General features: G+C 62.7%; 55 protein-coding genes and 2 tRNA genes (1 of these 57 cut by a window edge). 30 read left to right on the top strand and 27 right to left on the bottom strand.

Annotation, left to right across the window (positions count from 1 at the left end; genetic code table 11):
* Window positions 1-106 precede the first annotated feature (106 nt).
* The 3 genes from AC0L2X_RS20705 to AC0L2X_RS20715 all read right to left on the bottom strand — a co-directional run bounded on the left by AC0L2X_RS20705 (window position 107) and on the right by AC0L2X_RS20715 (window position 3,965).
* Window positions 107-1,024: a carbohydrate ABC transporter permease gene (locus AC0L2X_RS20705; RefSeq protein WP_352491907.1), complete on the bottom strand. Its 918-nt coding sequence runs from the start codon at window positions 1,022-1,024 to the stop codon at window positions 107-109.
* Window positions 1,025-1,050: 26 nt separating this feature from the next.
* Entirely contained in the window at window positions 1,051-2,172 is a 1,122-nt protein-coding gene (locus tag AC0L2X_RS20710; RefSeq protein WP_473556076.1) for a carbohydrate ABC transporter permease, read from the bottom strand.
* 128 nt (window positions 2,173-2,300) lie between these two features.
* Window positions 2,301-3,965: an ABC transporter substrate-binding protein gene (locus AC0L2X_RS20715; protein ID WP_353041286.1), complete on the bottom strand. Its 1,665-nt coding sequence runs from the start codon at window positions 3,963-3,965 to the stop codon at window positions 2,301-2,303.
* Between the two features lie 293 nt (window positions 3,966-4,258).
* Here AC0L2X_RS20715 and AC0L2X_RS20720 point away from each other — a divergent pair, with 293 nt between their 5' ends.
* Genes AC0L2X_RS20720 through rbsK form a run of 3 tightly spaced genes read left to right on the top strand, consistent with a single transcriptional unit; the run spans window position 4,259 to window position 6,747 of the window.
* Window positions 4,259-5,317, top strand: coding sequence for an ABC transporter ATP-binding protein (locus AC0L2X_RS20720; RefSeq protein ID WP_473555919.1), 1,059 nt, complete (start codon window positions 4,259-4,261; stop codon window positions 5,315-5,317).
* A 31-nt stretch (window positions 5,318-5,348) separates the two neighbouring features.
* A complete protein-coding gene (locus AC0L2X_RS20725) occupies window positions 5,349-5,801 on the top strand; it encodes an RbsD/FucU family protein (protein ID WP_352491910.1) in 453 nt (150 codons plus the stop codon).
* Window positions 5,802-5,826: 25 nt separating this feature from the next.
* Window positions 5,827-6,747, top strand: coding sequence for a ribokinase (gene rbsK, locus AC0L2X_RS20730; protein WP_473555918.1), 921 nt, complete (start codon window positions 5,827-5,829; stop codon window positions 6,745-6,747).
* Window positions 6,748-6,838: 91 nt separating this feature from the next.
* On the opposite strand, the gene AC0L2X_RS20735 is transcribed toward rbsK, so the two are convergent.
* Window positions 6,839-6,915 (bottom strand) — tRNA-Asp (locus tag AC0L2X_RS20735).
* Window positions 6,916-7,132: 217 nt separating this feature from the next.
* On the opposite strand from AC0L2X_RS20735, the gene AC0L2X_RS20740 reads away from it, so the two are divergent.
* The 3 genes from AC0L2X_RS20740 to AC0L2X_RS20750 all read left to right on the top strand — a co-directional run bounded on the left by AC0L2X_RS20740 (window position 7,133) and on the right by AC0L2X_RS20750 (window position 8,269).
* A tRNA-Val gene (locus AC0L2X_RS20740) sits at window positions 7,133-7,208 on the top strand.
* Window positions 7,209-7,248: 40 nt separating this feature from the next.
* Window positions 7,249-7,632 carry a hypothetical protein gene (locus AC0L2X_RS20745; protein ID WP_473600274.1) on the top strand — a complete coding sequence of 128 codons (384 nt, stop codon included), beginning with the start codon at window positions 7,249-7,251 and terminating at the stop codon, window positions 7,630-7,632.
* 313 nt (window positions 7,633-7,945) lie between these two features.
* Window positions 7,946-8,269, top strand: a complete 324-nt coding sequence (locus tag AC0L2X_RS20750) for a hypothetical protein (RefSeq protein ID WP_352491913.1) — start codon at window positions 7,946-7,948, stop codon at window positions 8,267-8,269.
* A gap of 103 nt (window positions 8,270-8,372) precedes the next feature.
* Here AC0L2X_RS20750 and AC0L2X_RS20755 read toward each other — a convergent pair whose 3' ends face one another.
* The 14 genes from AC0L2X_RS20755 to AC0L2X_RS20820 all read right to left on the bottom strand — a co-directional run bounded on the left by AC0L2X_RS20755 (window position 8,373) and on the right by AC0L2X_RS20820 (window position 21,451).
* On the bottom strand, window positions 8,373-9,029 hold the full coding sequence (locus tag AC0L2X_RS20755; protein ID WP_352491914.1) for a GNAT family N-acetyltransferase: 657 nt from the start codon (window positions 9,027-9,029) through the stop codon (window positions 8,373-8,375).
* Window positions 9,026-9,811, bottom strand: coding sequence for an SDR family oxidoreductase (locus AC0L2X_RS20760; RefSeq protein WP_352491915.1), 786 nt, complete (start codon window positions 9,809-9,811; stop codon window positions 9,026-9,028). Before AC0L2X_RS20760 ends, AC0L2X_RS20755 begins: the two co-directional genes overlap by 4 nt.
* A complete protein-coding gene (locus tag AC0L2X_RS20765) occupies window positions 9,808-10,803 on the bottom strand; it encodes an ABC transporter permease (protein ID WP_352491916.1) in 996 nt (331 codons plus the stop codon). The genes AC0L2X_RS20760 and AC0L2X_RS20765 overlap by 4 nt, the downstream gene beginning before the upstream one ends.
* A 164-nt stretch (window positions 10,804-10,967) precedes the next feature.
* Window positions 10,968-12,008, bottom strand: coding sequence for a sugar ABC transporter substrate-binding protein (locus tag AC0L2X_RS20770; protein WP_352491917.1), 1,041 nt, complete (start codon window positions 12,006-12,008; stop codon window positions 10,968-10,970).
* A gap of 39 nt (window positions 12,009-12,047) precedes the next feature.
* Complete coding sequence (locus AC0L2X_RS20775; RefSeq protein ID WP_352477330.1) at window positions 12,048-12,812, bottom strand: ATP-binding cassette domain-containing protein; 765 nt, start codon at window positions 12,810-12,812, stop codon at window positions 12,048-12,050.
* Window positions 12,809-13,975, bottom strand: coding sequence for an ROK family transcriptional regulator (locus AC0L2X_RS20780; protein WP_352491918.1), 1,167 nt, complete (start codon window positions 13,973-13,975; stop codon window positions 12,809-12,811). The genes AC0L2X_RS20775 and AC0L2X_RS20780 overlap by 4 nt, the downstream gene beginning before the upstream one ends.
* A gap of 119 nt (window positions 13,976-14,094) precedes the next feature.
* A complete protein-coding gene (locus AC0L2X_RS20785; RefSeq protein WP_352491919.1) occupies window positions 14,095-14,850 on the bottom strand; it encodes an ABC transporter permease in 756 nt (251 codons plus the stop codon).
* A complete protein-coding gene (locus AC0L2X_RS20790; RefSeq protein WP_473555912.1) occupies window positions 14,847-15,620 on the bottom strand; it encodes an ABC transporter ATP-binding protein in 774 nt (257 codons plus the stop codon). Before AC0L2X_RS20790 ends, AC0L2X_RS20785 begins: the two co-directional genes overlap by 4 nt.
* Entirely contained in the window at window positions 15,620-16,648 is a 1,029-nt protein-coding gene (locus tag AC0L2X_RS20795; protein WP_473556075.1) for an ABC transporter substrate-binding protein, read from the bottom strand. Before AC0L2X_RS20795 ends, AC0L2X_RS20790 begins: the two co-directional genes overlap by 1 nt.
* Window positions 16,649-16,738: 90 nt before the next feature.
* Window positions 16,739-17,176, bottom strand: a complete 438-nt coding sequence (locus AC0L2X_RS20800; protein WP_473555910.1) for a VOC family protein — start codon at window positions 17,174-17,176, stop codon at window positions 16,739-16,741.
* 2 nt (window positions 17,177-17,178) lie between these two features.
* Complete coding sequence (locus AC0L2X_RS20805) at window positions 17,179-17,919, bottom strand: FadR/GntR family transcriptional regulator (RefSeq protein ID WP_352662624.1); 741 nt, start codon at window positions 17,917-17,919, stop codon at window positions 17,179-17,181.
* Complete coding sequence (locus tag AC0L2X_RS20810) at window positions 17,916-19,352, bottom strand: FAD-binding oxidoreductase (protein WP_473555908.1); 1,437 nt, start codon at window positions 19,350-19,352, stop codon at window positions 17,916-17,918. The genes AC0L2X_RS20805 and AC0L2X_RS20810 overlap by 4 nt, the downstream gene beginning before the upstream one ends.
* Window positions 19,353-19,575: 223 nt before the next feature.
* Window positions 19,576-20,868 carry a M23 family metallopeptidase gene (locus AC0L2X_RS20815; RefSeq protein WP_473600275.1) on the bottom strand — a complete coding sequence of 431 codons (1,293 nt, stop codon included), beginning with the start codon at window positions 20,866-20,868 and terminating at the stop codon, window positions 19,576-19,578.
* A 115-nt stretch (window positions 20,869-20,983) separates the two neighbouring features.
* Window positions 20,984-21,451: a peroxiredoxin gene (locus tag AC0L2X_RS20820; protein WP_473555903.1), complete on the bottom strand. Its 468-nt coding sequence runs from the start codon at window positions 21,449-21,451 to the stop codon at window positions 20,984-20,986.
* A 96-nt stretch (window positions 21,452-21,547) separates the two neighbouring features.
* Between AC0L2X_RS20820 and AC0L2X_RS20825 the strand changes: the two genes are divergently transcribed.
* Window positions 21,548-24,925, top strand: coding sequence for a hypothetical protein (locus AC0L2X_RS20825; RefSeq protein ID WP_473555901.1), 3,378 nt, complete (start codon window positions 21,548-21,550; stop codon window positions 24,923-24,925).
* Between the two features lie 376 nt (window positions 24,926-25,301).
* Here the strand turns inward: AC0L2X_RS20825 and tyrS are convergent, their stop codons facing one another.
* On the bottom strand, window positions 25,302-26,567 hold the full coding sequence (tyrS, locus tag AC0L2X_RS20830) for a tyrosine--tRNA ligase (protein ID WP_473555900.1): 1,266 nt from the start codon (window positions 26,565-26,567) through the stop codon (window positions 25,302-25,304).
* Between tyrS and AC0L2X_RS20835 the strand changes: the two genes are divergently transcribed.
* The 3 genes from AC0L2X_RS20835 to AC0L2X_RS20845 all read left to right on the top strand — a co-directional run bounded on the left by AC0L2X_RS20835 (window position 26,554) and on the right by AC0L2X_RS20845 (window position 27,910).
* Window positions 26,554-26,778, top strand: a complete 225-nt coding sequence (locus AC0L2X_RS20835) for a hypothetical protein (RefSeq protein ID WP_473555897.1) — start codon at window positions 26,554-26,556, stop codon at window positions 26,776-26,778. The two genes, tyrS and AC0L2X_RS20835, sit on opposite strands and share 14 nt — an antisense overlap.
* A gap of 78 nt (window positions 26,779-26,856) precedes the next feature.
* On the top strand, window positions 26,857-27,585 hold the full coding sequence (locus tag AC0L2X_RS20840; protein ID WP_254817622.1) for a glycosyltransferase family 2 protein: 729 nt from the start codon (window positions 26,857-26,859) through the stop codon (window positions 27,583-27,585).
* Window positions 27,578-27,910: a lipid-A-disaccharide synthase N-terminal domain-containing protein gene (locus tag AC0L2X_RS20845; RefSeq protein ID WP_023674681.1), complete on the top strand. Its 333-nt coding sequence runs from the start codon at window positions 27,578-27,580 to the stop codon at window positions 27,908-27,910. The genes AC0L2X_RS20840 and AC0L2X_RS20845 overlap by 8 nt, the downstream gene beginning before the upstream one ends.
* 41 nt (window positions 27,911-27,951) lie before the next feature.
* Here the strand turns inward: AC0L2X_RS20845 and AC0L2X_RS20850 are convergent, their stop codons facing one another.
* Window positions 27,952-28,620 (bottom strand): FMN-binding negative transcriptional regulator, encoded by a 669-nt coding sequence (locus tag AC0L2X_RS20850; protein WP_352492480.1) that lies wholly within the window; start codon window positions 28,618-28,620, stop codon window positions 27,952-27,954.
* A gap of 6 nt (window positions 28,621-28,626) precedes the next feature.
* Window positions 28,627-29,301, bottom strand: a complete 675-nt coding sequence (locus AC0L2X_RS20855; protein WP_023674683.1) for an alpha/beta hydrolase — start codon at window positions 29,299-29,301, stop codon at window positions 28,627-28,629.
* Between the two features lie 237 nt (window positions 29,302-29,538).
* Between AC0L2X_RS20855 and AC0L2X_RS20860 the strand changes: the two genes are divergently transcribed.
* The 8 genes from AC0L2X_RS20860 to sufA all read left to right on the top strand — a co-directional run bounded on the left by AC0L2X_RS20860 (window position 29,539) and on the right by sufA (window position 37,254).
* A complete protein-coding gene (locus tag AC0L2X_RS20860; RefSeq protein WP_473555892.1) occupies window positions 29,539-30,717 on the top strand; it encodes a cysteine desulfurase family protein in 1,179 nt (392 codons plus the stop codon).
* A 188-nt stretch (window positions 30,718-30,905) separates the two neighbouring features.
* Window positions 30,906-32,423: a Fe-S cluster assembly protein SufB gene (gene sufB, locus AC0L2X_RS20865; RefSeq protein ID WP_473555890.1), complete on the top strand. Its 1,518-nt coding sequence runs from the start codon at window positions 30,906-30,908 to the stop codon at window positions 32,421-32,423.
* A gap of 29 nt (window positions 32,424-32,452) precedes the next feature.
* The gene (gene sufC, locus AC0L2X_RS20870) at window positions 32,453-33,208 is read left to right on the top strand and encodes a Fe-S cluster assembly ATPase SufC (protein WP_023674687.1); all 756 of its coding nucleotides are present in this window, start codon (window positions 32,453-32,455) and stop codon (window positions 33,206-33,208) included.
* 43 nt (window positions 33,209-33,251) lie between these two features.
* Window positions 33,252-34,520 (top strand): Fe-S cluster assembly protein SufD, encoded by a 1,269-nt coding sequence (gene sufD, locus AC0L2X_RS20875; RefSeq protein ID WP_473555888.1) that lies wholly within the window; start codon window positions 33,252-33,254, stop codon window positions 34,518-34,520.
* A 105-nt stretch (window positions 34,521-34,625) separates the two neighbouring features.
* A complete protein-coding gene (locus AC0L2X_RS20880) occupies window positions 34,626-35,867 on the top strand; it encodes a cysteine desulfurase (protein WP_473555886.1) in 1,242 nt (413 codons plus the stop codon).
* 5 nt (window positions 35,868-35,872) lie between these two features.
* Entirely contained in the window at window positions 35,873-36,265 is a 393-nt protein-coding gene (locus tag AC0L2X_RS20885) for an SUF system Fe-S cluster assembly protein (protein WP_292663164.1), read from the top strand.
* Window positions 36,266-36,283: 18 nt separating this feature from the next.
* On the top strand, window positions 36,284-36,784 hold the full coding sequence (locus tag AC0L2X_RS20890; protein WP_473555884.1) for a DMP19 family protein: 501 nt from the start codon (window positions 36,284-36,286) through the stop codon (window positions 36,782-36,784).
* Between the two features lie 89 nt (window positions 36,785-36,873).
* Window positions 36,874-37,254 (top strand): Fe-S cluster assembly scaffold SufA, encoded by a 381-nt coding sequence (gene sufA, locus AC0L2X_RS20895; RefSeq protein ID WP_352492473.1) that lies wholly within the window; start codon window positions 36,874-36,876, stop codon window positions 37,252-37,254.
* A gap of 300 nt (window positions 37,255-37,554) precedes the next feature.
* Here the strand turns inward: sufA and AC0L2X_RS20900 are convergent, their stop codons facing one another.
* Window positions 37,555-38,052 carry a GFA family protein gene (locus AC0L2X_RS20900; protein ID WP_473555883.1) on the bottom strand — a complete coding sequence of 166 codons (498 nt, stop codon included), beginning with the start codon at window positions 38,050-38,052 and terminating at the stop codon, window positions 37,555-37,557.
* Between the two features lie 91 nt (window positions 38,053-38,143).
* Between AC0L2X_RS20900 and AC0L2X_RS20905 the strand changes: the two genes are divergently transcribed.
* Window positions 38,144-38,467, top strand: coding sequence for a TfoX/Sxy family protein (locus tag AC0L2X_RS20905; RefSeq protein ID WP_473555880.1), 324 nt, complete (start codon window positions 38,144-38,146; stop codon window positions 38,465-38,467).
* A gap of 34 nt (window positions 38,468-38,501) precedes the next feature.
* Here the strand turns inward: AC0L2X_RS20905 and AC0L2X_RS20910 are convergent, their stop codons facing one another.
* The gene (locus AC0L2X_RS20910; RefSeq protein WP_473555879.1) at window positions 38,502-39,434 is read right to left on the bottom strand and encodes a PfkB family carbohydrate kinase; all 933 of its coding nucleotides are present in this window, start codon (window positions 39,432-39,434) and stop codon (window positions 38,502-38,504) included.
* Between the two features lie 278 nt (window positions 39,435-39,712).
* Between AC0L2X_RS20910 and recA the strand changes: the two genes are divergently transcribed.
* From recA to AC0L2X_RS20925, 3 genes are all read left to right on the top strand, one after another.
* On the top strand, window positions 39,713-40,810 hold the full coding sequence (gene recA, locus AC0L2X_RS20915; RefSeq protein WP_023674696.1) for a recombinase RecA: 1,098 nt from the start codon (window positions 39,713-39,715) through the stop codon (window positions 40,808-40,810).
* 259 nt (window positions 40,811-41,069) lie between these two features.
* Window positions 41,070-43,736: an alanine--tRNA ligase gene (alaS, locus tag AC0L2X_RS20920; RefSeq protein WP_473556072.1), complete on the top strand. Its 2,667-nt coding sequence runs from the start codon at window positions 41,070-41,072 to the stop codon at window positions 43,734-43,736.
* Between the two features lie 79 nt (window positions 43,737-43,815).
* Window positions 43,816-44,595: a PhzF family phenazine biosynthesis protein gene (locus AC0L2X_RS20925; RefSeq protein WP_473600279.1), complete on the top strand. Its 780-nt coding sequence runs from the start codon at window positions 43,816-43,818 to the stop codon at window positions 44,593-44,595.
* Between the two features lie 120 nt (window positions 44,596-44,715).
* Here the strand turns inward: AC0L2X_RS20925 and AC0L2X_RS20930 are convergent, their stop codons facing one another.
* Both AC0L2X_RS20930 and AC0L2X_RS20935 read right to left on the bottom strand, forming a co-directional pair.
* Window positions 44,716-45,342: a glutathione S-transferase family protein gene (locus AC0L2X_RS20930; protein WP_473555875.1), complete on the bottom strand. Its 627-nt coding sequence runs from the start codon at window positions 45,340-45,342 to the stop codon at window positions 44,716-44,718.
* 11 nt (window positions 45,343-45,353) lie between these two features.
* Window positions 45,354-46,565, bottom strand: a complete 1,212-nt coding sequence (locus AC0L2X_RS20935) for an NADP-dependent isocitrate dehydrogenase (RefSeq protein WP_473555873.1) — start codon at window positions 46,563-46,565, stop codon at window positions 45,354-45,356.
* Window positions 46,566-46,772: 207 nt separating this feature from the next.
* Here AC0L2X_RS20935 and AC0L2X_RS20940 point away from each other — a divergent pair, with 207 nt between their 5' ends.
* The 4 genes from AC0L2X_RS20940 to AC0L2X_RS20955 all read left to right on the top strand — a co-directional run bounded on the left by AC0L2X_RS20940 (window position 46,773) and on the right by AC0L2X_RS20955 (window position 49,596).
* A complete protein-coding gene (locus AC0L2X_RS20940; RefSeq protein ID WP_473555871.1) occupies window positions 46,773-47,639 on the top strand; it encodes an RNA methyltransferase in 867 nt (288 codons plus the stop codon).
* A gap of 52 nt (window positions 47,640-47,691) precedes the next feature.
* Window positions 47,692-48,363: a DUF805 domain-containing protein gene (locus AC0L2X_RS20945; RefSeq protein ID WP_473555869.1), complete on the top strand. Its 672-nt coding sequence runs from the start codon at window positions 47,692-47,694 to the stop codon at window positions 48,361-48,363.
* 156 nt (window positions 48,364-48,519) lie between these two features.
* Entirely contained in the window at window positions 48,520-49,332 is an 813-nt protein-coding gene (murI, locus tag AC0L2X_RS20950) for a glutamate racemase (protein ID WP_473555867.1), read from the top strand.
* Window positions 49,333-49,407: 75 nt separating this feature from the next.
* Window positions 49,408-49,596: a DUF3008 family protein gene (locus AC0L2X_RS20955; RefSeq protein ID WP_023674705.1), complete on the top strand. Its 189-nt coding sequence runs from the start codon at window positions 49,408-49,410 to the stop codon at window positions 49,594-49,596.
* A gap of 93 nt (window positions 49,597-49,689) precedes the next feature.
* On the opposite strand, the gene AC0L2X_RS20960 is transcribed toward AC0L2X_RS20955, so the two are convergent.
* Window positions 49,690-49,902 (bottom strand): hypothetical protein, encoded by a 213-nt coding sequence (locus tag AC0L2X_RS20960; RefSeq protein WP_023674706.1) that lies wholly within the window; start codon window positions 49,900-49,902, stop codon window positions 49,690-49,692.
* 380 nt (window positions 49,903-50,282) lie between these two features.
* Here AC0L2X_RS20960 and rpsD point away from each other — a divergent pair, with 380 nt between their 5' ends.
* The 4 genes from rpsD (at window position 50,283) to AC0L2X_RS20980 (ending at window position 53,214) form a co-directional block, all read left to right on the top strand.
* Window positions 50,283-50,900 carry a 30S ribosomal protein S4 gene (gene rpsD, locus AC0L2X_RS20965; RefSeq protein WP_473555865.1) on the top strand — a complete coding sequence of 206 codons (618 nt, stop codon included), beginning with the start codon at window positions 50,283-50,285 and terminating at the stop codon, window positions 50,898-50,900.
* A 152-nt stretch (window positions 50,901-51,052) separates the two neighbouring features.
* On the top strand, window positions 51,053-51,940 hold the full coding sequence (ttcA, locus tag AC0L2X_RS20970; RefSeq protein ID WP_473555863.1) for a tRNA 2-thiocytidine(32) synthetase TtcA: 888 nt from the start codon (window positions 51,053-51,055) through the stop codon (window positions 51,938-51,940).
* Window positions 51,930-52,757: an inositol monophosphatase family protein gene (locus AC0L2X_RS20975; RefSeq protein ID WP_473555862.1), complete on the top strand. Its 828-nt coding sequence runs from the start codon at window positions 51,930-51,932 to the stop codon at window positions 52,755-52,757. The genes ttcA and AC0L2X_RS20975 overlap by 11 nt, the downstream gene beginning before the upstream one ends.
* A 49-nt stretch (window positions 52,758-52,806) precedes the next feature.
* Complete coding sequence (locus AC0L2X_RS20980; protein ID WP_473555859.1) at window positions 52,807-53,214, top strand: hypothetical protein; 408 nt, start codon at window positions 52,807-52,809, stop codon at window positions 53,212-53,214.
* A 19-nt stretch (window positions 53,215-53,233) separates the two neighbouring features.
* Here the strand turns inward: AC0L2X_RS20980 and AC0L2X_RS20985 are convergent, their stop codons facing one another.
* A protein-coding gene (locus AC0L2X_RS20985; protein ID WP_473555858.1) for a multidrug effflux MFS transporter crosses the window boundary here: on the bottom strand, window positions 53,234-54,295 show its 3' portion. 183 nt of this gene lie beyond the right edge of the window; the window shows 1,062 of its 1,245 coding nt (coding positions 184-1,245); the start codon falls outside the window, past its right edge; its stop codon occupies window positions 53,234-53,236.

Here is a 54,295-nt window from a genome sequence, read left to right on the forward strand (position 1 = left end):
AATCCTCCTTCGGCTTTCCCGCCGAAATAGAATCGAGCTTCGCCGCAAAGCGCAACCCAGATGTGTGAATGCGATAGTTGTTGTGGAGAAGGGAAGGCTGGCGCAATTACTTCACCGCGCCCGCGGTCATGCCCATGATCAGGTAACGCTCGAGCGCGATGCCGATGACGGCGAGCGGTGTGATGGCGGCGGTGGCAAGCGCTGCCATCGACCACCAGTTGATGCCTTGCGAGCCGGTCTGGCTCGCCACCATGACAGGAATGGTCTTGGCGTCGGTCGAGGTCAAAAGCGCGGCGAAGAAATACTCGTTCCAGCACAGCACCATCGCCAGGATGAAGGCGGCGACCATGCCCGGCAGCGCGATCGGCATGACGATGCGCAAGAACGCGCCCCAGATCGACAGGCCGTCGACGAGGGCTGCTTCCTCAAGCTCGACGGGAATGGAATTGAACTGGTCGCGCATGATCCAGATGACGATCGGCAGCACCATCAGCGTATAGAGCAGGATCAGCCCGACGCGCGTGTCGAGCATGCCGACTTCCCGGTAAAGCACGAGAAAGGGCAGCGCCAACACGACCGGCGGCAGGATCAGCTGCGACAGGAAGAAGAACGAGATGTCCTCGTTCTTGAACCAGGCGAAATGGTAGCGATAGCGGGTAAGTCCGTAGGCGGCGAGGCTGCCGATGATGATGGCGAGGCTCGATGCGCCGACCGAGGTGATCACCGAATTCATGAAGCGCTTGAGGAATTCCTCGCGCACGGTCGAGGTCTGGAAGATCGAGTCCGGTGAAAGGCCGAGCGAGCGCCAGCCTTTCCAATCCGGCTGGAAATCGACGAACGGGATCAAATGACCTTGAGTGACGTCGACCGCGGTCTTGAACGAGGTGGTTATCGTCCAATAGATCGGGAACAGGCAGATGAACGCCCAGAAGGCGAGCGCGCCGTAGATGAAGACGCGACTGGCGACGAAGCTCGCCGGCGAGCGGATCTCCGAGGCGACATATTCGGTGGTCTGGACGCTCATCTTGTTTCAATTCACCCGATCTTGCTTCAATTGACATTGCGCACGAAGCGATTGGCAAATTTCAACAGCCACGTGACGAACACAATGATGATGACCAGATAGGCCATCGCCAGCATAGTGCCGTAGCCGACATTCGAGCGGTCGCGATACTCGCGATAGATGAAGCTCGACACGGAATCTGTCGCACCGCCCGGACCGCCGGACGTCACCGTGATGATGATGTCGGCAAGCTTCAGCTTGAAGATGATGCGCAGGATCACCGCCGTCACCGACACCGGCAGCATCAGCGGGAAAGTGACCTGCCAGAAGGTCTGCCAGGCGTTGGCGCCGTCGACCCGCGCGGCTTCGAGCACCTCGCGCGACATCGCCTGCAGCCCGGCCAGCAGCATGATCATCATGAACGGGATGAAGGTCCAGGCATCGAGCACCATGATCGAGATGCGGGCGGTGATCGGGTTGGAGAAGAAGGCCGGGTTTTCCCAGCCGAGATGCCGCGCCAGCGTCGCGGCGGGCCCGAAGCGGTACTCCATCAGCGACTTGCCGATCATCCACGAAACCGCGACGGGCGACAGCATCAGGGGCATGAGAAATACGACGCGGAAGAATTTTCGTGCCCTAATCTGCGCGTTGAGCAGCAGCGCCAGGCCGAAGGCGATGACATATTCGACGAACACCGCCAGCACGTAGAGCACCATGTTGAACAGCGCGTTGCGATAATAGGCGTCGTTCAGCATCTGCCAGAAATTGTCGAGGCCGTTGAACTGCCGTCCGCTGAAGGAACTGAGGTTCCAGTCGGTCAGCGCGATGTAGAAGCCGAACAGCGTCGGGAAGATCACCATGGCAATGGTGAACAGCAGCGCCGGCAGCAGGAACAGCGCGCGCTGGCCGTCCTCGCCGCGCGTCAGTACCTGGCCGATGCCGAGCGCGACACCCCACAGCACGTAGGCGTAGACCACGGGCCGCCAGGTGTCGAAGCCGATAGCGTCGACCTCGCTCTTGTAGAGGATCTGCAGCGTAATCACCGCCAGAAGGCCGAGCGTCGCAGCAGCCATCAGCCCCCAGCCAAGCCGTTTGCGGCTCCGCGGTATCAGGTCGGATGGCACGGCGCCTGCCGGCCATTCACTTGTCGACAAAGTCTGGTCAGCCAGGGTCCGGTCAGCCACGCGTCTTGCCTGTTCACAGGAGGCTCGATGACCGGCCGAGCCGGTCGAGGCCAAGTCGGTCAAGGGGAGGTCCGGCGGCTGTGCGCTGCCGGACCAGGTTTCACGATCTCAGCCTACATGCCGAGCGAGGCCTTGTAGAGCTTGATCTGGTTGTCGCGGCCGATCTGGTCGGTCAGCTTCTCCCAGGCGGCTGCGATGGCGTCGGCGCCTTCCTGCGCCTTCATCTTGCCGGCAAAGGTGTTGGCCAAAATGTCCTCGGCGGCGCTGTAGTACTGGAAGATGCCGGGGATGCGCGGCTCGATCGCCGCGTTCGGATGGTTGTAGCTGTCGGCTTCCGACTTCAGATACGAGGTGATGAACGCTTCGTCGTAGCCCGCCGCCACCCATTCCGGAATGTTGAAATGCGAGTTGCGATAGGGCTGGAAACCCGACGGATAGGCCGCACACCAGAGCGACAGGTCCTTGCCGCCGAGATGGGCAGCGGCAGACCAGGCCGCCTTCTTCTTTTTTTCGTCGCTGTCGACGCGGGCCATGACATAGACGCCCCAGCCGAGATAGGCGCAGTTCGGCGCATGGTTCGGCCCGCTGGCGAGCTTGTCCCACTGGCCGGTCTTGGAGTTGTAGACATCGTCCGAGCCCGGCAGGATCGAGAAGCCGGTGATGTCGCCGACGACCGAGGAATCGTTGGTCTTGACGTTCGAACCGACGTCGCCCCACCAGGTGACCATCGAACCGGTGCCTGCCAGGAATTGCTGGAAGGCGGTGGTGTTCGGGTCGGCGTTGATCTGGTCGGCAGGTTCGGAGGGCAGGGCATCGATGACGTCCTGGATCGCCCGCACCCATGCCGGATTGTTGACGCGCGGCTTCATCGTGTCGGCATCGAACAGCCAGGCCTTGTCATCGGGATGCTTGGCGTAGGCGCTGGCGCGGCTGCCGAGGAAATAAAAGCCGAAACCGCCCCAGGGCTTGGGCGCATCGAGATAGCCAAAGACATCCTGGCCGTTCACCTGCTTGCCCTTGAGGAATTTCGTCACCGCCTGCACCTGCTGCCAGGTCTTCGGCACGCCCCATTCGCCTTCTCCGCCGCCGTCCTTCCAGGCCTTGGCGAGGTCGGCATCGGCGAACACGTCGGTTCGGTAGTTGAAATTATGTGCGTCGCCGTCAACGGTGACGCGATATTGCTTGCCGTCCCAGGTGCCCACCGGCGGCTGCAGATAGGCCACGACATCCTTCATGTCGATCTGGTCCTTGACCCAGTCCGGCATCTCGGAGGTGAGACCCTTGCCGCAGACGTCGCCTTCGAACGGTGCTCCCATTTCGATGATGTCGAAATCGACCGTGCCGGTCGCGATCGACTGCTGCAGGCGGGCGTTGTAGTCAGCCTGCGCCAGGTCGATCCAGTTGATCTTGGCGCCGGTATAGGTCTCCCACGGCTTCAGGAAGCCGCGAAACAGCACATTGTGCAGGTTCTGGTTGTTGAGGCCCATGAAGGTGAGTTCGACACCGGCGAATTCGCCTTCCTTGACGTTGGCCTTGGTGGCGCCCAGACACAGCTCGCCGACCTGCTGGAAGTCGGCATCGGTCGGCTGACCCTTGCCGACACCAGGGATCTGCAGGATCTGCGCGCGCAGATCATCGGCGGCCGCAGCCGGGCGCGTCAGCGCGCCCAGTCCGGCGCTTGAGGCCGCCGCGAGGGCGGCCATGCTGGCCGCTCCCTTCAGCACGTCGCGGCGGGTGGCCCCGGCGCGGACAAGTTGGTTATAAAGGCTGACTTTCATTTCGTTCCTCCCAGAAGGTCAATTGTGAATTGGTTCAGATGGTGGAGCGCCGATTATGTTCCCCAACGACAGCGACTCCCGTAAATAGCGGCCCGAATTCTCCCTCCCGCGACGCTTGGCATTCAGTACCGGACAAGCGTACCGGTGCGCCCGGAACAGGGTCATAAGCCGGACACTGTCACTATTCGCACAACGAAGTGCGGTGTCAACGTGAATGGGTTTTTTATCTATAAGAGACTGACTTGCCCTCGCCGTTTGCGTTGTTTAGCTTCACGGCAACTGAAGGGGGAATAATGGCTCAAGTCGCGATCCGCAATGTGGCCAAGGCGTTCGGAACCGTCAAGGTTCTGCACGATGTCAGCGTCGACATCGCCGACGGGCAGTTCGTGGTGCTGGTCGGACCTTCCGGCTGCGGCAAGTCCACGCTGCTGAGGATGGTGGCCGGGCTGGAAACCGTTTCCGGCGGCACCATTGCCATCGGCGAGCGTGTCGTCAACCATCTGCCGCCGGCCAAGCGCGACATCGCCATGGTGTTCCAGAACTATGCGCTCTATCCGCACAAGACGGTCGAGCAGAACATGGCCTTTGCTCTCAAGCTACGCAAAACCGACCCGGCGGTGGTCACAGAGCGGGTCAAGCGCGCCGCCGACATCCTCGACCTCAACCCCTACCTCAAGCGCTATCCGCGCCAGCTCTCTGGCGGCCAGCGCCAGCGCGTCGCCATGGGCCGCGCCATCGTGCGCAACCCGCAGGTGTTCCTGTTCGACGAGCCGCTCTCCAATCTCGACGCCAAGCTGCGTGTCCAGATGCGCACCGAGATCAAGGAACTGCACCAACGACTGAAGACCACCACCATCTACGTCACCCACGACCAGATCGAGGCCATGACCATGGCCGACAAGATCGTGGTGATGCGCGACGGTCGCATCGAACAGATCGGCGCGCCGCTGGAATTGTTCGACCGGCCGGCCAACCTGTTTGTCGCCGGCTTCATCGGCTCGCCCTCGATGAACCTGCTCAAGGGCGTCGTGCGCAAGGGCGACAAGCCGGTCGTCGAGATCGCCGGGACGCCGTTCCCGATCGCGGCGACCAGTGCCGTCGAGGACGGCCGTAATGTCGTCTACGGCGTGCGGCCCGAGCATCTCGAAATCCATCCCGATGGTGTTCCGGCGAAGATTTCGGTGGTCGAGCCGACCGGTTCCGAGACTTTGGTGTTCCTGCGCTTCGGCGAGGGCGAGATGGTGGCGCTGTTCCGTGAGCGCCACGACTTCAAGCCGGGCGACACACTGCACCTGAAACCACGGCTCGACCAGGTGCATCTCTTCGACGCAGAGACCGGCAAGCGGCTCTGATTTCGCCCCAGCAAACTTCGCGAGGAATACCATGCTCAAAGGAATCAATCCCCTGCTCAATGCCGATGTGCTGCAGGCGCTGCGGGCGATGGGTCACGGTGACGATCTGATTATCGCCGACACCAATTTCCCGTCCGATTCGGTGGCGCGCCAGACCGTGCTTGGCCGGCTGCTGCGCATCGATGCGTCGGCGGCCGAGGTGGTCAAGGCGGTGCTTTCGCTCTATCCGCTGGACACCTTCGTCGACGACGCGGCCGCGCGCATGGAGATCGTCGGCAAGCCGGTCGAAATCCCTGCCGTGCAGCAGGAAGTGCAAAAAGAGATCGATGCCGCCGAGGGCAAGGCCTGGCCGATGATCTCGGTCGAGCGCTACGCCTTCTACGAACGCGCCAAGAAGGCCTATTGCGTCATCCAGACCGGCGAGCGCCGCTTCTATGGCTGTTTTGCCTTCCGCAAGGGCGTCGTGCCACCGGATGCGGAGTAGCGGCATGCCGGGAAGACCGATTGTCATGAAGCCTATTGTCATATTGGGCGTCTTCGTCGCCGACACCGCCTACCGCGCCGCCCGCCAGCCGCGCATGGGCGAGACGATCCTGGGCACGTCCTTCACGCTCGGCCCCGGCGGCAAGGGCTCGAACCAGGCAGTGGCGGCCGGCCGGCTCGGCGCCGATATCACCTTCCTTACCCGCCTCGGGGTCGATCCTTTTGCCGACATGGCGAGACAGACCTGGTCGCACGCCGGCGTGAAGAGCGCCGTCATCGACACGCCGAAAAGCTACACCGGTGCCGCCTATATCTTCATCGAGGAGACGAGCGGCAACAACGCCATTATCGTCAGCCCCGGTGCGGCGATGCTGATCTCGCCCGCCGATATCGAGGCAAATGCCGGCCTGATCCGCGCGGCCGGCGTCTTCGTCACCCAGCTCGAACAGCCGATCGAGGCGGCGCTGCGGGCGCTGGAGATCGCGCGCGGGGCAGGGGTGACCACCATCCTCAACCCGGCGCCGGCGGCCAAGCTTCCGGACCGCATCTATACGCTTTGCGACTATGTCACGCCGAACGAGACCGAGGCCGAGGAACTGACCGGCATCAAGGTGTCCTCCATCGACGATGCCCGCCGTGCCGCCGACAGCCTGCTCGAGAAGGGCGTTGCCGCCGTCATCGTAACGCTCGGCGAAAAGGGTGCGCTGCTGCACACGGCCGATCGTTCCGAGCATGTCGCAGCGGTCGCCGCCGGCCCGGTTGTCGAGACCACCGGCGCGGGCGACGCCTTCAATGGCGGCCTGGCGGCGGCGCTGTCGAGGGGGATGGAACCCTTGCAGGCCGTGCGCTTCGCCTGCGCCGTCGCCGGCATCTCGGTGACGCGTCCAGGCACCGCCCCGTCCATGCCGACGCTGCAGGAAGTCGAGGCACTGCTGGCCAAGGTGTGAGGTCTTGTGGATTACTTCACGAACGACGATGGTTTTGACAAATCAACGTCGACATTTCTCCAACACCAAGGGCCGTGGCCCGAAGGAGAAATGGCGCGAGTGACGGGGCTCGAACCCGCGACCTCCGGCGTGACAGGCCGGCACTCTAACCAACTGAGCTACACCCGCGCATGGACGAGCACGTGTCAGCCGTGTTCGTCGTTGGGGCGGTGGATAAGGGGTAAGCCAGCGGGTGTCAAGCGGACCCGGACAGCATAACGGCAAACAGCAGAAGGTTTTTTGACAAGCCGAACTTTGTTGCCGAAACCGGCTCCCGGCCAAGCCACTCGCCGCTCATTTGGCCTTGCGAAGCCGGTCCTAACTGCTTAAAGGTCCGGCCCGGAGCGGGCGATTAGCTCAGTTGGTAGAGCGCTTCGTTTACACCGAAGATGTCGGCGGTTCGAGCCCGTCATCGCCCACCACTTTCCATCGACGTGTTCATCCAGGCATTGTCGTTTTGCGATGTCCGGTTCACACACCGCCTGCACTGTCGGAGATTCGTCCAACTGGCGGTTGGTAGACGCAACTATCTGGCATCCCTTATCATTTTTCCTGATCGCCCACCGTCGAAAAGACGCGGCGGGCTTCTTCGTTGCCCAGGCATTGCTCTTCGCGATAATTTCGGCATGGTTTGGAGGTCGGAGCGTGAAAGAATTCCCTCGCAAGCCCGACAATAGCCAAGTAGCACGTGCTCGTCAGGCCACTGAACACGGAACCGCGCTGATTGAAGAGCTTCGCTACACGATCGCCCTATCGCGCCGGCTGATCGAGGCGTCGCATTCACTGCTGAAGCGGTCGCAGAGCCAAGGCGGGCGTCTCGAGAGTGATGGTATCGAGATTGGCTAACAAGCACGTGGGTTGTCGATGCTAAGGTCCCTCGTAGGGCACACGGACCCTGGATACTGAGCTGCCCGGCAAACAGACCAGCGATCAATGCAACCAATGGTTTCGTCTTTGTTGCGGTAACTTCGCTCCCAAACGCTTCACGGTTCGGGGTAGGGAGCATAAGAGCTAGGACTTTGGTCTGATCAATCGGTCTTCCCGTTGGGACCTAAGTCTGATCTGCTGCCTCCTTAGGTGGCAAACGATTGCCGAAAGCTAAAACTTGCAGTAATTCTAGAGATCACAAACAAAAACTAAACCTTACTTGCGTATGGGCATGGGCGGGAGCGAAAATATTCCTGGATGGCTTACGAGTCATCTTGCGAATGATCCTGTGATCGCAGGAGATCTCGCGGATAAGATATCGAAGGAGGCTGAAAAAATCCAGCTTCCAGGCGAACGGGTTTTGACAACCCGGAGCGAAGAAGACACCTTTAAGAAGGAAAAAGTTGAACCGTATCGCCGCACCACGGTTGCGGGAATCTTTGCCAGCGGCTCATTCCTAGCGTTATTGGTACTAACCATTTATCTGCTTTATGTGTTCTCCATTGTGGCCGGGGAAACGGTCGCGGATGTTCCCCTGCCGCCCACGCTGAACTAGTAGACGCTCCGCCACGACTCCGATTGGCCCGCACCGTGTTGACGCTGCGATCCTTCCATGTCCGTGGATGTCGTGTGCGACTTGTGCGATTGCCCGCCGCGGCTCAGCCTGCAGCTTCCGCCCTATTCGCAAGCCGTTTTCCGACGTAGACGCATCGCTTCACTGGTTCCGGATCCTGCACCACCTCGAACCCGATTGCCTTGTAGAACTTCAGCGCACCATCGTTCTGCGGCATGACTTCGAGGTGGATGCCGGTCGAGCCGCTCGCGGCAAGGCGCTGCTCGAGGAAGGCCATCGCGCGCCTGCCGATGCCTTTCCCGCGCGCTTGCGGCAACAGGTCGATATGGCCGTGCGACGGATAGGCCGCCAGCGCAGGTGGAACAGCGAAATCGGGATGATGGACCCGATGCCGCGCCCAATCGCTGCCGCGCCAGCGCGAGCTGTCGGATCCCGGGTCGGCGACGCGCCGCTGCAGGTCCGGATACCAGTCTGACGCCAGGCTGGCATTGAAAGCGGCTGTGTCGGCGGCGCCAAGCAGATAGCCGGCCGCACCTGTGGGGCTATCGACAATAAAGGCCAGATCGGGTTCGAGAACCTGGTAGGGAATGGTGTAGAGCAGGCCGAGCAGGTCCGGGTCGTCCTCGCGGCCGCTGGCGTCCTTGCCGGCATCGCCGGTCTTGAGACAGATCATTGCAAGCGTCTGGTGATCGGCGGCGGTCGCCCGGCGCAGGAAGAAACCGCCGCCGAAATCGAGGATCATGGCGGCAGCAGCCGGAAGTCCTTGCCCTCGGGCAGAAGCTGCCCGCCATCGACGATGATGGTCGTGCCCGTGATGTAACTGGCATCGTCAGAGGCCAGGAACAGGAAGGCATTGGCCACATCGCGCGGGCTGCCGAGACGGCCGAGCGGGATGGCGTCTTCCATGTTCTTGATGAAGGCCGCGCCGCGATGCTGCTCTATGCCTTCGGTGAGGATGTTGCCGGGCTCGACGCCGTTGACTGTAATGCCGTAGCCCGAGAATTCGAGCGCAGCCGAACGGATCAGCCCATTGATGCCGGCCTTGGTCGCCGAATAATGGCCGTGGCCGGGGCTGGTGACATGCGGGCCGGTGATCGAGGAGGTGAACAGCATGCGGCCAAAATGCTGTGCCTTCATCGGCACCAGCGCCGCACGTGCGGCGACAAAGCTGCCGCGCAAGTTTACCGCCATGACCCGGTCCCAGTCGTCGGGACTGGTGTTTTCCAGCAATTGCCAGGGATAGATGCCGGCATTCTGCACCATGATGTCGAGCCGACCGTGACGGTCGAGGGCCAGCGCCACGGCGGCTTCCGCATCGGCCATCTGCGAAATGTCGGTGCGAATGAAGTGGGCGCCGACCTCATCTGCCGTTGCTTGCCCGGCTTCGGTCTCGGTATCGGCCAGCACCAGCTTTGCGCCTTCCTCGGCAAAGCGCTGCGCGATCGCCTTGCCAATGCCGCGGGCAGCACCGATGACCAGCGCCACCTTGCCAAAAAGTCGCCGGTTTTGCGGTCGGCTGCTCATGCGAGCCTCTGGCGGATGGTCTGCCTGAATGCATCGAGCAGCACGGCGGCAAGCACCAGCAGGCCGTGTATCACCAGGGTGAAATTGGCCGGCAGGCCCATCAAATTGATCGCCGTGTTGATCGCCGACAGCAGCAGCACGCCGGCATAGACGCCGGGCAAGGTGCCGACACCGCCTTTCAGGCTGACGCCGCCGATGACGACGGCGGCAAAGGCGTTGAACAAGAATCCCGCACCGAGATTGGCACTGGCTCCGGAGGTGCGGATCGCCAGCAGCCAGCCGGCAAGGCCGGCGATGGCGCCGGCGAGAACGAAGGCTATGACCAGGTTGCGGTTGACGCGGATGCCGGCGCGGAAGGTCGCCGTCTCGTTGCCGCCGATCATGACCAAATGCCTGCCGAAGGGCGTCTTGGCCATGATCAGCGAGAACACCACGAAACACGCAATGGCGATCCAGGCGGTGAGCGGCAGGCCGAGCAGGCGCTGGATGGCGAACCAGCGTATCGCCGGCGCAAGGTCCTGTGCCGAGCGGCCGCCGGAGATGACCAGCACCAGGCCGCGCACCCAGATGTAAGAAGCCAGGGTGATGATGAAGGCGCTCATCTTCACCCTGACCACCAGATAGCCGTTGAAGGCTCCGATCAGGCCGCCGACGGCAAGCGCGATGAGCAGCGAAACCGGAACCATCAGCCATTGCGGCTGCAACTGGATGCCAAGGCCGATGCCCGACGAGCAGAACAGGATGCCGACCGCCATGGCGCTGAGCGCCGCCACCGATTCGACCGACAGGTCCATATGGCCGGCGATGATGACCAGCGCCAGGCCGATCGACATCACGCCGAGCACGCTCGACGCCTCGATGATGTTGGCGAAGATGCCGAGCTGAAAATAGTTCGGGATGAGGATGGAAAAGACCACCAGCACGAAGACCAGCATGAACCAGACGAGATTGTCGAGGATGAACTCGAGGGTTTGGCGCGTGCGGGGGTTCATCTGCGGATCCGGTTGGCGCCGACCCCGAAAAAAGCCACTCGGTGTTCGGAAAGATCAGGCGCGGTTGAAAATTGCTGCAACGTTCCCGTGCGCGTCCGTTCGAACGCACCAGGGCTGCAGGGCTGGCTCCGGGCCTGTGTGGCCCGGAGCTTCTGGCGAGTTTGCTATTCGACCGGCTTGATGGATTCGGTCGGCGGCTTCATGTTGCCCCAGAAGGCCGGGTTATCGACATTTTCCTTGGTGATCGCAGCGCCGGGGATCTTGATGTTCGGCCCCCACGCTTCCTTGGTCAGGGTCGATTTCAGGCCAAGCACATCATATTCGCCGGGCTTGATCTCCTGCTTGTTGACCACCTTGTCCATGAACATGGCGACCGCCGCGGCCTGGGCGTAGAGCGGCTGCTCGACTTCGACATTGAGCCAGCCCTTGCGGATCAGGTCGAGGCCGACCGGAGCGCCGTTCGAGCTCATCAGCATGACGTCGCCCGGTTTCTTGCCGGCGGCCTCGAGCGAGGCGACGGCAGCGACCGAAAGATGCGCGGCATGGCTAAAGATCAGGTCGATGTCGGGGTTGGCGAGCATCTGGTCGGCAACGATGGTGCCGGCGTTACTGGCCTCCCATTGCATGGCCGGCAGCGAGATGATCTTGACGTCCGGGAATGCCTTCATCTTCTCCTCGAAACCCTTCTGGATGTCGAGCGTGTAGGGGTCGCCCGGATCGCCGAGCACCTGCAGGATCTTGCCCTTCACCGAGCCGTTCTTCGTGGTCAGGAGCTTTTGCGCCTGATCGGCGGCGACGTAGCCGATCTCGACGGTTCCGGCCACCGAGGTGAAGTCGGACGGGGTCGAGGTGATCTGGCGGTCGAACTCGACGACCGGGATGCCGGCGGCACGGGCCGCCTCGACCGACGGTTTCAGCGCATTGAAATCGACGGCGGCAAGAATGATCGCCGCCGGCTTCAGCGCGATGACGTCGTTCATCTGCGATTGCTGCGCGTCAGTCTTGTTGTCGGCGTTCAGTGTCTTCATCTCGTAGCCGACCTGCTTCAGGAACAGTTCCAGCGCGCTCACCGAGCCGGTCTGGAACTCATCGAGCAATGTCGGCACCATGTAGTAGACGGTGCCCTTCGACTGAGCGAATGCCGGCGTGAGCGTGGCAAAGGCCAGTGCCAGGATACCGAAGACGGAAAGAAGTATTTTCTTCATGTCGTTCGCTCCTCTTGCGCCGGACCCCTCATTTGTCCCTCAGTTCGCCGGTCCGGCACCGGCGAGCGTCTCTCCGGTGATCATGTTAATCACCGCGTCGGGACTTGTTTTGTTGCGTGCGACATCGCCAGCCACAACGCCTTGCCGGATCACCACGATCCGGTCGGCGACCTGGAAGGCCTGCTGCATGATATGGGTGATGATGACGACACCGATGCCCTGGCTCGCCACCTGACGGATCATGTCGAGGCCGCGCCGCGTCTGCTCGACGCCGAGCGCCGCGAACGGCTCGTCGAGAAGCACCAGCTTGCCGCCGAAATGCACGAAGCGGTTGAGCTCGATGGCCTGCCGCTGACCGCCGGAGAGGTGCTCGACATTGGTGCGAAGCGAGGGAATGCGGGTGCCGGCGCTGGCCAGCGCCTTTTGTACCACCTGCTCCATGGCGCGCTCGTCGAGCACCGGAATGCCGAGAACCTTTCTAGTGATCTCGCGGCCCATGAAGAAATTGGCGACCACGTCGACATTGGTGCAAAGGGACAGGTCCTGGTAAACCGTCTCGATCCCGGCGGCCTTGGCCTCGGCGGGAGATTTGGCGAGGAATTCCTTGCCTTCGAACAGCATGCGGCCGGAGGTCGGCTCCAGGCCGCCGGCAATGATCTTGACCAGCGTCGATTTGCCGGCGCCGTTGTCGCCCAGAAGCGCCACCACTTCGCCCTTGCCGATCGAAAAGCTGATGCCTTTCAGCGCTTCGATGGCGCCATAATTCTTGGCAACGTTATCGAGCACCAGCAGCGGTTCGCTCATGCCGCGATCCCCTTGTTATGCAAGAGATCCCGTCCGCGTTCGCGTTCGGCGGTGAAGATCTGGCCGAAGCGGGGCGAAAGCACCCCCGAAACGGCAAGTGCGGCGGCGCCGCGCAACACCGCATGCTGGCCGCCGCTGGCGACGCTGACGCGGGGCGTCGTGCGGTCGCTTCGCGCCGAGACCGAATTGGGCAGGTGCGCGGCCGCGCCGGCAAGTCTTTCGAGCAGATCGGTGGACGCCAGCCCGCCGAGGATGATGGTTTCGGGATCGAACAGATTTTCGATGATGGTGACGGCGTTGCGGAAGATCGGCGCGATCTCGCTGACCCAGTCGGTGTCGGCGATGTTGCGGCGACGCAGCGCCTCCAGCGAGAGATACCGTTCGAGGCAGCCGCGATTGCCGCACGGACAGGGCTCGCCGCCCGGCACCGCGGGAATGTGGCCGATTTCACCGGCGTTTCCCCAGGCGCCGCGCAATGCGGCTCCGTCATGCACCATGACGCCGCCGAGGCCGACGCCGAAATAGAGGTAGTAATATTCGGAATATGCCGTGCCGAGGCCGTAGAGGCGCTCGCCGATCGCAGCCGCCGCCATGTCGGTTTCGAAAAAGGCCGGCAGTCCGGTCGAGGCGGCCAGCCGCTCGCGCAGCGCCACATCTTTCCAGCCGGTCATGGTGGTCGGTCCGACAAAGCTCATGGACTCCACGCCGAACGGGCCGGGCAGCGCCATGCCGATGCCGAGAACGCGGCCACCGGGCCGCAATGCCGTCAATTCGAGCACCATGGCGCCGATCAGCTCGAAAGCGCGGTCGGGCGTTGCATTTGGGGCTTCGCGATAGCTGCTCTCGATGACGTCGCCGCTGAGGTTGATCAGCGCGGCATTGATGCCGAGCGGGGTGACGTGGATGCCGACGGCATAGCCGCCTTCCGGATTGATGCGCAGCGTTGCCGGCGGCAGGCCGCGGCCCTTGGGCTCTTCGCGCAGCGACAGCACGTAACCGTGCTCTTCCAGCTCGCGAACGATGGTCGACACCGTCTGCACGGTGAGCCCGACCCGCCTGGCAATGTCGCCGCGGGCGATCGGGCCATGAAGGCGGATGGATTCGAGCACGATGCGCCGGTTATACGGCCGCCCGAACTCCTGATTGGTTCCCCGCAGTGCCATGCCTTGCGCCCTCGAGAGAGGCCAGACTGGCACCGAAGATTTATTCAGTCAAATGGAATTCAAAAATAAATCGACAGCCGCGCTGAGCGAAGCCGGCGGATGGCCCATCAAGGGTATGATCAATAGCGGATGGTACGTCGCTCCAGCAGAACCACGATCGCAAACAGCGCGATCGACAGCGAAGACGACAGCACGATCGCCGCATAGAGCCGGTCCGACTGATAGTTGAAGGTCGCCTGGATGATGAGCGCGCCGAGGCCCTTATCCGACCCGATCCACTCGCCGACAATGGCGCCGATCACGGCCGTGGCCGAAGCAATTCTCAGCGAGGAGAACAGCATCGGCAATGCTCTTGGCAGGCGCAGGCTCCAGAAGATCTCCCAGCGCGTAGCCGATAGCACCCGGAACAGTTCGTGCTCGTTGTCGCTGGCCGAGTCCAGCCCGCGGATCATGTTGACCAGCGTCGGGAAGAAGCAGATCACCGCAGCGATCACGATCTTCGGCGTCATGCCGAGCCCGAAGATCAGGATGATGATCGGGGACAGCGCCAGGATGGGAATGGTGTTGAAGAACAGCACGATCGGAAAATAGGCGGCCTGCAGGATGCGGCTGTGCACGAACAGCACCGCCAGCAGCACACCGGCAAGATTGCCGATGACAAATCCCGCCAGCGCCTCGATCAGCGTCGGCCAGAGATTGCTAAGCAGCAAAGCAAGACTCTTCCGGAACACGCCTGATATGGCCGCCGGCGTCGGGACGATATAGGCCGGCACGCCGAGCCATGGCAGCAGGAACTGCCAGGCGAGCAGGATCGAAGCCGCGCCAAAAACGGGCAGGGCGACGGCCAGCGCCGATGGCAAGGGCGCCTGCCTCATGAGGCCTGTTCCAGCGCGCCGCGCAGTTCGGCCATCGCGGCAACGATCGCCGGATCCTCGCGCGAACAGCGGTTGCCTGCCTGCTTGAACGGCCGCATGTCGAGGTCCCTGGCCAGGCGGCCCGGATTGGCGGCAAGAACGATGACCCGTTCTCCGAGATAGGCGGCTTCGGCGATCGAATGAGTAACGAAAAGGATGGTCGTGCCGGTGCGCCGCCACAACGACAAAAGCTCGTCGTTTAGGCGGTCGCGGGTGATCTCGTCCAGCGCGCCGAAAGGCTCGTCCATCAAAAGCAGCCTGGGTTGCCCGAGCAGCGCCCGGGCGATCGCCACGCGCTGCCGCTGGCCGCCGGACAATTGGTGCGGCAGGCGCTCGCCGAACCCGGCAAGCCCCATCAGATCAAGCAGTTCGTCGGTTCGATCGTCTATTGTCCGGGTCAGCCGGCCTTGTCCGATATCGAGCGGCAGGCGGACGTTGTCGCGCACGGTGCGCCAGGGCAGCAGGGTCGAGTCCTGGAAGACGAAACCGACATCGCGCCGCGAACGGACCGCATGCGGTGTGTCGCCAAGCACGCTGATCGAGCCGCCGAGCGGATCGAGCAGGTCCGCGACCACACGGAGCAGGGTCGACTTGCCGCATCCCGAAGGTCCAAGGATCGACAGGAAGGAGCCGGCCTCCACCGACAGGTCGAGACCGGAGAGCACTTTCACCACCGGCAGCCGGCCGCCATAGCCGACATCCAGCCTGCGGGCCTCGATCGCGTTCGCCATCAAGCGGCGGGCGCGTCGAGCTTGGGTCGGTCAGCGGCCGACAATTCGAGTATCTTGGTGGTGTAGACATCGGCTGCCGTGGGCCGGCCGTTCGGGTATTGGCCGACCTTGTCCAGCAGTGCCAGCTGCTCCTCGATCGAGGCGGGATCGAAGGTTCCCCATCCGTCCTTGGCGGTTGCACCGTCGAAGGAAAGTTTCAGCACCAGATTGATCGTCTTCTGCTCCCAACCGAGGTCCATTTCCGGATAGGCCTCGACCATCTTCTTGACGGCTTCCTGCGGATTGGCGTGCACCCAGCCCCAGCCCTTGGCGACGGCGCCGATGAATTTCGCCAGCGTGTCCGCATCCTGTTCGATCGCGGTGTCGGTAGCGAAATAGACGTCGGCATAGGAGTTCAGCCCGAGATCGCGCACCAGAAGATCGATCCTGTCGTCGCCGACGACGCTCAGCGCCTGGGTGTTGGTGATCCATCCGCCAATCGCGTCGACGTCGCCGCGCACCAGCGGCGCCTTGTCGAAGCCGACATTGACGACGGTGACCTCGGACGGATCAATGCCGTTCTTGGCCAGGATCTCATCGATGACGAAGCGCGCCGTCGGCTGGATGCCGATCTTCTTTCCCTTGAGGTCGGCCACGCCGCGGATCGGCTTGGCAGGCTTCGAAGTGAAGGCATAGGGACCGGTGCGGAAGCCGCAGGCGATGATCTTCACCGGCACGCCGCTGGCACGCGCCGCGTAGAGCTGGGGCGTTTCGGAAAACTGGCCGAGTTGTGCGGCGCCCGAAATCACCGGCGGCACCGTCGCCGCATTGGGGCCGCCGGGGCTGAATTCCACCTCGAGGCCCACGTCCTTGAAATAGCCGTTGGCGACGGCCGCGATGTCGCCGATCTGTCCGTTGGACATCAGCCAGTCATACTGGATGACGACCTTTCCGGCAGCCCTGGCGCCGGGCGTCAGCACGAGCTGCATTCCGGCCGAAGCTGCCGCGACGGCGGCGAAGCCGGCTTTCACGAAGCTGCGGCGGTTCATGTCGTAGTCTCTGTTCCCACTCATTTTTCGCTCCTGTTGCAAGACGTTCTCGTCTCTTCATTGCGCGCCGTTCCCGCGGCGCGGCGTCGTCTACGGCTGTTCGTCGTGGTAGTCGCCGGGGCCGCCGTCGAGCCAGGCGTATAATTCCCAAAGCGTGTCGTCTGGATCGGTGAAATAAGCGCAGCGCGCGTTCCAGACATAATCCTCCGGCGGGCCGTAGAAGGGGACGCCCTTGGCTGCCAGTTCGCCATGCAGCCGGTCGATCTCGCCGGGCGCGTTGAGCCTGACCGCCACGCAAACCTTGTGCGCCTGGCGCGGCGACCTCAACCTCGAGACGCCGGTGTGCCGGTTGATGTGATCGATCTCCCATGCCGCCAGCGTGACGCCCTCGCCATGGAAGTCGGCAAAGCCCTCGGCGCGACGCCGCAGGCGAAAGCCGAGTTTCTCGACGTAAAATTCAACCGTCCGCTCGATGTTTTCGACGAGCAGGCAGACGTCCGAAATCGCATATGCGCCTCCGACCGGCATGGCTATCTCCCTGTGCTGTGCGCGGCGCGCGATGCCGGCAGCTTGACGCCGACGCGGTCGGCGGCGCCGATGATGTGGGCGCGCATCGCCGCCTCGGCGGCCGTGGGATCGCCCGCGACCAGCGCCTCATAGATGCGCACGTGCTCCCCGACATTGACTTCGACCAGGTCGTGCAGCGGATTGGTGAGGCGGGCGTAGTGGATCGAGCGGCGGATCTGCTCGCAAACGAAGGAGATAAAGGTGTGGATGTAGTTGTTGCCGGTCGCCCGCGCGATCTCGCGATGGAACAAAAGGTCGGCGTCGATGCTGCCTTCTTCCCAGCGCTCCTCGCCGCTCATCCGGTCTAGCGCCGCCTTGATTGCGTCGAGGTGCTCCTGCCCGCGCCGTTCGGCGGCGAGTGCAGCTGACTCGGCTTCCAGTATGCAACGCAGTTCGAACAGCCGCTCCATATTCCCGGTCGCTTTCAGCGCCTCGCCATCGATCCGGATCGACGCGCGCTGCTCCGGCGCCAGCACGAAGGCGCCGACGCCTTGCCGGGCTTCGATCATGCCATCGGCCCTGAGTTGAGCGATCGCCTCGCGCACTACGTTGCGGCTGACGCCGAATTTTTCCGAGAGCTGCTGCTCGGTCGGCAATCGCGTGCCCGGATTGAGCTCGCCGGATTCGATCTCGCGGCTGAGGAACGCGGCGACGCGATGCGGCAGCGCCTCCACCGTGCCGATAGCGGCCAGTCTTTGCTTCATGGAAAGGTCTCCGTCGATGGCAGCAGGCAGCCGGGATTCATCGATCCCTGAGGGTCGATCGTTCTCTTGAGCGCCGTGATGAGCTGGCGATGGGCAGGCGCCAGGCCGGCCCAGAAAGTGCGATGGCGGGTGCGGCCGATACCGTGCTCGGCGCTGATCGAGCCGCCAAGTGCGCCGACGATCTGGTAGAGTCCGGCGGTGATCTCCGCGCCCTGGGCACGAGCTTCACCCTCGGCGAGCCCAGGCGGTGGCAGGACGTTGAAATGGATATTGCCGTCGCCGGCATGGCCATAGGCCTGCGGCAGCCAACCGGGATGTTCCAGCGCCACGAATTGGCGGGCTTTACCGACGAGGGCGGGGATGTCCGATATCCTGACCGCAAGGTCGGTGCGCACATGGTAGCCGCGTCTTGCCTGGCCCTCGACCAAGCCCTCGCGAATGGCCCAGAACGCCCTGGCCTGCGCAACGCTTTCAGCAAGGACGGCATCGGCAACCAGGCCGCTCTCCATCGCTCCGGCCAGGAAATCGACCAGCATGGAGCGCAGATCGACCGCAACGCTTGCGGAGAGTTCGATCAGCACGTGGACGGGAGCTTCGACCGGCGAAACGATGTCGGCATCGATCAAGCGGGCGAGGTCGATGCACTCCGAACCGATGATCTCGAAGGCCGAAATCAGATCGGATGAGGCCCGGCGAGCGTGCCGGAACAGGGTGATGGCCGCTTCGAACGAGGCGAGACCGAGATAGGCGGTCTCGACCCGGGCCGGTTTCGGGAACAGCTTGAGCTCGACGCCGGTGATGATGCCGAGCGTTCCTTCGCTGCCGATGAAGAGCTGCTTCAGGTCGTAGCCGCGATTATCCTTGCGCAGGCCGGAAAAGCCGCTCCACAACTCGCCGTCGGGCAGGACGACTTCGAGGCCGAGGATGAGGTCGCGCGCCATGCCATAGCGCAGCACGTTGGTGCCGCCGGCGTTGCTGGCCGCATTGCCACCGATCTGGCAGCTTCCCTGCGCGCCGAGCGCCAGCGGAAACAGGCAATCCTGTGCCTCTGCCGCATCCTTGATGTGCTGCAGGATGCAGCCGGCGTCGGCCTGCAGGATGAAATTGTCGGCGTCGACAAGACGAATGCCGTTCAACCGCTCCAGACTGACGACCACCGCGCCACGGCTGTCGATGTCGATTGCGCCCGCCACCAGCCCGGTGTTCCCGCCCTGCGGGATGATTCCGAGCCCGAGCGTGCCGCAGAGCCGCACCACAGCCTGGACTTCGCCGACGGAAGCCGGCTTCAGCACCGCAAGGGCTCCGCCGCGATGATCCCCGGACCAGTCCAAAAGGTATTTCGCCATGCCGGCCGCTTCGGCAGCCACGCCGCTTTGTCCGACAGCGCTCTCCAGGGCATTCAGAATTTCAGGCGGGATACCGTGAACGGTCATTACAAGCCTGCTAGGCTAAGGCATACGCTTATACATATCATCCTACAACTGCGTCGGAGTCAACGCTGTGGGGCACAAGCCCACAAGGGCTGGAGCCGAAATGTTTGCTGAGAGAACAGGGCGGAGGGCGATCGCCCGAGGATACTTAGGCGAGGCCGCCTTGGCGTGGCAGCGCCGGCCAATGCCGGTCAATTGCTGGTTCGTCTGGGGAGCAACCCGGCTCCTAGAGGTACCGCTCGACCTTCTTGCCGACGGTCAAAAACCGCAGCGGGTCGATCGCTTCGCCATTGTGGCGAACTTCGTAGTGCAGATGCGGGCCGGTCGAGCGGCCGCTATTGCCGGTCTTGCCGATGACGTCTCCGGCATCGAGCTTCTGGCCGACGGCGACGTCGATTTCGCTGAGATGCCCGTAACGCGTCACAAAACCGTTTCCGTGGTCGACCTCGACCATGCGGCCGTAGCCGCCGTTCCAGCCGGCCTTGACGACGACGCCGGCTGCCGTGACCTTGGCAGGCATACCGACCGGCGCCCTGAAGTCCATGCCGGAATGCAAGGCGGCCGTGCCGAGGATGGGGTCGGTGCGCACGCCGAACGGGCTGGTGACGCTATGGCCGGGCGCGGGGTTGGCGAGCGGCAGCCGGCGCGCTTCCTTTTTCAGATGATCCAGCGCGTCAAGCGCTTCGTCCAACTCCTTGACCTTGCTGTCGAAGACCAACGAACTGTCGAGCGGTATCAGCGGACCGCCGACGTCGCTCTTTTCGAATTCGCTGTCGACCGGCAGGCCGGCGGCCTCGAGCGCCTGCGAGATCGCGTCGGCGCTCTTGTAGGCATTGTCGGCGAGCCTCGCGATTCGCGTGAGCTGCTGGCTCTCGATGGCCTTCAGCGAGTTGTTGATCGAAACGAAGAGCTTGTCTGCCCGGTCGGCCGCGCTTTCGCTCGGCAGCGGATCGGCGCGGGTCGACCACAGCGAGAACGGCCTGGTGTCGTCACCGCCCACAGGAGCGGCAAGCGGGGCGGCAAGGCTGGCGACGGAATAGGCCATCGGCTGGATGCTGCCGGTCGCGTCGGCATGTTCATCCGGCTTTGCCGTCGGCACGGGCGGCGTTGCGACCTCGTTTTCGGCTCGTTCGAGGATCGGGCCGAGGCGGCCGTGACGCAGGCTGAGCTGGCTCTGCCGTTCCAGCAGCTCGCTGACCTTGGTTTCCATCAGTTGCTGATCGAGTAGCTGGCGGCTGGTGATGCGGTCGACCTGGCTGCGCAGTGCCGAGATGCGGTCTTCGTAGGCCTGCTGCATTCGCGCCTGCCGCGCCGTCGTGGCGCCGATCAGATCGTCGCGCAGCACCAGATAGGAGGTCGCCAGCAGATAGCCAATGACGATCGCCGCCAGCGCCGAGCCGCAAAATGCAGCCAGCCACGGGCGTATGGTGAAATGCCTTATCTGGTCGCCCCGGGCGATGATGACCGTGTGGGGCTCTTTGCGTCTGCCGAAGACCGCTGACTGACTGCCTACGTTCACGGGACCAAGCTTTCGTTACGACACCAACGACGAGCCTGATTACACATTATTAGGGTTAACAAAGTTTTGTCTTCGCGCAAAACGGGTATCGAATTGCAGCGGCCTGGCGCAGCTCTCAAATTGCGCGAACCGCCTCCAGCACGTCTTCGGCGTGCCCTTTGACGCGGACATTGCGCCAGATCCTGGCGATGCGTCCGTCCCGGCTAATCAGGAATGTCGCCCGCTCGACGCCCATATAGGTGCGGCCGTAGAGCTTCTTTTCCACCCACAAATGGTAAGCCTCGATCACCTTGCGCTCCTCGTCGGCGACAAGGTCGACGCTCAGATCGTATTTCGCCTTGAATTTGTCATGTTTTTTGATGCTGTCCGGCGACAGCCCGATGACGACAGCGCCGGCCTTTTCGAACTCCGGCTTCAACTGCGAAAAGCCGATCGCCTCGTTGGTGCAGCTTGTGGTGTCGTCCTGTGGGTAGAAATAGAGTACGATGGGTTTTCCCAGCAATGCGGCGAGGCTGAGTGAACCGCCGCCGTCGCGCGGAAGATCGAATTGCGGCGCAACATCGCCCACGTCGAGGTCAGCCATACCGATGCCCTTGTTTGAGGTTACGCGCCAGGCTGCACCGATATAATATCGAGCGGGGATTCGTCCACGATCGAATTCGTTTCAACGGAAGATTGCGTGGATCAGGAGCTGCCGCAGCACGAGAAGATCAGGTTCAGGCGTGACGAGATCACCGACCTGGGAACCTTTCCGTCCGCGTGCCGCGTCCCGCCGCTTGGGCAGGCGTCGATCGGTCGCGGCGTTCGTTTGATGGCGCGGCTGTTTGCCGGCCTCTTCGCCCTTGTGCTGCTGGCCGCCGCCGGCGTCTATGCGATCGGCGTGTCCGGCTTCGGCTCGGAGCGGCTTCGCGCGGAAGCCGAAACGGCAATCGAGAAATTGGCCGGCTTCGATGTCGACGTTGCCGTCGGGCCGGCCCGGCTGACGCTTGACGGGTCGAGCTTCATTGCGCTGCAGGTCAGCGACGTCAGCCTCAAGACCGCCGACGGAAAACCGATGGCCGATGCCGGCTGGGTCCGCTTCGGCATCCGGCTGATCCCGCTGCTTTCGGGCGAGGTACGGCTGACCAGTGCCCGGATTTCCGACGCGCACATCGTCATGGCGGCGATGCCGTCCGGCGGCGACTGGACGGCCGGGCTGCGCAACCAGGACGGCCTCATCGATCCGGAAAAACTTTCCGCCGCCGTCTTCGCCAATCTCAATCGCGCGCTCGATGCGGTGCGCGAGGATTCGATGCGCCAGATCGATCTGCGCAACGTCGAGTTGGCACTGCCCGAGACCGGATCGGTCAAGTCGGTCACCATCGCCGACGCCTCCGTCTCGCAGTCCGGACCGGGAAGCATGGAGCTTTCATCCGACGCCGATGTCGACGGCAGGGCGCTTACCATCGCCGCTTCCGCCACCCGCGATCCGGCGACGCGACGCATCACCACGCTGGACGCCAGCATCCAGGCGGCGGACGCCGACACTGCGGCGGCAGGTGGCAAATTGGGTGCGATCGCCTTGAAGCTGGCGGGGTCGGAAGGGACCGGCGACAACGGTTCGCGGCTGACCGCTGCCCTGTCGCTGACCGGATCGGTGCTCGATCTCGGTTCGCGCGGCCTGCTTCCGGCCGACATCGATCTCGATGCAACGCTCGTCGCCGGGTCGAATAAAATCCAGGTCGACAGTTTGCTGGTGAAAACCGGCCGCTCGACCTTCGATTTCGCCGGTTCGATCGGGCCGAAGCCGGCCACCGGCACAGCGGGCGAGGAGCCATCCTATCGTTACGACCTGACCAGCGACGGTTCGACCCTGGCGCCTTCGGATTCGCCGGAGCCGGCACTCAGCTTCATTGCCCGTATCGCCGGCGTTTACCAGCCGACGAGCCAAAAGCTGGTCGCCGAGCAGATCGGCGTCCGGTCCGGACCGGGCAGCGAAGTGCTGGGCACGGCTTCGGTTGCATTCGTCGCCAACCAGGCGCCGGGCATATCGGTGGCGCTCAATGTCCACGACATGCCGGTCTCGCACGTCAAGCAATTATGGCCATGGTTTTCGGCGCGCAATGCCAGGCTGTGGGTGCTTAAGAACCTGTTCGGCGGCCGCGTCGTCGACGGCAGCCTGCAATTCCAGGTCGTGCCCGGACGGCTCGGCAACGGCGTGCCGCTTTCCGCCGATGAAGTGTTCGGCCGATTCCAGGTCGAAGGATCGCGCTTCGACACTGCCGGCCGCATCCCGCCGATCCGCGATGCCGTCGGCGTCGTCGGCTTCCACGGCAACGACGTCGATGTCGCGCTGTCGTCGGGCAGCGTCTATATGCCGAGCGGCCGCACGGTGGCGGCGAGCAACGGCACGCTTACCGTCAAGGCGGCGAACCATCCGCCGGTGATCGGCGCGCTCGACATCGATGTCGCCGGCGAGGCGCCGGCAATCGCCGAGCTGGCATCCTATGACCCGATCAACGCCATGCGCCATGTCGGCCTGCTGCCGGACGACCTGTCCGGCACGGTGACCGGCCACGTCAAGGCCGATATTCCGCTGCAGTCCGGTGTCGACTCTTCCAAACTCGATTGGCTGGTGGCGCTCGACTACAAGGACCTGTCGCTGGGCAAGCCGTTTGAGGGCCAGACGATCAGCCATGCCGATGGCGCGATCACCGTCGCGCCCGACCGGGCGGTGATCTCGGCCGAGGCGCTGCTCAACGGCATTCCGGCCGAGCTCGACCTGATCGAGCCGCTCAGGGATGGCGGCCCGCCGCGCAGTCGTAAAGTAGCGCTGGTGCTCGACGACAAGACGCGCGCCACCGCCATGCCTGGCCTGTCGACGCTGCTTTCCGGGACCATCAAGGTGGCAATCGACAAGAGCGGCACCGGCAACCAGAACGTGTCGGCGGACCTGACCAATGCCAGGCTGGACATTCCCTGGGCCGGCTGGAGCAAGGGCCCCGGCATTCCCGCCAAGGTCGTCTTCGCCATGGCGAAGACCGGCGACACCACGACCCTGTCCAATTTCGAACTCGACGGCAAGACCTTCTCCATCGATGGCAGCGCGGTGCTGGTCAACGGCGCCTTGTCCTCGGCCCGGTTCAGCAAGGTCACGTTGAACAGGGGCGACGACGTCGCCGTCTCGGTGAAGCGGTCGGGCAAGGCCTATGCGGTCGAGGTCAGCGGCAGCGCGCTGGACGCACGCTCGCTGATCAAGCAATTCACGTCCGACGTCGACACCGCCACCAAGACCACCGGCGTCGATGCGATCTCGGTCAGCGCCGACGTCAGCTCCCTGACCGGCTTCCACGACGAGGTGCTGTCGAATCTGAAGCTCGACTACAGCGCCGCCGGCTCCCGGGTGAACGGTCTCAAGGTGAGCGCCACGGCAAGTTCGGGAGCCGCGATCACCGTCAGCAACACCACCGGCGGCGGCCTGCGAACGCTCAACATGAAGTCGGCCGATGCCGGCGCCATACTGCGCTTCCTCAACATCTACGAGCATATGGAAGGCGGCTCGATCACGCTGGCGCTCACCGGGGCCGGCGACGGTCCGCTGAAAGGCCAGGTCGACGCCAGGAATTTCGTTGTCGTCAACGAGCCGAAGCTCGCCTCGATCGTGTCGACGACGCCGGCCGGCGACAGCCGCAGCCTCAACGAGGCGGTCAAAGGCAATCTCGACACATCGAGGGTGAAGTTCGAGCGCGGTTTCAGCGAGATCGAGAAGGGCAGCGGCTATCTGAAGCTGCGCAACGGCGTGCTGCGCGGTCCGCGCATCGGCACAACCTTCCAAGGCACGCTCTATGACCAGAACAACAATATGGACATGACCGGCACGTTCATGCCAGCCTACGGCGTAAACCGCATCTTCGGCGAACTGCCGCTGATCGGCGCGCTGCTCGGCAACGGCCGCGACCGCGGCCTGATCGGCGTCACCTACCGGCTCAAGGGCAACGCCAACAAGCCGATCCTCGAGGTCAATCCGCTATCGGTGATCGCGCCCGGGATTTTCCGGTCGATCTTTGAATATCGCTGAGATGGGTAGGTGAGGGGGGTGAGGCGAAAAGGCCGGGTGAGGTGCTGTTCAGCGTAGCAGCGCCTAGAGGTAACGGCATGGATCCTATGGTCTCCGCGACGTCGCTTCGCGCCTGCTCCGCCCTAGGATGACGAAGCGAGGGGTGGTTTCAGCCAATCTCGAAGGTTGCTTTGCCATCGGCCGCCACGCGACCGCCTCGCTCTCCGACATCCGCGACTAGCCTTGAGCCACCATGCCTTCGTCATCCTAGGGCGGAGCAGGCGCGAAGCGACGTCGCGGAGACCCTAGGATCCATGCCGTTACAGTGGCCGAGGAATGCAGCGATCCATTGCTTGCGCCCGTCCCCGGCTAGGTTTCACCTAAGCCTCAGCAGGCGTTAGATCGGCCGCACCAGAACGACCTTCTTCTTCCCCAGTTGAACTTTGAATGCTCCGGTGTTTTCGTACAGGTCGGTCCACAAGACAATTTCGTTCGGATCGGTGACGACCCTGTCATTGATGCGTAGAGCACCTTCCGCCATCTTGCGCCGAGCTTCCGAGTTAGATGACACAAGCCCGGACGCGACCGCAATTGCAGCATTCGACCTGCCAAATTGCCATCTGTCATCCTCTCCTTTGTCGATTGTTACTGTCGGCAATGACTCGGTTGACTGACCTCTTTCGAAAAGCGCTTCTGCTGTCTTGGCTACCTCCTCCGCCGCCTCGCGGCCATGCAGCATGGCGGTGATTTCGGTGGCGAGGATCTTCTTGGCTTCGTTGATCTCCGAGCCGCCGAGCCGTTCGAGACGTGCGATCTCGGCGAGCGGCAAGGTCGTGTAGAGCTTCAGGAAACGGCCGACATCGGCATCCTCGGTGTTGCGCCAATATTGCCAGAACTCGTACGGGCTCAACATCTCCGCATCGAGCCAGACTGCGCCCGAGGCCGACTTGCCCATCTTGGCGCCGGAGGAGGTGGTGAGCAGCGGCGTCGTCAGCGCATAAAGCTGCGCGCCTTCCATGCGATGGCCGAGATCGATGCCATTGACGATGTTGCCCCACTGGTCGGAGCCGCCCATCTGCAGCCGGCAGCCGAGGCGTTTGTAGAGTTCGACGAAGTCGTAGGCCTGCAGGATCATGTAGTTGAATTCTAGGAACGACAGCGACTGCTCGCGATCCAGCCGGAGCTTGACCGAATCGAAGGCCAGCATGCGGTTGACCGAAAAATGCCGGCCGACATCGCGCAGGAAATTGACGTAGTTGATGTCCATCAGCCAGTCGGCATTGTTGATCATGACGGCGTCGTTCGGGCCGCTGCCGAATTTGAGGTAAGGCGTGAAGTTGCGGCGGATGCCGGCGAGATTGTCCTCGATGTCCTGCGGCGTCAAAAGCTTGCGCGCCTCGTCCTTGAACGACGGATCGCCGATCATCGAGGTGCCGCCGCCCATCAGGGCGATCGGCCGGTGGCCGGTCTGCTGCAGCCAGTAAAGCATCATGATCTGGATCAGCGACCCGGCATGCAGGCTCCTCGCGGTTGCGTCGAAGCCGATATAGGCGCTCACCGTTTCCGTCGCGAAAAGCTGGTCGAGGCCGGCATCGTCCGAGGTCTGGTGGATGAAACCGCGCTCGCTCATCGTGCGCAGGAAATCGGATTTGAAGGCGGACATTTTCTTTCCCGAAAAGCTTCCGGCCGAACGCGGCCCGGCTATGCATGAAGGCGGGCGTTTAGCACTCAAGCGCGATCAGCAAAAGTGGAATCCGGTTTTGTGTCCGATCGCGCTTCGGATGGCTTTGTGCGATCAGCAAAAGTGGAATCCGGTTTTCGCGTCCGCGCGGATAGCGTGCGGCCTGCTTGCGTCATTGTTTCGGCTGGCGTAATGAGGCGCCGCGCCAGCGGGGCTCTTCCTCTGGACCGCGCGGCATCGATCGAATGCCATATCCTGTGACAGAGTCGAGATGCCGGAGATATCCATCGTCATTCCTTGCCGGAACGAGGCGGCGAACCTGCCGCTTCTGCTCGACGAGATCGGCATTGCCATGGCCGGGCGGGACTTCGAAGTCATTGTCGTCGACGATGGCTCGACAGACGATACGCCTTCGGTGCTTGCAGCAGAAGCAGCGCTTCGCCGGTTTCCGCTGCGCCATCTCAGGCATGAAAAATCCGCCGGACAGTCGCTTTCGGTGCGCTCAGGCGCCTGGGCGGCGCGCGGCGATATCGTCGCCACCATTGACGGCGACGGCCAGAACGACCCCGGCTATATCCCAGTGTTGATCGACGCACTGCGGCAGGCTGGTCCCGAAGTCGGGGCCGCGCAGGGACAGCGTCTGAAGCGCCGCGACAGCAAGATCAAGCAGCTGGCGTCGCGTTTCGCCAACGGGCTGAGAAAAGCCATCCTGCACGACGAGACGCGGGATACCGGCTGCGGCCTCAAGGCGATCCACACCGACATTTTGAGGAAATTGCCGTTCTTCGACGGCACCCACCGCTTTGTTCCGGCGCTGGTCATCCAGGAGGGCTACCGCGTCGTCCATTGCGACGTCGTCGACCGCTCCCGCCGTCACGGCAAATCGAATTACGGCATCTTCGATCGCGGCCTTCAGGGCGTGCTCGATCTTGCCGGCGTCTGGTGGCTGCGCCGCAGGCGCCGCAGGATGCCCAAAGTAGAGGAAATCAGGCATGGGTAACGTGCTTCAGGAATTGGCGACCTGGCTTCACGATGTTTTCGTCAAGCAATTCGATGCCTGGGTTCTGCTCGGCTTCGTCGCCCAGTTCTTCTTCACCATGCGCTTTCTGGTGCAGTGGGTGGCGTCGGAAAAGGCCAAGCGCAGCGTCGTGCCGATCGCCTTCTGGTTCTTTTCGCTGTTCGGCGGTGGCCTGCTGCTGATCTATGCCATCCAGCGTCAGGATCCGGTGTTCATCGCCGGCCAGGCCATGGGCCTGTTGATCTATATCCGCAATCTCTGGCTGATCGCCAACGAGCGAAAGGCGGCGATGACCAAGGTCGATTGAGCCCGCGACCGGCCTGAAACCGGTCGAGCAAGCAATCCAGATTACTTGCCGTCCAGCCCGCCGTAGGACCTTACCAGCCGGACCATGTCGGCCGAGTTGGCAGTCTCGCTCTCGAGCCCCTCGGCGACACCGACGCGGTCGGCGGCCGGGCGGTTCTGGCTGACTTTCCATTTACCGCTGATTTCGGTGATTGCGATCTCCAGGCCGACGATGCCCTTGATCTGCGACTGGATAAAGGGTGCCGGAGCGTCGGTTACCGCCCATGGCGCCGAGCGGTTGCCCTCCTGCGACATCGTCAGATCGGAAATCTGCTCGGCCAGCCAATCCTGGTCTTCGATCACCGTGACGATGCCGCGCACCTGGACGATGGCGTAGTTCCAGGTCGGTACCACTTTGCCGGTTTCACGCTTGGTCTCATACCAGGACGGCGTCACATAGGCGTCGGCGCCCTGGAAGACGACCAGCACCGGCGCCAGGGGATTGTCGGCCAAAAGCCGCCATTGCGGATTGGCTTTCGCCAGATGTGCGCGCAGCCTGCCATTCGGCGGCACATCCGCGTTGAGCAAGGAGGGCGCGTCTAGAAGAAAGGGAATTGCGTTGGCGACCGGCCCCTCGGTGCCGTTCGACACCAGCAGGCCAAGCGGATGCGCCCGGATCAGCCCGTGCAGGACGTCCGGCCGTGTTTCCTGAAAGTGGGGTGGTTGGTACATCGCCGATTATCTCAGCCGCTTCGGCCGTGGGTCGGACAGTTCCCCGGCCAGCCGGCGATCGAGATAGTCCGCGCATTCCTCGATCAGAAGCTCCGCATGGTTGGCAAAGAAATGGTTGGCGCCGGGCAAGGTCTTCTGGGTGATGGTAATGCCCTTTTGCGTGTGCAGCTTGTCGACCAGGCCCTGCACGTCCTTCGGCGGCGCGACCTTGTCGGCATCGCCATGGATGATCAGGCCGGACGACGGGCATGGCGCCAGGAACGAGAAATCATAGGTATTGGGCTGCGGCGCGACCGAGATAAAGCCCTCGATCTCGGGCCGGCGCATGAGAAGCTGCATGCCGATCCACGAGCCGAACGAATAGCCGGCAACCCAGCAACTCTTGGAATCCGGATGCAGCGACTGCACCCAGTCGAGCGCCGCGGCGGCGTCGGACAACTCACCAGTGCCGTGGTCGAACTCGCCCTGGCTGCGGCCGATGCCGCGGAAATTGAAGCGCAGCGTGGTGAAATTGCGCTTCTGGAACATGTAGAAGAGGTCGTAGACGATCTTGTTGTTCATCGTCCCGCCGAACTGGGGGTGCGGGTGCAGGACGATGGCAATCGGCGCGCTCTTTTCCTTCGAGGGCTGATAGCGACCCTCCAGGCGGCCGGCCGGACCGGTGAAAATGACCTCAGGCATGAAATACTCCACTTGGCATAAATTGCGCGGCGCCCGGAACAACTTTCCCTAGGCCTTGACGCAGGGCGAGCGTCTTTCTAGAAGCTAGTTTAGAATTGTTCAAAACTGGGCGGCCAAAAGCTGTGGCTCGGCCACCCACGCCGCAAGCCGCGTAAATAGGACGTCTTGCCTTGCAATTTCAAGGAAATAACGCGCTATCTTCGCGGAACGGCTTTTGAAGGGACCAGTTGGACGCAAATGGCCGGAGCACGCGCCTATCTCGACTACAACGCCAGCGTGCCGCTGCTTGCCTCGGCGCGCGCGGCGGTGGTCGCTGCGCTCGACATCGCCGCCAACCCGTCCTCGGTCCATGCCGAGGGCCGCGCTGCGCGGCGGCTGATCGAAGACGCCAGGCGCGACGTGGCGCGACTGGTCAGCGCCAAAGCCGAGCATGTCGTATTCACCTCCGGCGCGACGGAAGCGGCCTCGACGCTGCTGACGCCGGACTGGCAGATGGGGCGCGGCGCCGTCCGCATGAGCCGGCTTTACGTGTCCGAGGCCGACCATCCCTGCCTGCTCAATGGCGGGCGCTTCCCCGCGGGGCAGGTAACGCGGATCGGCGTCGATGCCGACGGCATCGTCAGGCTCGACGTCCTGGCGTCAGCACTTAGTGCGCGTGACAAGGCCGACGGTTTGCCGCTGGTCGCGATCCACGCCGCCAACAATGAGACCGGCGTGATCCAGCCGATTGGCCGCATTGCCGAAATCGCCAAGGCGGCGGGTGGCATCCTGGTTGTCGATGCGGTGCAGGCTGCCGGCCGCATTCCGCTCGATATGTCAGCGGGTTACGCAGACTATTTGATTCTGTCGTCGCACAAGATCGGCGGCCCCAAGGGCGTCGGCGCCATTATCGCGGCGTCGGACCTGACGATGCCAAGACCGCTGGTCAGCGGCGGCGGCCAGGAAAAAGGCCATCGCGGCGGCACCGAAAACCTGGCGGCGATTGCAGGGTTTGGCGCGGCAGCGCGCGAGGCGCTTGCCGGGTTGCAAACGATCGAAGCGGTGCGGCAGCGCCGCGACGAAGTCGAGGCGATCGTGAAAACGCTTGTTCCGGACGCCGAAATCTTCGGGACCGGCGCGCCAAGACTTGCCAACACCACGTTCTTCGCTATTCCCGGCATCAAGGCCGAGACGGCGCAGATCGCCTTCGACCTTGCCGGTGTGGCTCTGTCGGCTGGATCGGCCTGTTCGTCGGGCAAAGTCGGGCCTAGTCACGTGCTGAAAGCCATGGGTTATGGCGACAGTCTCGGCGCGTTGCGCGTGTCCATCGGCCACGCGACCAGCGCTGAAGATATCGAGCTGTTTCGTTCGGCGCTGGCGACAATCGTCGCGCGGCAAGCCGGTACGGAAAAGGCAAACAGGGAAAAGGCCGCCTGAGCGCGGCAACGGAATATTTGGGCCCTTGTGGCCTGGTAGAGCCGTGCGTTCGCATTTGGCCGGGTGAATTTGCGGCATGAACGCACTATATGAAACTTACGCTGCTTCGGGTGCCCAAGGGTGCTCGTTTGCGGTGCCATAGTTTGAAAACTGCCGGGCCTTGACCCCGGCGTGGATGGAGAACGCTGATGCCTGCTGTGCAGGAGACGATCGATCGAGTCCGAAAGATCGATGTCGACCAGTATAAATACGGATTCCAGACCGAAATCGCGATGGACAAGGCCCCCAAGGGCCTGAGTGAAGACATTATCCGCTTCATTTCGGCGAAGAAGGACGAGCCGTCCTGGATGCTGGAATGGCGCCTGGAAGCCTATCGCCGCTGGCTGACGCTGGACGAGCCGAAATGGGCGCGCGTCCACTATCCCAAGATCGATTTCCAGGATCTCTATTATTACGCGGCACCCAAGAGCACGCCCGGGCCGACCTCGCTCAGCGAGGTCGATCCCGAACTGCTGAAGGTCTATGAGAAGCTCGGCATTCCGCTCAGGGAACAGGAAATCCTCGCCGGCGTGCAGAAGACCGATGCGTCGGAGCTCGAGGAAGCCAGCGACAACGTTTACAAGTCGGGCCGCGTCGCCGTCGACGCGGTGTTCGATTCGGTCTCCGTCGTCACCACCTTCAAGAAGGAGCTGGCGCAGGCCGGCGTCATCTTCTGCTCGATCTCGGAAGCGATCCGCGAGCATCCGGAGCTGGTGAAGAAATATCTCGGTTCTGTCGTGCCGACCTCCGACAATTTCTACGCGACGCTGAATTCGGCCGTGTTCACCGACGGCTCCTTCGTCTTCGTGCCCAAGGGCGTGCGCTGCCCGATGGAACTGTCGACCTATTTCCGCATGAACGAGAAGAACACCGGCCAGTTCGAGCGCACGCTGATCATCGCCGAGGAGGGGGCTTACGTCTCCTATCTCGAAGGCTGCACGGCCCCGCAACGCGACGAGAACCAGCTTCATGCCGCGGTGGTCGAGCTGATCGCGCTCGACGATGCCGCGATCAAATATTCGACGGTGCAGAACTGGTATCCCGGCGACGCCGAAGGCAAGGGCGGCATCTATAATTTCGTCACCAAGCGCGGCGACTGCCGCGGCCATCGTTCGAAGATTTCGTGGACGCAGGTCGAGACCGGCTCCGCCATCACCTGGAAATATCCGAGCTGCATCCTGCGCGGCGACGATTCCAGCGGCGAGTTCTATTCGATCGCCGTCTCGAACGGCTACCAGCAGGTCGATAGCGGCACCAAGATGATCCATCTCGGCAAGAACACGTCGAGCCGCATCATCTCCAAGGGCATTGCCGCCGGCTTCTCGCAGAACACCTATCGCGGCCAGGTATCGGCGCACCGCAAGGCGACCAACGCCCGCAACTTCACCAATTGCGATTCCCTGCTGATCGGCGACCAATGCGGCGCACACACCGTGCCCTACATGGAAGCCAAGAATTCGACCGCGCAGTTCGAGCATGAGGCAACCACCTCGAAGATTTCCGAGGACCAGAAATTCTACGTCATGCAGCGCGGCATCCCGGAGGAAGAGGCGATCGCGCTGATCGTCAACGGCTTCGTCAAGGATGTCATCCAGCAGCTGCCGATGGAGTTTGCGGTCGAGGCGCAGAAGCTGATCGGGATTAGCCTCGAGGGCTCGGTCGGCTGACCGGATAAGAATTTTCAGGAAAGAAAAAAATGCTTGAAATCAGAAACCTCCATGCCCGTATCGTCGATGACGGCACCGAGATCATTCGCGGCCTGAACCTGACGGTCAGGGCTGGCGAGGTTGCCGCCATCATGGGTCCGAACGGCTCGGGGAAATCGACGCTGTCCTACATCCTCGCCGGCCGCGAGGACTATGAGGTCACCGAAGGCGACATCCTCTACAACGGCCAGTCGATCCTCGAAATGGATCCGGCCGAGCGCGCTACCGCGGGCATCTTTCTCGCCTTCCAGTATCCTATGGAGATACCGGGAGTGGCGACCATGGAATTCCTGAAAGTTGCGATGAACGAGCAGCGCAAGGCGCGCGGCCAGGAACCGCTAAAAATCCCGGAATTCCTCAAGCGCGTGAAGGAAGCGGCGGCCTCGCTCAACATGGACATGGCGATGCTGAAGCGGCCGCTCAATGTCGGCTTTTCCGGCGGCGAGAAGAAGCGCGCGGAGATCCTGCAGATGAAGCTGCTGGAGCCGAAGCTGTGTGTCCTCGACGAGACCGATTCCGGGCTCGACATCGACGCGTTGAAGATCGTCGCGGACGGCGTCAACACGCTGCGCTCGCCGGACCGGGCCATCGTCGTCATCACCCACTACCAGCGCCTGCTCCAATACATCGTGCCGGATACGGTGCACGTGCTCTACAGGGGCCAGGTGATCAAGTCGGGCGACAAGTCGCTGGCGCTCGACCTCGAGGCCAATGGCTATGCCGGCGTGATCGGGCAAGCCGCGTGAGATGCCAGCAGGCCCGGAAGGCAAGCCAAACAAGGCGATACTGATGAATATGCACACGACACCCCAGCGAACATTGGCCGAAACGGCGCTGATCGACGCCTTTGGCGAGCGGCTGTCGCTGCTGCCCGGCGACGGCGCGGTGATGCTGAAGCGCGACGACGCCATCGAGGCGATCAAGAGCGGCCTGCCGACGCGGCGCATCGAATCCTGGCACTATACGGACCTGCGCCGGCTGCTGACCTCGGTGCCGGACTTCGATCCGGCAGCGGTCGCGAAAGCCATTGCGCCCATCGTCGAAGGCTCCAGCGTTTTGCCGGTGCTGAACGGCGTGTCGAGTACGAAACTGCCCGATATCGAAGGCGTTGTCGTGCAGCGCCTGTCGGAGAAGCTGACCGACGGCAGCGCAGCACCTGGGTTGGATTCCTATGGCAGCGACGACGCCATAGGCGCGCTGAACACTGCCTTTGTTGTCGACGGGTATTTCGTCGACATCGCTGACGGTACCAAACTGGGAAAGCCACTCGAACTGCAGAATTTGCAGGCCGGTGGCCAGACGCATGTACGCCTGGCCATCCGTGTCGGTGCCGGCGCCAGGGCTGTTATCGTCGAGCGCCAGGCGGGCGAGGGGGCGGCGCTGGTCAGTTCGGTCAGCCAGCTTGTGCTTGGCGAGGGCGCCGAAGTGACATGGCTGGTCGTGCAGGAGCAGCCGGATACGGCAACGCATCTCGCCCAGTTCAAGGCGCATCTCGGCAAGAATTCGAAACTGACACTGTTCGTGATGAATGCCGGCGGTAAGCTGGTGCGCCAGGAGGTCGTTGTGAAGACGACCGGCGAGGGCGCCGAATTCACGCTGCGCGGCATCAATCTGCTCGCCGGCGACACCCATACCGACGTCACCATGGTGCTCGACCATGCCGTGCCGCACACCGCGTCGACCGAAGTCATCCGCAATGTGGTGACCGGCAGAGCGCGCGGCGTCTTCCAGGGCCGCATCAACGTCCACCAATATGCGCAGAAGACCAACGCCAAGATGGCCTGCAACACGCTTCTGCTGTCGGACGACGGCGAGTTCTCGACCAAGCCGGAGCTGGAAATCTTTGCCGACGACGTCGTCTGCGGCCATGGCGCGACCGTCACCGAGATCGACCACAGCCATCTGTTCTACCTGATGGCGCGCGGCATCGACGAGAAGACCGCGCGCGGCCTGCTGGTCAAGGCCTTCGTCGCCGAGGTGATCGAGGAACTGGATGACGAGGCCATCGTCGAGGCGCTGGAAGCACGTCTCGACAACTGGTTCGTGGCGCACGGGTAGAGCGCCTGACCTTCTCCCCTTGTGAGAGAAGGTGGATCGGCGCGCAGCGCCGAGACGGATGAGGGGTGCTGGACGGAATGAGGCGGTGCCTCGAGAGAGCTTGTGATGGACCAGAAAGTCGAAAACATCCCCTATGACGTCGAGGCGATCCGCCGCGATTTCCCGATCCTGTCGCGCCAAGTCTACGGCAAACCGCTGGTCTATCTCGACAATGGCGCCTCGGCGCAGAAGCCGCAGGCCGTGCTCGACGCTATCCAGCACGCCTATTCCCAGGAATACGCCAACGTCCATCGCGGCCTGCATTTCCTGTCGAATGCCGCGACCGACGCCTATGAGAACGCGCGCAAGATCGTACAGAGATTTCTCAACGCGCCGAGCACCGACAACATCGTCTTCACCTCGAACACCACGGCGGCGATCAACACGGTCGCCTACGGCTTCGGCATGCCCAATATCGGCGAAGGCGACGAGATCGTGCTTTCGATCATGGAGCACCATTCCAACATCGTGCCATGGCATTTCATCCGCGAGCGCCAGGGCGCCAAGCTGGTCTGGGTGCCGGTCGACGATCTCGGCGTCTTCCACATCGAGGAATTCGAAAAGCGGCTGACAGACCGGACGAAGCTGGTTGCCATCACGCATATGTCGAATGCGTTGGGCACGGTGACGCCGATCAAGGAGATCGTGCGCATCGCGCATGCCCGCGGCATTCCGGTGCTGGTCGACGGCAGCCAGAGCGTCGTGCATATGCCGATCGACGTGCAGGATCTCGACTGCGACTTCTTCGTCTTCACCGGCCACAAGGTCTACGGCCCGTCGGGCATCGGCGTGCTCTACGGCAAGAAGGACATTCTGGAGCGCATGCGCCCGTTCATGGGCGGCGGCGAAATGATCGAGGAGGTGACGCAAGACATCGTCACCTACAACGATCCACCGCACCGTTTCGAGGCCGGCACGCCGCCGATCGTCCAGGCGATCGGGCTTGGTGCGGCGCTGGAATACATGGAAAAGATCGGCCGCGAGCGCATCGCCGCGCATGAGGCCGATCTGAAGGATTATGCGCATCAAAAACTGCGCGCCATCAACTCGCTGCGCATCTTCGGCGATGCGCCCGGCAAGGGTGCCATCATCTCGTTCGAGCTGCAGGGCATCCACGCCCATGACGTGTCGATGGTCATCGACCGGCAGGGCGTGGCTGTCCGCGCCGGCACGCATTGCGCCCAGCCGCTGTTGAAACGCTTCGGCGTAACATCCACATGCAGGGCATCGTTCGGCATGTACAATACCAGGGCCGAAGTCGATGCTTTGGCCGATGCGCTGGAAAAGGCGCGAAAGTTCTTCGGGTGACGATCATGGATGATGCCAGCCACACCGCCGAGACCGCTTCGGAAACGACGACCAATGCGGCGGTTTCCGGATCGACGATTCCCGCTGACGAACTGGCGCGGCTGACCGACGACATCGTCTCGGCGCTGAAGACGGTCTACGACCCGGAGATCCCGGCCGACATCTACGAGCTCGGCCTCGTCTACAAGATCGACATCGAGGACGACCGCTCGGTCAAGATCGACATGACGCTGACCGCGCCGGGCTGCCCGGTGGCCGGCGAAATGCCGGGCTGGGTCGAAAACGCCGTCGGCGCCGTCGAAGGCGTCTCCGGCGTCGAGGTCAACATGACCTTCGACCCGCCCTGGTCGCCCGACCGCATGTCGGAAGAGGCGCAGGTGGCGGTTGGGTGGTATTGAGCCTCGGGGCAAAATTTGATGGCTGATGATGCCTTGCCGACCGAACTGCCCGATGGTGACATTCCGCCTTCGGCGAGAGTCGTAGAGCTTTGGGGCGATCCAGTTCTGGAAGCACTCGACGAGCCTGCCGAATACCATAAAGTTATTTCAAAAATACCCGTGCCAATAAAGAATGTACTCTGCGTAGAACTATTGCATTGGCAGGTTCTAAACGGCGGCTTTTGGCAATATTTTTATAATTCTTATGGAATAACCGTCAGCGGCGCTATTCAGGGTTTTGTTGCAATGGGCTTGGAGCGACATGCAGACTTGACTCGCCAAGCTTGTGCATTGTTTGGAGAGTATTTCCCCGAAGACAGGTCGGTAAGGATGGATTTGGTAGGTAAAAGCGTCGGCGACGGCATAACTTTTGAAGCCTTGGATGATGCTTTTTATACGTTGGAGGAAAATAACCAGGATTCCGCCGTTGTCGCGCTGGACGCATACGCAACAGCCGCGTTGAAGGGGCAGTGGCAATAAACCCCTTGCAGTAAGACGCAGTTGTAACCATTTTGAGGTATGAGACGTTCCGCAGGCCTTGAACCTGCGCGAAAGTGGAGAAAGAAAACATGGGGCGCTTCGCCGTCATCACCATGACCGAAAAGGCCGCCGACCGGGTGCGCGAGATCGTCGCGACCCGTGAGAATGCGCACGGCATTCGCCTCGGCATCAAGAAGGGCGGCTGCGCCGGCATGGAATATACGGTCGACCTGGTGACCGAACCCAACACCAAGGACGATCATATCGAGCGCGACGGCGCCCATGTCTATGTCGCGCCGGAGGCAGCGCTTTTCCTGTTCGGCACCGAGATGGACTTCGAGCAGACGACGCTGCGCACCGGCTTCACCTTCAAGAACCCGAACCAGAGCTCGGCCTGCGGCTGCGGCGAATCGGTCGAGTTGAAGCCGGCCGACCTCAAGGCACTGGCCGAGGCCCGCGCTTCGGCCTGATTGGAAACCGCTAGCTCTCGACACGTTCGAGATTGGCCGAGGCCTCGCAACTTCGTCATCCCTGGGCGAAGCAGGAGCGAAGCTCCGTCGCGGAGACCCTGGCATCCATGCCGTAACCTTAACCGAAGAGTGCAGCGGAGCAGAATTCTGCATCGCAGCAGCGCTCAGAAGTCGCGGCATGGATCCCGGGGTCTGCGCCGCGTCGCTTCGCTCCTTGCTCCGCCCCAGGATGACGACGGACAGGTTTCGTCCATCCCCTGGGCACGGCATTCGCCAGCGCCCGCCGCGCCACGCAAATAGCTAATCCACCCACATCCCCGTTCGCTTGTGCCAGTCTGCGATCGACTCCTCCGGGTAGACATCGAAGACCTTGTCGCCCTTGCCGATATCCGGCTCGACCCAATTCGCCTTGTATTTCAGCATCAGATGCACCTTCTCCGGCGGCTTCGGCAGGTCGGTGTCGATCGCCGAGGCAAACGGATGCACCAAGTCCGGCCAGGTCGGATCGTAGAGCCAGAGCGCCGTCCCGCATTTCGTGCAGAAATTCCGCTCGCCCGTCGAGATCTCGCGTTGCGGGTGCTCGTCGTCCTCGATCTCGGCGCGGTAGACGCCGAGATGGCGCTTGCCCTGGATTTTCAGCGTCTCGTAATCGGCGCCGAGATTGATGGCAAAACCGCCGCCGCCCTGCTGCTTGCGGCAGATCGAGCAGTAGCACAGCATGAACGGCACCGGCGTGTGGCTTTCCACCTCGAAATGCACGGCATTGCACCGGCAGGACCCCTTGAGCAGAAGCGGCATGAAAAAACTCCGACGAAATTGATTCTGAACTTGTCAGGATGGTGCCGGTTGCGTCGATGACAAGGGGAAATCCGGGTGACATGATCGCCGCATGGACAACGAGCGCATAGAAGAGCTTTTCGAAGGCCTCGGCCCGGTCAGCATCCGTAAGCTGTTCGGCGGCAAGGGCATCTATCTCGACGGCGTCATCGTCGCCATCGTCATCCGTGGCGAATTGATGCTGAAGGCCGACGCGGAAAGCGCCCCGGATTTCGAAGCGGCCGGGTGCCGGCAATGGACCTACACCGGCTCGCGCCACGGCAAGCTCGTGTCGATGCCCTATTGGAGCGTTCCCGACAGCGCTTTCGACGATCCAGACGAGATGGCGATCTGGGCGCGCCGCGCCTACGAGGCAGGACTGCGCGCCGGCAAATAGGCTGCGTCATGCTTCGGCAATTCCGGGCCGCATTTCACACCAGGTCCCGCGCCTCGGGCACGAGCGCCAGCGCCTCGGCAAAGCTGGCGCTGGTGAAGGCGGCGCGCTCGACGGCGAGCGCCGCGGCGGCAATGCCTTCGCGCAGTGCCGCGCGCAGCGTCAGGCCGCGCAGCAGGGCAGCGATCGTGGCGCCGGCCAATGCGTCGCCGGCGCCGGCAGCATTGGTCCGTTTTTGTAGCGGCGGTGGCGAGATCGAGAACGCGCCGGTTTGGTCGAAACCGAGCAATGGACCGTCGCCGTCGGTGACCACGCCGCTTTTCAGGCCGGCGCGTCTCAGGCCGTCGATGACGCCTTGATCGTCAGCATTGATGTCAACGCCGGCGAGCACGCCGGCCTCGTGCCGGTTCATGAACGCCACGGCCAGACGGTCGAGCACCGGCGTCAGCCGCGCCGCTTTGCTGGGCGAGACCGCAAGCGCAAACACCGGCTTGCCGGCGGCGAGTGCCGCCAGCCGCTCCAGCGCGGAAGACGGCAGGTTTGCATCGCACAGCACCGCGTCCGCCGAACCGATCGCTTCCCGCACCTTGGCGCGGCGGATCTGCTTGGGAAGCGCCAGTTCGTAGAGCACCATGTCGGCAAGGCCGGCGATCAGCCCGCCGTCGCTATCGACCAGCATCGTATGGCTTGGCGTCGTGCGGTCGAGGAACACCGCCGACAGGTCGGCAATGCCGGCCTCGGTGATGGCGCGTAAAACCGTGTCGCCAAGGGCATCGCCGCCGCGCACCGAAAGCAACGAGGCCGAGACGCCGCGCCGCACCGCCCAGCGCAAGGCATTGAAGACGGCACCGCCGACATGCTCGCGCATCGTGCCGGGGTTGGAAGCGGCCGGCACGAAGGCGCCGGCAACCCGGCCGCGCCGCTCGATATAGGCGCCGCCCACGGCCAGGATCGTCGGGGATTTCATCATGCCGGCAAAATGCCCTTTGCTGTTGCCCGGGAGGAGACTAGGTCGCCGGGCGGAACCCTGCAATCGCGGCTCCGATTCGGTTGGTGACGGCAACGGCGCCGCATGCGAGGCGGGATACATCCGGAAGCAAAATTGCGAAACAAAAATAGAACAAATATGAATATCTGTTATTTTTCAAACCCTTGGCGCTCATTGACAAATGAGAACAAATGAGGTACATTCTTTTTAGGGATTGCGGGATTGTCCGGCCTCCATTGACGACCACGGGGTGATGTATCATGGCTCAGAATTCTTTGCGGCTTGTAGAGGACAAAGCGGTGGACAAATCAAAGGCTCTGGATGCGGCGCTGTCGCAAATCGAGCGTGCCTTCGGCAAGGGTTCGATCATGCGGCTCGGCGCGAACGAGCAGGTCGTCGAGATCGAAACGGTGCCGACCGGCTCGCTTGGGCTGGACATCGCGCTTGGCGTCGGCGGCCTGCCGCGCGGCCGCATCGTCGAGATCTACGGACCGGAAAGCTCGGGCAAGACGACGCTGGCGCTGCACACGGTGGCCGAAGCCCAGAAGAAGGGCGGCATCTGCGCCTTCGTCGATGCCGAGCACGCGCTCGACCCGGTCTATGCCCGCAAGCTCGGCGTCGATCTCGAAAACCTGTTGATCTCGCAGCCCGATACCGGCGAGCAGGCGCTGGAGATCTGCGACACGCTGGTGCGCTCCGGCGCCATCGACGTGCTGGTCGTCGATTCGGTGGCGGCGCTGACGCCGCGGGCGGAAATCGAAGGCGAGATGGGCGATTCGCTGCCCGGCCTGCAGGCCCGCCTGATGAGCCAGGCACTGCGCAAGCTCACCGCCTCGATCTCGCGCTCCAACACTATGGTCATCTTCATCAACCAGATCCGCATGAAGATCGGCGTCATGTTCGGTTCGCCCGAGACCACGACCGGCGGCAATGCGCTGAAATTCTATGCCTCGGTCCGCCTTGACATCCGCCGCATCGGCTCGGTCAAGGATCGCGACGAGGTCGTCGGCAACCAGACCCGCGTCAAGGTCGTCAAGAACAAGCTGGCGCCGCCCTTCAAGGTGGTCGAGTTCGACATCATGTATGGCGAGGGCGTCTCGAAGACCGGCGAGCTGGTCGATCTCGGCGTCAAGGCCGGCGTGGTCGAAAAGTCGGGCGCCTGGTTCTCCTATAATTCGCAGCGTCTCGGCCAGGGCCGCGAAAACGCAAAACTGTTCCTGCGCGACAATCCCGACACGGCGCGTGAGATCGAGCTGGCGTTGCGGCAGAATGCCGGGCTGATCGCCGAGAAATTCCTTGAAAACGGCGGCTCCGAAAGCAGCGACGACGGCTTCGAGGACGATGCCGGGGTGATGTAGGGCAAGCGACGTCTCGCGGAGCATCAGACAGGTTTGGATTTGATGTTTTGATTCTGAGTTTGTGTAATCGATGCGTTTCGAACCGCCGGCTCCGTGCCGGCGGTTCGCGTTTGACGGCGATTCAGACGCGTTTCAAAGCGCTGATGAGAGCCGGGATTTTGGCCCATTTGGTGTTTCTGGACAGGCTGGGGTGCGACCGCTAAAAGGCCATGTCTATTTTCCGCCGGCAGCCGGCGGTTCTCTCGAAAAGGCAGTATTCATGAGTGGCGTCAACGAGATCCGGTCGGCATTTCTCGACTATTTTCGCAAGGAAGGTCACGAGGTCGTCGCGTCGAGCCCGCTCGTGCCGCGCAACGACCCGACGCTGATGTTCACCAATGCCGGCATGGTGCAGTTCAAGAACGTTTTCACCGGTCTGGAGAAGCGGCCCTATTCGCGCGCCACGACCGCCCAGAAGAGTGTTCGCGCCGGCGGCAAGCACAACGACCTCGACAATGTCGGCTACACCGCGCGCCACCTGACCTTCTTCGAGATGCTCGGCAATTTCTCCTTCGGCGACTATTTCAAGGAGCGGGCCATAGAGCTTGCCTGGAACCTGATCACCAGGGAGTTCGGCCTGAAGAAGGACAAGCTGCTGGTCACCGTCTACCACACCGACGACGAGGCGGCCTCGTACTGGAAGAAGATCGCCGGCCTTTCGGACGATCGCATCATCCGCATCGCGACTTCTGACAATTTCTGGGCAATGGGCGACACCGGACCTTGCGGGCCGTGTTCGGAGATATTCATCGACCGTGGCGAGCATATCTGGGGCGGCCCTCCCGGCAGCCCCGAGGAGGATGGCGACCGTTTCCTCGAATTCTGGAATCTGGTGTTCATGCAGTATGAACAGGTGACGAAGGACGAGCGCGTCGATCTGCCGCGTCCGTCGATCGACACAGGCATGGGCCTGGAGCGCATGGCCTCCATCCTGCAGGGGGTCGAAAGCGTCTTCGAAACCGACCTGTTCCGCCACCTGATGGACGCTGCATCGTCGGCGCTTGGCAAAGGTCCGGATGCGGACACCGTCGCATCGTTCCGCGTCATCGTCGACCATTTGCGTTCGTCCTGCTTCCTGGTCGCCGACGGCGTGCTGCCGTCCAACGAAGGCCGCGGCTACGTGCTTCGCCGCATCATGCGCCGTGCCATGCGCCACGCGCAGTTGCTCGGCGCCCGCGATCCGCTGATGTGGCGCCTGGTGCCGGCGCTGGTGCGCGAGATGGGCCAAGCCTACCCGGAACTGGTGCGCGGCGAACAGATGATCACCGAGACGCTGAAGCTTGAGGAAACTCGTTTCCGCAAGACGCTGGTGCGCGGCCTGGGCTTGCTTTCGGAGGCGACGGAAAAGCTGGCCTCCGGCGACATGCTGGATGGCGAAACAGCGTTCAAGCTCTACGACACCTATGGCTTTCCGCTCGATCTGACGCAGGATGCGTTGCGCCAGCGCAACATCTCGGTCAACCTTGCCGGCTTCACCGAGGCGATGGAGCGGCAGAAGGCGGAGGCGCGCAAAAGCTGGGCTGGTTCCGGTGAGGCCGCAACCGAGACAGTATGGTTCGCGGTGCGTGAGGAGAACGGCGCCACCGAATTCCTGGGTTATGAGACCGAGCAGGCGGAAGGCCTCATCCAGGCGCTGGTCAAGGACGGCAAGACCATCGACAGTGCCGGCAAGGGCGACGCTGTTGCCGTGGTTGTCAATCAGACGCCGTTCTACGGCGAGTCCGGTGGCCAGATGGGCGATACCGGCGTGATTTCGGGCGACGGGTTTTCGATCGAGATATCCGATACCCAAAAGAAGGCCGACGGGCTTTTCGTCCATCTCGGCAAGGTGGCCAACGGCACGGTCAAGACGGGTGCGACCGTCGAGCTGAAGGTGGACCACGCGCGCCGCTCCAGGCTGCGCGCTAACCATTCCGCCACGCATCTGATCCATGAGGCGCTGCGCGAGGTGCTGGGTACCCATGTGGCGCAGAAGGGCTCGCTGGTCGCGCCCGAGCGTCTGCGCTTCGACATCTCCCACAACAAGCCGATCTCGCCGGACGAGCTCGAAGAGGTCGAGCGCATGGCAAACGAGATCGTCGTTCAGAATAGCCCTGTGACCACTCGCCTGATGTCCGTCGACGACGCCATTGCCGAGGGCGCCATGGCGCTGTTTGGCGAGAAATATGGCGATGAAGTGCGCGTCGTTTCGATGGGCACGGGCTTGCATGGCGCCAAGGCCAACCGGCCTTATTCTGTCGAGCTATGCGGCGGCACGCATGTCAGGGCGACCGGCGATATCGGCCTGGTGCGCATTGTGTCCGACAGCGCGGTCGCTGCCGGCGTGCGCCGCATCGAGGCATTGACCGGCGAAGCGGCCAGAAAGCATCTCGACGAACAGGACAAGCGGCTGAAGGCAGCCGCCGCCGCGCTGAAGATTTCGCCGGCCGATGTGCCGGCCCGCGTCGAGGCGCTGCTCGACGAGCGCAAGAAGCTCGAAAAGGAGCTGACCGAGGCGCGCAAGAAGCTGGCGCTCGGCGATCGCTCGCCAGCCGGTGTGCCTGCGGAAAACGAAACCATTGCCGGTGTCGGTTTTCTCGGCAAGGCGGTATCCGGCGTCTCGCCAAAGGATCTGAAGCCGCTGGCCGATGCCGGCAAGAAGTCGCTCGGCTCCGGCATCGTCGTCTTTGTTGGCGCCGGCGAGGACAACAAGGCGAGCGTCGTCGTCGCCGTCACCGATGATCTGACCGGCCGCTTCAGCGCCATCGATCTGGTGCGCGTCGCGTCTGCGGCATTGGGCGGGCAGGGCGGCGGCGGGCGACCCGATATGGCTCAGGCCGGCGGCCCGGACGCCTCGAAGGCCGAAGACGCGATCGCTGCGGTGAAAGCGGCTCTCGAAGCGGCGTGAATCTGCACCGGGGGCGGCACGGCCGAAGTGGCGCGCCGCCCAGCGGATATCTTTGAGGGCCGATATGCCGACGCTGACGATGTATCAGGTCGATGCCTTTGCCGAACGGGCCTTCCAGGGCAACCCTGCCGCCGTTCTCCTTCTGGAGGAATGGCTGTCGGAGCAGGTAATGCAGGCCATCGCCAACGAAAACAATCTTGCTGGGACGGCGTTCGTGCGGCCGAATGGCAGAGGTTGGGATTTGCGCTGGTTCACGCCGGTCCATGAAGTCGACTTCTGCGGCCATGCCACGCTTGCGGCCGCCCATGTGCTGGCTACGGAATACAATGGTCAGGGCGAAATGGCCTTCGCCACCCGGGTGGGCGAGCTGCGGGTTTCCCGGCGGGAAGAGACCTATCAGCTCGATCTGCCGTGTTTTCCGCCGCAGCCCATCGAGGAAGAGCTGAACTCGGCGTTGCAAGCGATATTGCCTCAGCGGCCGGTTGCGAGCTTCCGCAATTTCGAGAACCTGTTTGTCGAGCTTGCCGACGAGACAACCGTGCGATCTTTCGTTCCCGATCTGCTCAGGATCGGAACCTTTCATCCTCTCGGCCTGGTTATTACCGCGGCTGGGCGAGCCCACGATTTCGTCTCGCGTTATTTCGTGCCCGGGGCGGGCATTCCCGAGGATCCGGTAACCGGCTCCATTCATGCGACGCTGGTGCCGTACTGGGCTGAAAAGCTCGGCAAGACGCATCTGTCGGCATTCCAATGCTCGCAGCGCGGCGGGCATTTGCAATGCGAACTGGCCGGAGATCGCGTGCTGATCACAGGCCGTGCGAAGACCTTCATGAAGGCGAAGATCTACCTTCCCGATTGAGCGGTATTTCGCAGTGGGTCGCCTTCGGCGAAGCTGCCGATCTCCCCCGCAAGGGGGAGATTGGATGTCACTTCGGCTTTCGCTAATCACCAGAGGGCCTATTGCCGAACGCTTGTCTCCTCACCCAGCCTTTTCGGTTTTCGCAAAACTCGCGCGTTGAGTGATGCGCGCATACCAATCCCGAATCTCGGCAAACTCCGCCAGCAGGGCTTGTCCCTCGGCGACCTTGACGAAATAGCCGATGATTGGCGCGGCGTGCAGGTCGGCCAGCGTCAGGTCCGTCCCCAACAGCCAAGGCCCTTCGGCTTTCAGCGAAGAGAGCGCCTGCAGCGTCGTTCTCGCCTGCCGCAAACCGTTGGCGATCACGGCTTCGTCGGGCGGCGTTTTTTCCAGCCGCTCGACCGCCACATCCCAGACCATGGCCCTGTAGGCGTAGGCATCGAGCAGGCCGGTGATCTGGTTCATGCGTGCTCGACGCCGGGCTTCGACCGGCTGCAGTGCCGGGCCGTCAAAGGCTTCGTCGACGTAACGGGCGATCGCGCCGGTCTCGTAAAGGCGAAAGCCGTCATGCTCGAAGGCCGGGATGCGGCCGAACGGCTGGTGCTCGAAGTACCAGCCGGGAATGCCGTCCGCGGTAAAGATGTCGACGGGAACGAGCTCGTAGCCGACGCCCTTTTCCTCTAACACCAGCCGGACGATGCGCACATAGACGCTGTAATCCACGCCGTAGACGACGGGCTTGCCCATGTGGATTGGGCTCAGGTCATTGCTTTCTGCAAATTCTCGTCGATCTTGTCGAGGAAGCCGGTGGTCGAAAGCCAGGGCTGGTCGGGGCCGATCAGCAGCGACAGGTCCTTGGTCATGAAGCCGGACTCGACCGTCTGGATGCAGACCCTTTCCAGGGTCTCGGCAAAGCGCTTCAGTTCGGCATTGTCGTCGAGCTTGGCGCGGTGTGCGAGGCCGCGCGTCCAGGCGAAGATCGAGGCGATCGAATTGGTCGAGGTCTCCTCGCCCTTCTGGTGCTGGCGATAGTGGCGGGTGACGGTGCCGTGCGCGGCTTCCGCCTCGACGGTCTTGCCGTCCGGCGTCATCAGCACCGAGGTCATCAGGCCGAGCGAGCCAAACCCTTGCGCCACCGTGTCGGACTGCACGTCGCCGTCATAATTCTTGCAGGCCCAGACATAGCCGCCCGACCATTTCAGGCTGGAGGCCACCATGTCGTCGATCAGCCGGTGCTCGTACCAGAGCTTCTTCGCCTTGAATTCGGCTTCGAACTCCGCCTCGTAGACCTCCTGGAAGATGTCCTTGAAGCGGCCGTCATAGGCCTTGAGGATGGTGTTCTTGGTCGAGAGGTAGACGGGGTAATTACGCAGCAGGCCATAGTTCAGAGAGGCGCGGGCGAATTCGCGGATCGATTCGTCGAGATTGTACATGGCCATGGCGACGCCGGCGCCGGGTGCGTCGAACACGTCGTGCTCGATCACCTGGCCGTCCTCGCCGACGAACTTGATCGTCAGCTTGCCCTTGCCGGGAAAGCGGAAGTCGGTGGCGCGGTACTGGTCGCCGAAGGCGTGGCGGCCGACGATGATCGGCTTGGTCCAGCCGGGCACCAGCCGCGGCACGTTCTTCATGATGATCGGCTCGCGGAAGATGGTGCCGCCGAGGATGTTGCGGATGGTGCCGTTCGGCGACTTCCACATTTTCTTCAGCTTGAATTCCTCGACGCGCTGCTCGTCGGGCGTGATCGTCGCGCATTTCACGCCGACGCCGTATTTCTTGATGGCGTTGGCCGAATCGATGGTCACCTGGTCGTTGGTGGCGTCGCGGTGCTCGATGCCGAGGTCGTAATATTCGAGCTTGAGGTCGAGATAAGGGTGGATCAGCTTGTCCTTGATGAACTGCCAGATGATGCGGGTCATCTCGTCGCCGTCGAGTTCGACGACCGGGTTCGCCACCTTGATCTTCGCCATGGAAAGAATGCCTCGCTTTTGGGGAACGGAACGGCCTTGCCCGCACGGCTGCCGGCCCTGGGATGCGGCCCGTATATCAAAGGCTTTTTGGCCGCGCAAACGGCGAACCGCGCCGTTAGTGCCGGCATTCCCTGCCAAAGCTTCATTTTCGCTGCCAAATGTGGCAGGGGACTGCGAAATGCCGCAAACAGCAGCTCATTGACAGCCATGACCGCCACCCAGGATCCCGACAACCCTCTTGCCTCCGGAACTCCAGCGTCCGGACCGGCGATCATCCTGGTCGAGCCGCAGCTCGGCGAGAATATCGGCATGGTTGCGCGCGCCATGGCCAATTTCGGCCTTGCCGAGCTGCGGCTCGTCAATCCGCGCGACGGCTGGCCAAGCGAGAAGGCGCGTGCCGCCGCAAGCCGCGCTGACCACGTCATCGATGCCGTCACGGTGTTCGACGACCTGGCCTCGGCGGTTGCCGATTTGAACTTCGTCTTCGCCACCACGGCGCGCGCACGCGACAATTTCAAGCCGGTGCGCGGTCCGGTCGAGGCGGGCAGGGCGCTGCGGGCGCGGCAGCGGGCCGGCCAGCGCACTGGCATCCTGTTCGGCCGCGAGCGCTTCGGCCTCTATAATGACGAGGTCGGCCTCGCCGACGAGATCGTCACCTTCCCCGTCGACCCAGCCTTCTCCTCGCTCAACATCGCCCAGGCGGCCCTGCTGATGTCCTATGAATGGATGAAGTCCGGCCTGGAAGACGAGACCAGGACCAACTTCTCCGGCCCCGAAATGCCGCCGGCTGCCAAGGAAGAATTGCACGGCCTATTTGCGTATCTGGAAGGTGCACTCGAGGCGCGCGGCTATTTCCGCCCGGCAGCGAAGAAGCCGAAGATGGTCGACAATTTGCGCGCAGTGCTGACCCGCCCCGGTTTTGCCGAGCCGGAGCTCAAGGTGCTGCGCGGTATCATATCATCGCTGGACAGGTTCTCGCCGGCCATGCCGCGCGGCGACGGATCGCCCGGCGACGATCCAAGGCGGCTCCCGGCCGCCGCAGCACGCGCTGCGAGGGCGAAAGACAAAGACTAGCCTCGGAACTTCCCATACCTCACCAGTAACCGAATTTTATTTGGTTTGATCCATGGTTTTCAAAACGATGGATTCTGGGATGTTTAGCTCAAATATCGGTCGTCTTCGCTTTTTCTTCTATTCCGTGGCTCTGCTGGTTGCGGAAATCGTGACCTTTGTGCTGTGCGTCTTGTGGACCATCGGCATCGAGGGCTTGGCCAATTCGCAACCTGGTCCTTCCAGGGAAGGACTGGCCGCGGCCGTTCTCGTCGCCTCGCTGGTGATCGTTCTATTCCGCGCGAATTTCGCCTGGCGTCGAAGCCGCGACGCGCAAGGGTCGGGTTGGATCCTTTGGTCGTATATCGTGTTCTCGACGCTGTTCGCGATCCTGCAGGCCGGCACTGTTCTTGTCGTAAAATTCGACGGCGAAGATACGCATTCCGGCCTTAACCTGCTGGGATTAGCTCTTGTTGGGCTGTGGGCCGTCATCTTGGCGGCCAAGCCGGCGGATGGTGGCTCTTCGGATATGGCGTCATCCCTGAGTTTCGACGATTTCGACCGGCCCGGGCCGCTGCGAGGCACCGCGGCGCTTCATTCAGCGTCAGCCGCCGGCGTGACGGCTCTGGCTGCGCCCTCCGCCAAGCGCGCCGCACCGGTGTCGTCGAACCCCGCTGCATCTCAATCTGCATCTCCCGCGAACGGCCGACCGCGGGCCGGCGGTTTCGGCAAGCGCGGTCTTGTGTGACCGGCTGCCGCATCAAGGCCACGATGGCTCCACATAGAAGCATCCGGGATAATGCATCATTGGCCGAAGCAAAATGCATGGGCCGGCCTTCTCTCGTGATCTCGTTTGTGATTCCCCAGCCTTCAGTGATTCCCAGCCCTTAGTGACTCAATGACAATGACCGATTCATCGAGCGCCCGTCCGATCCTGATGTTCGATTCCGGCATTGGCGGCCTCACCGTGCTGCGTGAGGCGCGCGTCCTGATGCCTGACCGCCGCTTCATCTATGTCGCCGACGACGCGGCGTTCCCCTTCGGCGCCTGGGAGGAGCCGGCGCTGAGAACACATATCCTGGAGTTGTTCGCCAGGCTGCTCGACCGGTTTTCGCCGGCCATTTCGGTCATCGCCTGCAACACCGCCTCGACACTGGTCATCGATGCCTTGCGCGAGAGGTTTCCCGGCCACCCTTTCGTCGGCACCGTGCCGGCCATCAAGCCGGCGGCGGAACGCACGCGCTCAGGCCTGGTTTCGGTGCTGGCTACGCCCGGCACCGTCAAGCGCCAGTACACGCGCGACCTGATCAGCAGATGGGCGCAGACATGCCATGTCCGCCTGGTCGGCAGCGACAGGCTGGCGGGATTGGCCGAAGCCTATATGCGCGACGGTTTTGTCGACGAGGACGCCGTGCGCGCCGAGATCGCGCCGTGCTTCGTCGAGCATGACGGGCTGCGCACCGACATCGTCGTGCTTGCCTGCACTCACTATCCTTTTTTGGCCAACCGCATGCGGAAAACAGCACCTTGGCCGGTCGACTGGCTGGACCCGGCCGAGGCGATCGCGCGCCGGGCGCTCTCGCTGCTTGCCGATACCGAGGCCGGTAATCGCAGAGAGGCGCTGCCGGAAGGCGCCGACCTTGCGTTCTTCACCTCGAACAGCGCCAATTTTCCCACGCGCCGGCTGATGCAGGGATTTGGCCTGGCGATACCCTGACCGCAGGCAATTGTCGCTTTGGGAACATCGCACCAGACAATGCGTTTTCCTCTCATTGGAACGGGAGAAACCATCATGCCAGCCACCTCAAAAGCCCAGCAGAAAGCGGCCGGCGCGGCATTGTCAGCCAAGCGCGGCGAGACCAAGAAGGGCGCGCTCAAAGGCGCGTCGAAGGGAATGTATAAATCCATGAGCGAAAAACAGCTCGAGGAATTCGCCGAGACCAAGCGCAAGGGCCTGCCGGAAAAGAAGTCGAAACACTGATCGACTGACCGTTCAGGCCGCGGATGCCGGTCAATTAAAAGGGCCCGCGGCTGAGCCGCGGGCCCTGAAGTCTCAACGGGCGAGGCCGAAAAATTACCAGTTCCAGCCCCAACCGCAGCGCCGCACTTTGTAGCGGATGACCTTGCGATGGCCGTGGCGCCATACCACCTTCTTCTTGACCACGATGCGGCAGACCTGGTGATGCCTGTGCCCGTGCCAATGCCGCGCCTGCGCCGGCTCGGGCGCGACCGCCATCGTGCCGGCCATCACCGCGGCTCCTACCAACGTAAGGAAGAACTTCTTCATGCGAATTCCAGCTCCTCTGATTTCAGTCCCTTCCTGATGCCGCTGGCGCAACCTCCCGCCACATCCGGCACGTTCTACAACCATGACACTACCCGGTTCGGCGATTCGCGCCAGCCGGAAGCTTGACAGCGGTTAAATCTCCGTTTAACCAGCCCACCAACACCGGGCCGCAATGCCCGGTGGTTTTCTTTATGTGTGCAAGACGTTTGGGAAGCCGGTTTTACTTTCCCTATGTCTTATTTGAAATGACGTGTCCCGTGGGCTTTCCGTCGCGTTGCGTGGAAAACCCTGTCAGGTCTCGAAAACGGAGGCCAGAGGAGGGCGCGTTTCCTTCACCCGGACCATGAGGTTCCGGGTGCGTTGTTTTGAAAGGGAATGCGATGAGCAAGCGCGAATCCGCGAAGTACAAGATCGACCGCCGTCTCGGCGAAAACATCTGGGGCCGCCCGAAGTCCCCGGTCAACAAGCGTGAATACGGCCCCGGCCAGCATGGTCAGCGCCGCAAGGGTAAGCTTTCCGATTTCGGCCTGCAGCTGCGCGCCAAGCAGAAGCTGAAGGGCCACTATGGCGACGTTTCGGAAAAGCAGTTCCGCAAGGTCTATGAAGAGGCGGACCGCCGCAAGGGCGACACCTCGGAGAACCTGATCGGCCTGCTCGAATCGCGTCTCGACGCGGTCGTCTACCGCGCCAAGTTCGTGCCGACAATCTTTGCGGCGCGCCAGTTCGTCAATCACGGCCACGTCAACGTCAACGGCAAGCGCGTCAACATCGGCTCGTTCCGCTGCAAGCCGGGCGACATCATCGAAGTGCGCGAGAAGTCGAAGCAGCTGGTCATCGTGCTGGAATCGGTGGGCCTGGCCGAGCGCGACGTGCCCGATTACATCGAGGCCGATCACAACAAGATGACCGCGGCCTTCACGCGCATTCCCGGCCTGGCGGACGTTCCGTTTGCCGTGCAGATGGAACCGAACCTGGTCGTCGAGTTCTATTCGCGCTGATCGGCGCGTTCGTTGCGATACAAGGAAGGGCCGCCCTCGAGGCGGCCTTTTCTTTTTTCGTTCCTTTTCCGGGACGTGATTCGGAAATCGATTTCGATTTTCGGTCCGATGCGCTACTGCGGGCGGCAACAGGACTTTAGGGCCGACGCGCCGTGAACATGCAGCCAGACGCCAAAACGCTTGACCCGATCGCCGACGCCGAAGGCGGCTTTCATCCGCTGTTTGCCGATGTGCCGTCCTCCGTCGAGTTCAACAAGCTGCGCAAACGGCTGTTGCGGCTTGCCCGCCAGGCGATCGACGATTTCTCCATGGTGAGGCCCGGCGACCGTTGGCTGGTCGCTCTGTCGGGCGGCAAGGATTCCTACGGCCTGCTTGCCGTGCTGCTCGATCTCAAATGGCGCGGGCTGCTACCGGTCGAGCTGTTGGCCTGCAATCTCGACCAGGGCCAGCCGAACTTTCCCAAGCACATATTGCCCGATTATCTCGATAGATATGCCATTCCTCATCGCATCGAATATCAGGACACCTATTCGGTGGTCACCGACAAGCTGGCCGAGGGCAGCACCTATTGCTCGCTGTGCTCGCGGCTGCGGCGCGGCCATCTCTATCGCATTGCGCGCGAGGAGGGCTGCTCGGCCCTGGTGCTCGGTCATCACCGCGAGGACATACTGGAAACCTTCTTCATGAACCTGTTCCATGGCGGGCGCCTGGCCGCCATGCCGCCGAAGCTGCTCAACGACGAAGGCGATGTCATGGTGCTGCGGCCGCTCGCCTATTGTGCGGAAGCCGATCTCGAGAAATTCGCCGGCGCCATGAAGTTCCCGATCATTCCGTGCGATCTGTGCGGTAGCCAGGAAGGTCTGCAGCGCAACGCCATGAAGGCGATGCTCGACGACATCGAGAAGCGCATGCCCGGCCGCAAGGACACGATGATCCGCGCCATGGCCAATGTGCGCACGTCGCATCTGCTCGACAGGAAACTGTTCGATTTCTCCGCCCTCAACGAAACCCTCACCACCAGGCGTCCCGATGACATTTGACGATAGCGCGATCGACTGGCTTGCCGACCTTCTGTCGGAAGCCGCCGTCGCCGAGATCATGCCGCGCTTTCGCCGGTTGAGCGAGGGCGACGTCCGTCGCAAGACTTCGGCCGCCGATCTCGTCACCGAGGCCGACGTCAATGCCGAACGGCTCATCACCGCCAGGCTGCTTGAGCGTTATCCCCACGCAATGATCGTCGGCGAGGAGGCCTGCTCCGACGACCCGACGCTGCTCGACGGTCTCGGCGATGCCGAACTCGCCTTCGTCATCGACCCGGTCGACGGCACTTTCAACTTCGCCTCCGGCGTGCCGCTATTCGGCGTCATGCTTGGCGTCGTGATCAAGGGCGAGACGGTCGCCGGCATCATTCACGATCCCGTCGGCAAGGACTGGCTGATCGGCGTTAGTGGCGCCGGCAGCCATATCCGCCATGCCCATGGCAATCTGGAAAAGGTCCATGTCGCCAAACCGGCGCCGATGTCGGAAATGACCGGTGCGGTCTCATGGCACTATGTGCCCGAGCCGGACCGCTCACGTCTGGCGCGCAACCAGACCAAGTCGCTATCGCAGTTCAATTATCGCTGCGCCGCTCACGAATACCGCCTGCTGGCCAGCGGCCACGGCCATTTCGTCGTCTACAACAAGCTGATGCCCTGGGATCACCTGGCCGGCGTGCTGATCCATGCGGAGGCCGGCGGCCATGCCGCGCGCTTCGACGGCAGCGCCTATCTGCCGTCGCATGTCGGAGGTGGCCTGCTGGTCGCGCCGGACCGGGAGAGCTGGCGAGAGCTGCGCCGCGAGCTCTGGGCCGAATAATTCTTCGCTGCCAAACTTGTCCAATCCTGTGCGAAACCGGAAACCTCGAATGAAACCTCGGTCCGCAATTATTGCAACGGCCTTTGCCCTTGCCTTGGTTGCCGGTGTCAATGAAGCAAGATCTGAGGAACGCGCATGTCGCAGCCCCGACTCCGTCGACACCATAGACGAGATGTTCTCCGCGATCTTCGCCTGCTGGGAGCCGCCGCCCGGAACCGCGGGCATGACCCTGACGCTGCAGTTCTCAATTCGCCGAAACGGCACGCTTATCGGCAAACCGCGCGCCACTTACTCCCATCTAGGGGACGACGGTCCGCTCAACCGAGCCTTCGTGGCTTCCGTCCTCGAGGCGCTCGACAAGGCTCTCCCACTGCCCGTTTCGGACAGCATGGGTGGAGCAATCGCAGGACGTACGCTGTTCCCTCGCTTCACCGCGGTCAGTGAGGGTGCATCCTAGGCGCGCCCCGCAATGTGCATTAAACCGGCGGGTTATGCGGCTGGAACAGTCTGCCGCGCTCGGCCAGGAGGATCATCAGCAGCGCTGCCACTGACACGCTGCAGAACCCGGCGGCCAGCGGCGTCACCGTGCCGTTGAAGGCTTGGCCGATCAGCGTGCCGAGAATGCCGCCAAGAAATGTCTGCATGAACCCAAGAATCGACGACGCAGTGCCGGCCAGGTGCCCCAGCGGCTCCATGGCGAGCGCGTTGAAGTTCGCGCCGAGCGCGCCGAACGGGACCATGGCGCAGGCAAAGAAGATAATGAAGAGCCAGAGCGGCATCTTCATTTCGATGGAAACGACCAGCCAGGCAAGGCTGATTGCCAGAAACAGCAGCAGCGCGCTTTGCGACAGACGGCGCATGCCGATGCGGCCGACGAGGCGCGAGTTCAGGTAGTTCGAAAAAGCAAGCACGCCGGCAACCCCCGCGAAGATGACCGGGAACATCTCGCCGACATCGAACACGCTGACATAGATCTGCTGGGCCGAGGCGATGAAGCCGAACATGGCGCCGAAGATGAAGGTGCTGGCGAAGGCGTAGCAGAGCGCGATGCGGTTGGTGAGAACGATGCGGAAGCCGCCAATGATGGAGGACAGCGTCAGCGGCCGGCGATATTCGGGGTGTAGTGTCTCGGGCAGGCGCAGCAGCGACCAGGCGGACACGATCAGTGCGCCGGCTGCCATGGTGACGAAGATCACATGCCAGGTCGCAAACAGCATGATGAACTGGCCGATACCGGGCGCCACCACCGGAATTGCCATGAACACCATGAAGATCAAGGACATGACTTCGGCCATGCGCCTTCCGTCGAACGTATCGCGCACGATCGAGACGGCAATGACGCGCGTCGCCGCCGCACCGATGCCTTGCACGGCCCGGCATAGCAGAAGCGTGGCGAATGACGGGGCGATTGCCGCAGCGCCGGCCGCCACGACGTAGATCACCAGCCCTGCGACGAGCGGCGCGCGGCGCCCGAAGCGGTCCGAGATCGGCCCGAAGAACAGCTGTCCGCCGCCAAAGCCAAGGATATAGGCGGTGAC

Source organism: Mesorhizobium sp. WSM4828, assembly GCF_055811175.1.

What these genes read in the sequence shown, in the direction of transcription:
- AC0L2X_RS20705 (WP_352491907.1), bottom strand. Translation starts at nt 1,024, where the DNA reads ATGAGCGTCCAGACCACCGAATATGTCGCCTCGGAGATCCGCTCGCCG.
- AC0L2X_RS20715 (WP_353041286.1), bottom strand. Translation starts at nt 3,965, where the DNA reads ATGAAAGTCAGCCTTTATAACCAACTTGTCCGCGCCGGGGCCACCCGC.
- AC0L2X_RS20720 (WP_473555919.1), top strand. Translation starts at nt 4,259, where the DNA reads ATGGCTCAAGTCGCGATCCGCAATGTGGCCAAGGCGTTCGGAACCGTC.
- AC0L2X_RS20725 (WP_352491910.1), top strand. Translation starts at nt 5,349, where the DNA reads ATGCTCAAAGGAATCAATCCCCTGCTCAATGCCGATGTGCTGCAGGCG.
- rbsK (WP_473555918.1), top strand. Translation starts at nt 5,827, where the DNA reads ATGAAGCCTATTGTCATATTGGGCGTCTTCGTCGCCGACACCGCCTAC.
- AC0L2X_RS20745 (WP_473600274.1), top strand. Translation starts at nt 7,249, where the DNA reads ATGTCCGGTTCACACACCGCCTGCACTGTCGGAGATTCGTCCAACTGG.
- AC0L2X_RS20750 (WP_352491913.1), top strand. Translation starts at nt 7,946, where the DNA reads ATGGGCGGGAGCGAAAATATTCCTGGATGGCTTACGAGTCATCTTGCG.
- AC0L2X_RS20755 (WP_352491914.1), bottom strand. Translation starts at nt 9,029, where the DNA reads ATGATCCTCGATTTCGGCGGCGGTTTCTTCCTGCGCCGGGCGACCGCC.
- AC0L2X_RS20760 (WP_352491915.1), bottom strand. Translation starts at nt 9,811, where the DNA reads ATGAGCAGCCGACCGCAAAACCGGCGACTTTTTGGCAAGGTGGCGCTG.
- AC0L2X_RS20765 (WP_352491916.1), bottom strand. Translation starts at nt 10,803, where the DNA reads ATGAACCCCCGCACGCGCCAAACCCTCGAGTTCATCCTCGACAATCTC.
- AC0L2X_RS20770 (WP_352491917.1), bottom strand. Translation starts at nt 12,008, where the DNA reads ATGAAGAAAATACTTCTTTCCGTCTTCGGTATCCTGGCACTGGCCTTT.
- AC0L2X_RS20775 (WP_352477330.1), bottom strand. Translation starts at nt 12,812, where the DNA reads ATGAGCGAACCGCTGCTGGTGCTCGATAACGTTGCCAAGAATTATGGC.
- AC0L2X_RS20780 (WP_352491918.1), bottom strand. Translation starts at nt 13,975, where the DNA reads ATGGCACTGCGGGGAACCAATCAGGAGTTCGGGCGGCCGTATAACCGG.
- AC0L2X_RS20785 (WP_352491919.1), bottom strand. Translation starts at nt 14,850, where the DNA reads ATGAGGCAGGCGCCCTTGCCATCGGCGCTGGCCGTCGCCCTGCCCGTT.
- AC0L2X_RS20790 (WP_473555912.1), bottom strand. Translation starts at nt 15,620, where the DNA reads ATGGCGAACGCGATCGAGGCCCGCAGGCTGGATGTCGGCTATGGCGGC.
- AC0L2X_RS20795 (WP_473556075.1), bottom strand. Translation starts at nt 16,648, where the DNA reads ATGAACCGCCGCAGCTTCGTGAAAGCCGGCTTCGCCGCCGTCGCGGCA.
- AC0L2X_RS20800 (WP_473555910.1), bottom strand. Translation starts at nt 17,176, where the DNA reads ATGCCGGTCGGAGGCGCATATGCGATTTCGGACGTCTGCCTGCTCGTC.
- AC0L2X_RS20805 (WP_352662624.1), bottom strand. Translation starts at nt 17,919, where the DNA reads ATGAAGCAAAGACTGGCCGCTATCGGCACGGTGGAGGCGCTGCCGCAT.
- AC0L2X_RS20810 (WP_473555908.1), bottom strand. Translation starts at nt 19,352, where the DNA reads ATGACCGTTCACGGTATCCCGCCTGAAATTCTGAATGCCCTGGAGAGC.
- AC0L2X_RS20820 (WP_473555903.1), bottom strand. Translation starts at nt 21,451, where the DNA reads ATGGCTGACCTCGACGTGGGCGATGTTGCGCCGCAATTCGATCTTCCG.
- tyrS (WP_473555900.1), bottom strand. Translation starts at nt 26,567, where the DNA reads ATGTCCGCCTTCAAATCCGATTTCCTGCGCACGATGAGCGAGCGCGGT.
- AC0L2X_RS20840 (WP_254817622.1), top strand. Translation starts at nt 26,857, where the DNA reads ATGCCGGAGATATCCATCGTCATTCCTTGCCGGAACGAGGCGGCGAAC.
- AC0L2X_RS20845 (WP_023674681.1), top strand. Translation starts at nt 27,578, where the DNA reads ATGGGTAACGTGCTTCAGGAATTGGCGACCTGGCTTCACGATGTTTTC.
- AC0L2X_RS20850 (WP_352492480.1), bottom strand. Translation starts at nt 28,620, where the DNA reads ATGTACCAACCACCCCACTTTCAGGAAACACGGCCGGACGTCCTGCAC.
- AC0L2X_RS20855 (WP_023674683.1), bottom strand. Translation starts at nt 29,301, where the DNA reads ATGCCTGAGGTCATTTTCACCGGTCCGGCCGGCCGCCTGGAGGGTCGC.
- AC0L2X_RS20860 (WP_473555892.1), top strand. Translation starts at nt 29,539, where the DNA reads ATGGCCGGAGCACGCGCCTATCTCGACTACAACGCCAGCGTGCCGCTG.
- sufB (WP_473555890.1), top strand. Translation starts at nt 30,906, where the DNA reads ATGCCTGCTGTGCAGGAGACGATCGATCGAGTCCGAAAGATCGATGTC.
- sufC (WP_023674687.1), top strand. Translation starts at nt 32,453, where the DNA reads ATGCTTGAAATCAGAAACCTCCATGCCCGTATCGTCGATGACGGCACC.
- sufD (WP_473555888.1), top strand. Translation starts at nt 33,252, where the DNA reads ATGAATATGCACACGACACCCCAGCGAACATTGGCCGAAACGGCGCTG.
- AC0L2X_RS20880 (WP_473555886.1), top strand. Translation starts at nt 34,626, where the DNA reads ATGGACCAGAAAGTCGAAAACATCCCCTATGACGTCGAGGCGATCCGC.
- AC0L2X_RS20885 (WP_292663164.1), top strand. Translation starts at nt 35,873, where the DNA reads ATGGATGATGCCAGCCACACCGCCGAGACCGCTTCGGAAACGACGACC.
- AC0L2X_RS20890 (WP_473555884.1), top strand. Translation starts at nt 36,284, where the DNA reads ATGGCTGATGATGCCTTGCCGACCGAACTGCCCGATGGTGACATTCCG.
- sufA (WP_352492473.1), top strand. Translation starts at nt 36,874, where the DNA reads ATGGGGCGCTTCGCCGTCATCACCATGACCGAAAAGGCCGCCGACCGG.
- AC0L2X_RS20900 (WP_473555883.1), bottom strand. Translation starts at nt 38,052, where the DNA reads ATGCCGCTTCTGCTCAAGGGGTCCTGCCGGTGCAATGCCGTGCATTTC.
- AC0L2X_RS20905 (WP_473555880.1), top strand. Translation starts at nt 38,144, where the DNA reads ATGGACAACGAGCGCATAGAAGAGCTTTTCGAAGGCCTCGGCCCGGTC.
- AC0L2X_RS20910 (WP_473555879.1), bottom strand. Translation starts at nt 39,434, where the DNA reads ATGATGAAATCCCCGACGATCCTGGCCGTGGGCGGCGCCTATATCGAG.
- recA (WP_023674696.1), top strand. Translation starts at nt 39,713, where the DNA reads ATGGCTCAGAATTCTTTGCGGCTTGTAGAGGACAAAGCGGTGGACAAA.
- alaS (WP_473556072.1), top strand. Translation starts at nt 41,070, where the DNA reads ATGAGTGGCGTCAACGAGATCCGGTCGGCATTTCTCGACTATTTTCGC.
- AC0L2X_RS20925 (WP_473600279.1), top strand. Translation starts at nt 43,816, where the DNA reads ATGTATCAGGTCGATGCCTTTGCCGAACGGGCCTTCCAGGGCAACCCT.
- AC0L2X_RS20930 (WP_473555875.1), bottom strand. Translation starts at nt 45,342, where the DNA reads ATGGGCAAGCCCGTCGTCTACGGCGTGGATTACAGCGTCTATGTGCGC.
- AC0L2X_RS20935 (WP_473555873.1), bottom strand. Translation starts at nt 46,565, where the DNA reads ATGGCGAAGATCAAGGTGGCGAACCCGGTCGTCGAACTCGACGGCGAC.
- AC0L2X_RS20940 (WP_473555871.1), top strand. Translation starts at nt 46,773, where the DNA reads ATGACCGCCACCCAGGATCCCGACAACCCTCTTGCCTCCGGAACTCCA.
- AC0L2X_RS20945 (WP_473555869.1), top strand. Translation starts at nt 47,692, where the DNA reads ATGGTTTTCAAAACGATGGATTCTGGGATGTTTAGCTCAAATATCGGT.
- murI (WP_473555867.1), top strand. Translation starts at nt 48,520, where the DNA reads ATGACCGATTCATCGAGCGCCCGTCCGATCCTGATGTTCGATTCCGGC.
- AC0L2X_RS20955 (WP_023674705.1), top strand. Translation starts at nt 49,408, where the DNA reads ATGCCAGCCACCTCAAAAGCCCAGCAGAAAGCGGCCGGCGCGGCATTG.
- AC0L2X_RS20960 (WP_023674706.1), bottom strand. Translation starts at nt 49,902, where the DNA reads ATGAAGAAGTTCTTCCTTACGTTGGTAGGAGCCGCGGTGATGGCCGGC.
- rpsD (WP_473555865.1), top strand. Translation starts at nt 50,283, where the DNA reads ATGAGCAAGCGCGAATCCGCGAAGTACAAGATCGACCGCCGTCTCGGC.
- AC0L2X_RS20975 (WP_473555862.1), top strand. Translation starts at nt 51,930, where the DNA reads ATGACATTTGACGATAGCGCGATCGACTGGCTTGCCGACCTTCTGTCG.
- AC0L2X_RS20980 (WP_473555859.1), top strand. Translation starts at nt 52,807, where the DNA reads ATGAAACCTCGGTCCGCAATTATTGCAACGGCCTTTGCCCTTGCCTTG.